Consider the following 57671-nt stretch of genomic DNA (forward strand, 5'->3'; position numbering starts at 1 on the left):
CCAGAAGGAATGGAAATGGTTATGCCTGGAGACCACATCGACATGGAAGTTGAATTAATCACAGAAATCGCTATGGACGAAGGATTAAGATTCGCTATCAGAGAAGGTGGAAGAACTGTAGGTTCAGGAGTTGTTACTTCAATAATCGAGTAATTTTAACTTTTTAAATAAATTTTTTATTAGTACCGATGAACAACGGGAATTTATGCTTAGTTAAAACTCACTTATATACTTAGCGCAAAAGTTTATAAGCTGAGGGTTAACTAAGAAAAGTTTCTAATATATAGACGTATATATTAGAAGACTCTTTAAAATCTAAAATTAACGCGCAATAGTTTTTAATTTAAAAGAGTGTTCATTAAATAGGCCTTTAATATAAAAGAGGGGATAGATTATCCTCTCTTTTATTTTTTTGTTGATTTTATAGAAAAAATAAATATAATATAATTTAGGAAAAATATTTTTGGTAAGAATAATAATATAAAATTTTTTTTAGGAATAAAATTCTTGTTGAAAAATTAAAAAAATAGTATATTATTAATATTAGTGCTTTATTTTTTTGAACGGTTTTGGGGTAAAGATAGTACATAAATGTATATGTTAAAACTTCTAAAAAAATACTTGAAAAAACATAATATACATAGTATAATGAAGAAGTTGTAAAGCGAACAGCGATGAATCAAGAGGTTGCCGGACTTCCGGGTAATTCTTGATGAGCATGTTAGGATCTAGAATCCGACGACAGGGGTTACGTGTGCATGTCTAAAGTGTGAAACACCAGGGACAGTTTACACAATGCTTACTGTTGTGCGTTAGAAGTAAAGCGTACATGAAAAGGAGGGAAACCAAATGTCAAAACAAAAAATAAGAATAAGATTAAAAGCATTTGATCATACAATATTAGATCAATCAGCTGAGAAAATTGTTGAAACTGCTAAGTCTACAGGAGCAAAGGTTGTTGGACCAGTTCCACTACCAACTGAAAAAGACGTTATAACAATCTTAAGAGCTGTACATAAGTACAAAGACTCAAGAGAGCAGTTCGAAGTAAGAACTCATAAGAGATTAATAGACATCGTTAATCCATCACCAAAAACTGTTGATGCATTAATGAGATTAAACTTACCAGCAGGTGTTGATATCGAAATAAAACTTTAATAGTTTATTTAGATTGAATTAAGAGATTGAACTGTTATGATTGCAGAGGCAATCCGCTAATATGTTTAGGAGGTGTAACCACATGAAAAAAGCTATAATAGGTAAAAAAGTTGGAATGACTCAAATATTCGATGAGAATGGTAGAGTAATCCCTGTAACTGTAGTTGAAGCTGGTCCATGTGTTGTAGTTCAAAAGAAAACAGTTGAAACTGATGGATATGACGCAATACAAGTTGGATTCGGTGAATTAAGAGAAAAATTAGTTAACAAACCAAGAAAAGGACATTTCGCTAAAGCAGGTGTTTCTTTAAGAAGAACTTTAAAAGAGTTCAGAATGGAAGACGTTGCTAATTACAATGTTGGAGACGAAATAAAGGTTGACACATTTGAAATTGGAGACAAAGTAGACGTATCAGGAGTTTCTAAAGGTAAGGGATTCCAAGGTACAATCAAAAGATGGAATGCTAGTAGAGGACCAATGTCTCACGGTTCTAAATTCCACAGAGCACCAGGTTCAATGGGAGCTGCTTCAGACCCATCAAGAACTTTCAAGAACAAAAGAATGCCTGGACATATGGGAGCTAAGAACACAACTGTTCTTAACTTAGAAGTTGTTAAGATAATGCCTGAAAAGAACATCATCTTAATTAAGGGTGGAATCCCAGGTCCAAATAAAGGCACAGTAGTTATAAGAAACAGCGTTAAGGCTTAATTTCTGTAGAAAGGAGGAAGCGTAATGCCTAAAGTAGGTTTATTTAATAAAGAAGGACAACAAGTTGGAGATATCCAATTAAATGAGCAAGTATTCGGAGTAGAAGTAAACAAATATGCTTTACACCAAGTAGTAGTAGCTCAATTAGCTAACAAGAGACAAGGTACTCAATCAGCTAAAACAAGATCTGAGGTAAGAGGAGGCGGAATCAAGCCTTGGAGACAAAAAGGAACAGGTAGAGCAAGACAAGGTTCTATCAGAGCGCCTCAATGGATCAAAGGTGGAGTTGTATTTGCACCAAAACCAAGAGATTACAGAATGTCAATACCAAAGAGCATGAGAAAAGTAGCTATGACTTCTGCTTTAACTAGCAAAGTTGCAGATATGGTTGTTTTAGAAGACTTAACTTTCGAAGCTCCAAAAACTAAGGAAGCAGTTAAAATGTTAAATGCTTTCGAAGCTAAGAAGACATTAATAATAACAGCTGAAGTTAATGAAAATGTATATAAATCAGCAAGAAACATAGAAGGTGTAACAGTTATGCCTGTTAACAACATCAATGTTTATGATTTATTAAACTGCAAAACATTAATGATAACTAAAGAAGCTGTAAACAAAATTGAGGAGGTGTACGCATAATGAAGTTAACAAGCCATGATATAATCAGAAAACCAGTTATAACTGAAAAGAGTATGGCAGCTATGGCTGAAAATAAATACACCTTCATAGTTCATATGGCAGCTAACAAAGTACAAATAAAGAGAGCTGTAGAAGAAGTTTTCAACGTAAAAGTTGCTGACGTTAAGACTATGAGATTCGAAGGAAAAACTAAGAGAGTTGGAGTTCACATCGGAAAAAGAGCTGACTTCAAAAAAGCTGTTATAACTTTAGCAGAAGGTAGCAGCATCGAATTCTTCGAAGGAATGCAATAATAAAAAGCAGGTATTGGTTGAAGGCCAGATAAGCTATAAGAAGGAGGGACAATAATGGCACTTAAAAAGTTTAATCCAACTACACCATCAAGAAGACAAATGACTATGCCAACATTTGAAGAAGTTACTACAAATGCACCAGAGAAGTCACTTCTTGTTTCTTTAAAGAAAACTGGTGGTAGAAACGCACAAGGTAAAATAACTGTTAGACACCATGGTGGTGGAGCTAAGAGAAAATATAGAATAATAGATTTCAAAAGAAATAAGGATGGAATCCCAGCAAAAGTTGCTACAGTAGAGTACGATCCAAACAGATCAGCTTACATAGCACTTGTTGTTTATGCTGATGGAGAGAAGAGATACATACTTGCTCCTGTAGGTTTAAAAGTAGGAGATACAGTAGTATCAGGACCAGAGGCTGATATCAAGCCAGGTAACGCTCTTCAATTAAAACACATGCCAGTAGGTACTTTTGTTCATAACATAGAGTTACAAGCTGGAAAAGGTGGCCAAATGGTAAGATCAGCAGGTACTTCAGCTCAGTTAATGGCTAAAGAAGGAAACTATGCTACATTAAGATTACCATCAGGTGAAATGAGATACGTAAGAATCGAATGTAAAGCTACTGTTGGAACAGTATCAAACACAACTCATGAGATCGTAAATATCGGTAAAGCTGGTAGAAAGAGACACATGGGATGGAGACCAACAGTTAGAGGTTCTGTAATGAACCCTTGCGATCACCCTCACGGTGGTGGAGAAGGTAGATCTCCTATCGGTAGACCAAGTCCAGTTACTCCATGGGGTAAACCAGCACTTGGATACAAAACTAGAAAGAACAAAAAATACTCAGATAGATTCATCATTAAGAGAAGAAACGCTAAATAGTTTGGAGAGAATTAAATATTCTCTTCACAGTTTGGCGGCATAATTAAGTTTATGAAGGGAGGAAATTCTAGTGAGTAGATCAATTAAGAAAGGACCTTTCGTGCATGCAGGTCTTTTAAAGAAAATAGAAGAAATGAACCAAAATGGAGATAAGAAAGTTATCAAAACTTGGTCAAGAAGCTCAACTATATTCCCACAAATGATAGGCCATACAATAGCTGTTCATGATGGAAGAAAACATATCCCAGTTTATGTTACAGAAGATATGGTTGGACATAAATTAGGAGAATTCGTTTTAACAAGAACTTTCAAAGGTCATATTAAAAACGAAAAAACATCAAAGAGAAAATAATAGTATCCGGGAAAGGAGGATCTTTAGATGGAAGCTAAAGCTATAGCTAAATATGTAAGAATGTCTCCAACTAAAGTAGGAGTTGTTCTTGATTTAATAAGAGGAAAGAACGTAAACGAAGCTTTCGCAATTTTAAAATATACTCCAAGAGATGCTGCTGAGGTTATAAGCAAAGTTTTAAAATCAGCGGTAGCTAATGCGGAGAACAATCACGAATTAGATGCTAACAGATTATTCGTTGCAGAAGCACATGTAGGTCACGGACCAACATTAAAAAGATTCAGACCAATGGATCATGGTAAAGCATTTAGAATAAACAAGAGAACAAGTAACATAACACTTGTTGTTAAAGAAAGAGCTTAATAAGGTAAGGAGGGAAAAGCATGGGACAAAAAGTACATCCTCACGGACTAAGAGTTGGTGTAATTAAAGATTGGGATGCAAAATGGTATGCTGATAAGAAAAATTTTGCTGATAACTTAATCGAAGACCAACAAATAAGAAAATTCATAAAGAAAGAACTTTTCTCAGCTGGAATCGCTAAGATTGAAATCGAAAGATCAGCTAAAAGAGTTAAGTTAAACATACACACAGCTAAGCCAGGTGTAATCATCGGAAAAGGTGGTTCAGGAATCGAAAGATTAAAAGCTAGCTTAAAAAATATAATAGCTGAGAAAAATGTTTTAATAAACATTGTTGAGGTTAAGAACGCTGAAACTAACGCTCAATTAATGGCTGAAAACATTGCTGCTCAATTAGAAAAGAGAATATCATTCAGAAGAGCTATGAAGCAAACTATCCAAAGAGCAATGAAAGCTGGCACATTAGGTGTTAAAACTGCTTGTTCAGGAAGATTAGGTGGAGCTGAAATAGCAAGAACTGAGCAATACAATGAAGGAACAATCCCACTACAAACAATAAGAGCTGACATCGACTATGGATTTGCTGAAGCTGATACAACTTACGGTAAAATCGGTGTTAAAGTGTGGGTTTACAATGGAGAAGTTCTTCCAACTAAAAAAGTTGAAAAAAAGGAAGAAGCTAACGCATAATAGGATGCACTAAGAAAGGAGGAATATAACATGTTAATGCCTAAAAGAGTTAAACATCGTAAGGTACAACGTGGTAGAATGAAAGGTAAGGCAACTAGAGGAAACTTTCTAGCTTACGGAGATTTCGGAATCCAAGCTACAACTTGTGGATGGATCACTAGTAACCAAATAGAAGCTGCGAGAATAGCTATCAATAGATATATAAGAAGAGGCGGAAAGCTTTGGATAAAAATATTCCCAGACAAACCTGTAACTGAGAAACCAGCTGAAACAAGAATGGGTTCAGGTAAAGGTTCAGTTGAATACTGGGTAGCAGTAGTTAAACCAGGTAGAGTTTTATTCGAGTTATCTGGAGTTGATGAAGAGAAAGCAAGAGAAGCTATGAGACTTGCTTCACACAAACTTCCTGTAAAGACTAAGTTCGTTACAAGAAGAGATTTTGAGGAAATGGGTGGTGAAGAATAATGAAAGCTAGAGAGTTAAAAGAACTAAGAACAAGCAATCCTCAAGATTTAATAAAGAAATTAGGAGACCTTAAAGCTGAGTTATTCAATTTAAGATTCCAATTAGCTACAGGTCAATTAGAAAACCCAATGAGAATCAGAGAAGTAAAAAAATCAATAGCTCAAATCAAAACAATCATAAGAGAAGAAGAGTTAAAGATTGAGCAGTAATCCTGAAAGGAGGTAACCGCTGTGGAAAGAAATTTAAGAAAAAAGAGATTAGGTAGAGTTGTTTCTGATAAAATGGATAAGACTATCGTTGTTGCGGTTGAAACAAAGGTTAGACATCCACTATACGGAAAAACTGTTAACAGAACAACTAAGTTCAAAGCTCATGATGAAAATAATGAGGCTAGATTCGGAGATAGAGTTCTTATAATGGAAACTAGACCATTATCAAAAGATAAGAGATGGAGACTTGTTGAGATAGTAGAGAAAGCAAAATAGTTTTCTAAAGTCTGAAAGGAGGTTAATTTCATGATACAACAACAAACCTTACTAAAGGTTGCTGATAACTCAGGTGCAAAAGAAATAATGTGCATAAGAGTTTTAGGCGGATCTAAAAGAAAATTCGGAAATATCGGAGATGTAATAGTTGCTAGCGTTAAAAGTGCAACACCAGGCGGAGTTGTTAAAAAAGGCGAAGTAGTTAAAGCAGTTATTGTAAGATCAGTAAGAGGACTAAGAAGAGCTGACGGTTCATACATCAAATTTGATGAAAATGCAGCTGTAATAATAAAAGATGATAAGCAACCAAGAGGAACTCGTATCTTTGGACCAGTTGCAAGAGAGCTAAGAGATAATGAGTTCAATAAAATCTTATCATTAGCACCAGAAGTTCTATAATAAACGATTAGGAGGTGGCTAAGATGAAGGTACATGTTAGAAAGAACGACACAGTAGTAGTTATATCAGGTAAAGATAAAGGAAAAACTGGTGAAGTTTTAAGAGTAATTCCTAAGACTGGTAAAGTAGTAGTTAAAGGAGTTAACTTAGTTAAAAAGCATCAAAAACCTAATAGACAAAACATGCAAGGTGGAATAATAGAAATGGAAGCTGCAATAAACAGCTCAAAAGTTATGTTATTCTGTGAAAAATGCAAAAAGGCTACAAGAATAAGCCATAAGTTATTAGAAGACGGTGCAAAAGTAAGAGTATGTAAGAAGTGTGGAGAAACATTCTAAAATTTGAAAGGAGGTACTTTACGTGAATAGACTTCAAGAAAGATATGAAAAAGAAGTAGTTCCAGCTATGATGGAAAAGTTCGGATACAAAAACATAATGCAAGTTCCTAAAATAGAAAAAGTTGTTATAAACATGGGAGTAGGAGAAGCTAAAGACAATCCTAAGGTTCTAGAATCAGCTGTTAGTGATTTACAAATAATCGCTGGACAAAAGCCTGTATTAACAAGAGCTAAAAAGTCAGTTGCTAACTTTAAAATAAGAGAGAACATGGCTTTAGGATGTAAAGTTACTTTAAGAAAGACTAATATGTACGAATTCGTAGATAAATTAGTTTCAATAGCTTTACCAAGAGTAAGAGACTTCAGAGGAGTTTCAGCTAAAGCATTTGATGGAAGAGGAAACTACTCATTAGGAATTAAGGAACAATTAATATTCCCAGAAATCGAGTATGATAAAGTAGATAAAGTAAGAGGAATGGATATAATCTTCGTTACTAGTGCTAACACAGACGAAGAAGCAAGAGAATTATTAAGATTCCTTGGAATGCCATTCGCTCAATAATAAGGAGGGGATACGCATGGCTCGTAAGGCAATGATCGAAAAATGGAAAAAAGAACCTAAATACAAAACTAGAGCGTATACTAGATGTAGATTATGTGGAAGACCACATTCTGTATTAAAGAAATTCGGAATTTGCCGTATCTGCTTCAGAGAATTAGCTTACAAAGGTGAAATTCCTGGATGTAGAAAGGCAAGCTGGTAATATAACTAGTAGAATGAAAGGAGGCACAATATAATGGTTATGACAGATCCTATCGCAGACTTACTAACTCGTGTGAGAAACGCGAACTCAGTAAGACACGAAGTTGTTGAAGTACCTTCTTCAAGTGTTAAGAAGGCTATCGTAAATATATTATTACAAGAAGGTTATCTTAAAGGAGTAGAGGAGTACAACGATGGTGTAGTTCCTATGATGAGATTAACTTTAAAGTACGGAGCAAACAATGAAAGAGTTATAACTGGTTTAAAGAGAATATCAAAACCAGGTTTAAGAGTTTACTGCAAGAAAGATGAAGTTCCTAGAGTATTAAACGGATTAGGTATCGCTTTAATATCAACTTCAAAAGGATTAGTAGTTGACAGAGAAGCTAGAAAATTAGGATTAGGCGGAGAAGTTATCTGCTACGTTTGGTAATTTTTTAGAGTGAGAAAATAACATAGATTTAAATAGATTGAAGCAAAGAGATGATTTAAAAAAATATAAGGACCAAATTCACAGGAGGTGCGCATTATGTCAAGAGTAGGTAAAATGCCTATAGCTATCCCTGCTGGAGTAACTGTTACTGTAACACCAGAGAACGTTGTTACAGTAAAAGGCCCTAAGGGTGAGTTAGTTAAAGCTATGCACAAAGACATTAATATAGCTGTAGAAGATGCTCAAGTAGTTGTTACTAGACCAAGTGACGTTAAAGAACACAGAGCACTTCACGGATTAACTAGAGCTTTACTTAACAACATGGTTGTTGGAGTAAGCCAAGGTTTTTCAAAAACTTTAGAGTTAAACGGAGTTGGATACAGAGCTCAATTACAAGGAAAGAAACTTGTTATGAACTTAGGATATTCACATCCAGTAGAAGTTGAAGCAGTTGATGGAGTAGACTTCAAATTAGACGGAACAACTAAAGTTATCGTTGAAGGTATCGATAAAGAAAAAGTTGGAGCAGTTGCTGCTAACATCAGATCATGGAGAAAACCTGAACCATACAAAGGTAAAGGAATCAAGTATTCTGATGAAGTTATAAGAAGAAAAGAAGGTAAAACTGGTAAATAATAAATACTAATATAGAAAGGAGTGAACCTTATGTTCAAAAAGGCAGACAGAAAAGAAGCAAGAGAAAGACGTCACCTAAGAGTTCGTAAGAAGGTATTCGGAACTCCAGAAAGACCAAGATTATCTGTATATAGAAGTGAAAAGAACATATATGCTCAAATAATAGACGACGTTAATGCTGTTACTTTAGTAGCTGCTTCAAGCTTAGATAAAGCTATCGAAGTTAAAGGAAGCAACAAAGAAGCTGCTAAATTAGTTGGAGAATTAGTTGCTAAAAGAGCTATAGAAAAAGGAATAAATGATGTAGTATTCGACAGAGGTGGATACGTATATCACGGAAGAGTTGAGGCTTTAGCTAGCGGAGCAAGAGAAGCCGGATTAAAATTCTAATCTACAAGGAGGGGAAATACATGAGAATCGATCCTAGCACACTAGACCTTAAAGAAAAGGTTGTTAGTATAAGCAGAGTTACTAAGGTTGTTAAGGGTGGTAGAAACTTCAGATTCAGTGCGTTAGTTGTTGTTGGAGACGAGAACGGACACGTTGGTGTTGGAACTGGTAAATCTATCGAAATCCCTGAAGCAATAAGAAAAGGAATAGAAGATGCTAAGAAAAACTTAGTAGAAGTTTCAATAGTTGGAACTACTGTTCCTCATGAAATACACGGAAAATTCGGTACAGGAGATGTACTTATAATGCCAGCTACTGAAGGTACAGGAGTTATAGCTGGAGGTCCTGCAAGATCAGTTCTTGAATTAGCAGGATTAAAGGATGTTAGAGCTAAATCATTAGGTTCAAACAACCCAAGAAACATGGTAAAAGCAACTATCAACGGATTAGCTAACTTAAGAACAGCTGAAGATATAGCTAAATTAAGAGGAAAATCTGTTGAAGAGATAATAGGTTAGGAGGGATAGCGATGCTAAAGGTAACATTAGTTAAAAGCTTAATTGGTAGAAAGAAAGACCATATCGCTACTGCACATGCCCTTGGACTTAGAAAAATAGGTAAAACAGTAGAGCATGAGGGAACTCCTCAAATAAAAGGTATGATAAACAAAATAAGTTATCTACTAAAAGTTGAAGAAGCATAATTAAATAGAGCGTTAGAGGAGGTGTAATAACATATGAAACTTCATGAATTAAGACCAGCAGCTGGTAGTAAATCAGCTCCAAAAAGAGTTGGTAGAGGTACTGGTTCAGGCTTAGGAAGAAATGCCGGAAAAGGTGAAAAAGGTCAAAATGCTAGATCAGGTGGTGGAGTTAGACCTGGATTCGAAGGTGGTCAAATGCCATTATACAGAAGACTTCCTAAAAGAGGATTCACTAACCCATTTACAAAACATTTTGTAACAATCAATGTTGATAGATTAAACATATTCGATAATGGAACAGAAGTTACTCCAGAATTACTATTAGAAAGAAGAGTAGTAAGTAAACTAATGGACGGAGTTAAGATCTTAGGAAATGGAAACATAGAAAAGAGCTTAACTATCGCAGGTTGCAAGTTATCAAAGCAAGCAGCTGAAAAAATAGTTGCAGCTGGAGGAAAAGTTGAGGTGAAATAATCGTGCTATCAACCCTACGTAATGCCTGGAAGGTTCAAGATTTAAGAAAAAAAATAATTTGGACTGTATTCTTAATAGCAATTTTCAGGATGGGAAGTTATATTCCTGTTCCTGGAATTGATACAGATAGTCTAAAAGCTTTAACACAATCAGGAAGCTTAGTAAGCTTCTATGATTTAATTTCTGGTGGTTCTTTTAGTAGATTTAGTATATTCGCTTTAGGTGTTGTACCATACATTAATGCTTCAATCATTATGCAACTTTTAACAGTTGCAATTCCTAAATTAGAACAATTGTCTAAAGAGGGAGATGACGGAAGAAAGAAAATCCAAAAGATAACTAGATATGCTTCAATTGTTATTGGAGCAATCACTGCTTATGGAAGTTATGTGATAATTCACAATGTTGGCGCACTTAAGAGCAATTCTCCAGTTAGTATGTTTTTAATATTACTAACATTAGTAGTTGGATCTACTTTCTTAATGTGGTTAGGAGATCAAATTACAGTTAAAGGAGTAGGAAATGGTACTTCTTTGATAATATTTGCAAATATATTATCAAGCTTACCAATGACTGGTTATCAAATATATAACTTAAGTAAGATAGGTAAAATAAATATTGTTGAAGTAGCATTATTTATTTTCTTTACATTAGCTTTATTAGCAGGTGTAATTTACTTATCACTAGCTGAAAGAAGGATTACTGTACAATATGCAGGTAAAGCCGTAGGTAATAAAATGATGAAGGGACAATCAACTCATATTCCATTAAGTATTATTGGAACAACTGTTATAGCAATAATCTTTGCTATGTCTGTTATGAGTTTCCCAACAACTATAGCTCAATTCTTCCCAGAAGCTGGATGGTCACAATGGATTACAGGATCTTCTTACAGTCCTTTCAATGCAAAGACTTGGATGTATCCAGTATTATATGCATTACTGACTATATTCTTTACTTGGTTCTATACTCAAATAACATTTAAGCCAGATGAAATGGCTGAGAATATGCATAAATCATCAGGTTTCATTCCTGGAATAAGACCTGGAAAACCAACAGAGATTTATTTAGAGAAAGTATTAAATAGAATTTCAATGTTTGGTGGATGTTTTGCTGCTATTATAGCAGTAGTTCCTATTTTAGTTGCAAATTATACTCCTTTCCAAGGAATACAGTTTGGAGGAACATCACTGTTAATTCTAGTTTCTGTTTCATTAGAAATAATGAGACAATTAGAATCTCAATTAACAATGAGACATTACCAAGGATTCTTAAAATAGAAATACAAGTTATGGAGATGATGCCCGTGAAGATAGTTTTATTAGGTCCTCCTGGAGCAGGAAAAGGAACACAGGCAAAATCAATTAGTAATAGATATTCAATTCCTCATATATCTACAGGAGATATCTTTAGAAAAAATATTTCAGAGAACACTCCTTTAGGTATTGAGGCTAAATCATACATGGATAATGGACAGTTAGTTCCAGATGAAGTAACTATCAACATGGTAAAAGATAGACTTCAACAAGATGATTGTAAGAATGGATATTTATTAGATGGTTTCCCAAGAACAGTTCATCAAGCAGAAGCTTTAGATAACTTCTTAACTGAAAGAGAAGAGTCAATAGACACAGCTCTTTTAATAGAAGTACCTAAAGAATTCATACTTGAAAGAATGACAGGAAGAAGAGTTTGTCCTTCATGTGGAGCAAGTTATCACATAAAGTTTAATCCACCAGCTAATGATGGAAAATGTGATCTTTGCGGATCAGATGTTATTCAAAGAAAAGATGACACTGAAGAAACAGTTAAGGAAAGACTTGATGTGTATGAAAATCAAACACAACCATTAATTGATTTTTATAAAAACAAAAAGCAACTTTCAGTAGTAGATGGAACACAAGCAATAAACGAGGTCTTTGAGAGTATCTGTAAAATATTAGGGAGCGACAAGTAATGATAATTCTTAAGAATGAGAATGAAATCGACCTAATGAGGAAAGCAGGAAAGATTCTTGGAGAAACACTTAACCTGCTTAAGGAGAAAGTAAGACCTGGTATTACTACTACGGAATTAGATAGAATAGCTGAAGAGTTTATAACTAAGCATGGAGCTACACCATCCTTCAAAGGATTGTATGGTTTCCCAGCTTCATTATGTATATCTGTTAATAATCAAGTAATTCATGGTTTCCCAGGAAGTTATGAATTAAAGGATGGAGACATTGTTTCTATTGATTGTGGAGTTTGTCTAAATGGATTTCACAGTGATGCTGCTAGAACTTTTGGTGTAGGCAATATATCAGAAGAGGCAGAAAAGCTTATTAGAATTACTGAAGAATCCTTTTTTAAAGGTATAGAGAAGGCATATGTAGACAATAGATTAACGGATATTTCTAATGAAATACAGCAATATGTTGAAGCCAATGGATTTTCTGTTGTTAGAGACTTTGTAGGACATGGAATTGGCCGAAAAGTCCATGAAGATCCTGAAGTTCCTAATTTCGGTAGACCAGGCAGAGGTCCAAAGTTAATGGCAGGAATGGTATTAGCTATTGAACCGATGGTAAACATGGGATCATATAGAGTCAAGACTTTAGATGATGGCTGGACAGTAGTAACAGCAGATGGGAAACTTTCTGCACACTATGAAAACACAGTTGCAATTTTACCTAATGGTCCTGAAATATTAACACTTATAAAATAGTTTTAATATATATTGCTTAGTTATAAATTAACATTTGCCTATAAGGAATTTGTAGTTTATGACTAAGGTAATCTTTGAGGTGGATAAGTTGCAAGAAACTGATTTAATCGGTAGATTAGTTACTTCAAATGCTGGAAGAGATACAGGAAAATCATATATTGTGATTGGATTGGTAGATGATGATCTACTAGTGGCAAATGGAGCAACTAAGACTATTGAAATGCCAAAAAAGAAAAAAATAAAACATGTAGTGCTTACTGAGATATTGGATGATGAGTTAAAATCATGTATAATATCAAAGGATAAGAATGCAAATCTTAAAATAAAAAGATTTTTAAAGCTTAGTAGCACTAACAAGGAGGTTTGATTACCTTATGTCAAAAAGTGATATAATTGAAATGCAAGGTACAGTTTTAGAAGCTTTACCAAATGCAATGTTTGAAGTTGAATTAGAGAGTGGGCATAAAATATTAGCTCATATCTCAGGAAAGTTAAGAATGAACTTCATAAGAATTTTACCAGGAGATAAGGTTACTGTGGAACTTTCACCATATGATCTTACAAGAGGTAGAATTACATGGAGAGCAAAATAAGGAGGGTTAGCGATGAAAGTAAGACCATCAGTTAAGCCTATTTGCGAAAAGTGCAAAGTTATAAAAAGAAAAGGAAGAGTAATGGTAATCTGTGAAAATCCTAAGCACAAACAAAAACAAGGCTAATAGGTAAATAAAACATAATAAAAAGGTCAATTGGGAGCGAATTCTTATTGACTTTTATTTAAAAGTAAAATATGATTATATAGGCATTTAAATAATAGCAAATAAATTTTAGGTGCGGCTGTGATGGGTAAAACCATCAACCTAAAATTTTAAATATAAATAAACAATAGAGCAATTGAGTTACTTATTTAATGTAAATCAATTTCGTATTTTAATTACCAGGAGGTGTAACATTAATGGCAAGAATAGCAGGTATCGACCTACCAAGAGAAAAAAGAGTTGAAATAGGTCTAACTTATATATATGGTATAGGATTACCTACATCACAAAAAATTCTTGAAGTAACTGGAGTTAATCCTGATACAAGAGTTAAGGATCTTACTGAGGAAGAAGTAAACTCAATAAGAAACTACATTAAAGATTTAACAGTTGAAGGTGACTTAAGAAGAGAAGTTGCTTTAAACATAAAGAGATTAGTTGAGATTGGTTCATATAGAGGAATCAGACATAGAAAAGGTCTTCCACTTAGAGGACAAAAAACTAAGACTAATGCTAGAACTAGAAAAGGTCCTAAGAAGACAATAGCTAATAAGAAGAAATAGTTAAGGAGGGAAGACAATGGCAGCTCAAAAAGTTAAAAAAACTAGAAGAAGAAAAGAAAGAAAAAATGTTGAGCATGGTGCAGCACACATCCAATCAACATTCAATAACTCAATAGTTACTTTAACTGATGCAAAAGGAAATGCATTAGCATGGGCAAGTGCTGGTGGCCTTGGATTCAAAGGTTCAAGAAAGAGCACACCATTTGCAGCTCAAATGGCAGCTGAAACAGCAGCTAAAGCAGCTATGGAACACGGATTAAAAAGCGTTGAGGTTTACGTAAAAGGACCAGGTGCTGGAAGAGAAGCAGCTATAAGAAGCTTACAAGCAGCTGGATTAGAAGTTACTTTAATAAAAGATGTAACTCCAATCCCACACAATGGATGTAGACCACCAAAAAGAAGAAGAGTTTAGTAACGTCACGGGAGGTGTAATGAATGGCAAGATATACTGGAGCTACATGTAAGTTATGTAGAAGAGAAGGTATGAAATTATTCCTAAAAGGGGATAGATGTTATACAGATAAATGTGCTTTCGTTAGAAGAAGTTATGCACCAGGACAACACGGAGCAAGCAGAAAGAAATTATCTAACTACGGAACACAATTAAGAGAGAAGCAAAAAGCTAAGAGAATATACGGAGTTCTTGAAGGTCAGTTCAGAAACACATATGAAAGAGCTGAAAAAATGAGAGGAATCGCCGGTGAAAACTTACTTAAATTATTAGAAATGAGATTAGATAACGTTGTTTACAGATTAGGATATGGTGCTTCAAGAACAGAAGCTAGACAATTAGTAAACCACGGTCATTTCTTAGTAAATGGTAAAAAAGTTGATATAGCATCATTCAAAGTATCAGTTAACGATGTTATAACAGTTTGTGAAAAGAGCAGAGGATCAGAAAGATTCAAAATGTTTGCTGAAAATCCAAAAGCTTTACCAAAATGGTTAGAAGCTAACGTTGAAAACTTCGAAGGTAAAGTTGTTGCTGAGCCTGCAAGAGAAGATATCGACGTACCAGTTAACGAGACTCTAATCGTCGAGTTATACAGCAAATAATAATTATTGATCTTAAGAGTACTTTTACAATTGGATCAGTTGCCCTCATAAGGTTGCCATTTTAATATTAAGGAGGGTTTTTAAATGTTAGAAATAGAAAAGCCAGTAATTCAATGTGTTGAATCAAACGATAACGGAACATATGGTAAGTTTGAGATAGAACCATTAGAAAGAGGTTATGGAATAACTCTTGGTAATGCATTAAGAAGAATATTACTTTCTTCTTTACCTGGAGTGGCTCCAACTTCAGTTAAAATAGATTCAGTTCTTCATGAGTTTTCAACAATAACAGGTGTTAAAGAAGATGTTACAGAGATAATCTTAAATCTTAAAATGTTAGCACTTACTATGGAAGGTGAAGGACCAAAAACTATTTATATTGATGCTCAAGGACCAGGTGTTGTTACTGGAGCAGATATAAAAACAGATGGTGATGTAGAAGTTGTAAACAAAGATCTACATATCGCTACATTAGACAACGATGGTAAGTTATATATGGAAATCGTAGTTAATAGAGGAAGAGGATATGTTACTCAAAACAAAAATAAAACAGAAGATCTTCCATTATCAGCTATTGCTATAGATTCTATATACACTCCTGTAAAGAGAGTTAATTTCTCTGTTCAAAATACAAGAGTTGGTCAAATTACTGACTATGATAAACTTACATTAGAAATTTGGACTAATGGAACTATAAGAATAGAAGAAGCGATTTCATTATCAGCTAAAATTCTTATAGAGCACTTCAAATTATTCATGACTTTAACTGACAACGCTAATGATGTTGAGATAATGATTGAAAAAGAAGAAGATAAAAAAGAAAAAGCTTTAGAGATGACTATAGAAGAGCTTGACTTATCAGTAAGATCATACAATTGCTTAAAGAGAGCAGGTATAAACACTGTTCAAGAGCTTGCGGGCAAGAGCATGGATGATATGATGAAAGTTAGAAACTTAGGTAAGAAATCTCTAGAAGAAGTAGAAAGAAAGTTAAACGAGTTAGGCTTAAATTTAAGACTAAATGACGAGTAGGTGAGGAGGTAAAGCCATGGCAGGATATCGTAAGTTAGGTCGTCCTACTGATCAAAGAAAAGCTATGCTTAGAAATCTTGTTACAAGCTTCTTAAAGCATGGTAAAATAGAAACTACTGAAACAAGAGCTAAGGAAACTAGAAGCCTTGCAGAAAAAATGATCACTCTTGCAAAAAGAGGAGATTTACACGCAAGAAGACAAGTGTTAGCATTTGTTACAGAAGAAGAAGTTGTTAAAAACTTATTTGACAACATAGCTCCAAAGTACGCTGAAAGAAACGGTGGATACACTAGAATGTACAAAGTTGGTCCTAGAAGAGGAGACGGAGCTGAAGTTGTTATACTTGAATTAGTATAATATATTTCTTTAGAGAGGATTAAGTTTTTACTTAATCCTCTTTTGTCATATAAAATATTTTATATTATTTTTATCATAAGCATTTTGAGAATGCATATAAGAAAGTAATATATAATAAAACAGAATATATTATTTTTACTACTAGTATAAAATTTTAGATTTAACCTATAATAGTTTTGAATCTAAAGGTATATTATGTGTTTAAAGAAATTTTTTAATAAACATATTTTAAGGAAGATAATTTTATATAAAAGGTTAAAATAAGGAAATATCTATTTACAAAATAAAATTATTAATAGTATTATTTTATAAGTAGGTATTTTTTTTATACATAAAAAAATTATTAAACTCAATACATATTGAGAAAAAGAGTTAAGTGTTTTAACTCTAAAGTAGTTAAAGGTAGCTTTATAGGAGGCTAGTATGGGAGAAAATATGATTAAAAGTGAAGACTTAGTTTTTAAATATGTCAATGCTGAAGAACAAACTGAAAAGGTTGCAATAAATCACGTTTCTATGGAAGTTAAAAAGGGAGAATTTTTAGTTATATTAGGACATAACGGTTCAGGAAAATCAACTATGGCAAAGCATATGAATGCTTTATTACTTCCTAGTGGTGGAAAGATGTATGTAGATGGGTTAGATACTTCTGATATAGAAAATCTTTGGGAAGTTAGAAGAAGAGCTGGGATGGTTTTTCAAAATCCAGATAATCAATTAGTAGCAACAATAGTCGAAGAAGATGTTGCTTTTGGACCAGAGAATTTAGGTGTTGATCCAAAGGAGATAAGAGAAAGAGTAGATGATTCATTAAAAGCAGTAGGTATGTATGAGTATAGAAAACATGCACCACATTTATTATCAGGAGGGCAAAAGCAGAGAATTGCTATCGCTGGTATATTAGCAATGAGACCTAAATGCATAGTCTTAGATGAACCTACAGCAATGCTAGATCCTTCAGGTAGAAATGAAGTAATGAAAACTATAAAGGAAGTAAACAAAAAGTTTGGAATTACTATAATACTTATAACTCACTATATGGATGAAGCCGCACAGGCTGATAGAATAATAGTTATGGATAAAGGTGAAAAGGTAATGGAAGGTGTTCCTAGAGAAATTTTTTCTCAAGTAGAAAAAATAAAGTTAATTGGATTAGATGTTCCTCAAGTTACTGAATTAGCTTATGAGCTTCAAAAAGAGGGAGTAGATATATCAACAGAAATATTAAATATAGATGAGATGGTGAATGCTTTATGTCAATTAAAATAGAAAATTTAAATCATATATATATGCCTAAAACACCTTTTGAAAAAATAGCATTAAATAATATAAACTGTGAAATAGAAGATGGAGAATTTATAGCACTAATTGGGCATACTGGCTCAGGAAAATCAACATTTATACAGCATTTAAATGGATTATTAAGTCCTACTAGTGGGAATATAATAGTTGATGGTGTTAATATAGCAGATAAAAAAGTTAAATTAAGCGATATTAGAAAAAAGGTTGGATTAGTATTTCAATATCCAGAGTATCAATTATTTGAAGAGACTATTGAAAAAGATATTGAGTATGGTCCAAGAAATTTAGGAATCAGTGAAGAAGAAATAAGCAAAAGAGTTAAAAAATCCATGGAGATGGTTGGGCTTGACTATGAAACATATAAAGATAAATCTCCTTTTGATCTAAGTGGAGGTCAAAAGAGAAGAGTTGCCATAGCTGGGGTTATAGCTATGGAGCCTAAGGTTCTTATATTAGATGAACCAACAGCTGGGTTAGACCCAAAGGGAAGAGAAGACATACTTGCTCAAATAAGACTTCTTCATAAAGAGTATGGAATGACTATAATAATGGTTAGTCATAGCATGGAAGACGTAGCTAAGATTGCTGATAGAGTAATTGTTATGAATAGTGGAGAAATAGTTTTAGATGGAAAGATTGCAGAGGTATTTAAAGAGGTTGAAACTTTAGAAAAAATAGGATTGGCCGTTCCTCAAGTAACTTATCTAATAAGAGAGTTAAGAAATAAGGGCTTTAATATATCAGAAGAGATATTTACAATTTCTCAAGCTAAGGAAGCTCTTTTAGAAATAATAAGGAATAATAATTAGGAAGGATAAGAAATTATGTTAAAGGACATTACTATAGGTCAATATATTCCTGGGGATTCTTTTGTACATAAATTAGATCCAAGGACTAAGATATTAATATCATTTATTTTTATTGCTTCATTATTTATAGTAGATAAGTTTTGGGGATATATATTTATAATTGCCTTTTTAGGTGCAACAGTATTAATATCTAAATTACAATTTAAATATTTATATAAAGGACTTAAACCTGTATTTTTATTAATAGCTATAACAGCAGCACTTAATATTTTTATGATAAAAGGTAGCGAAGATACTCTTATATGGCATTGGAAGTTTTTATATATTTATAAGGAAGGAATAAGAACAGCTATATTTATGGCATTAAGACTTATCTTGCTTATAATGGGAACTTCAGTATTAACACTTACAACATCACCAATAGAATTAACTGATGGTATTGAAAGTTTATTAAAACCATTTAAAAAGATAGGGGTTCCAGCTCATGAATTAGCAATGATGATGACAATTGCTTTAAGATTTATACCAACTTTAATTGATGAAACTGATAAAATAATGAAAGCACAAAAAGCTAGAGGTGCAGATTTTGAATCAGGAAACATAATACAAAAAGCTAAGAGTTTAATACCACTATTAATTCCTTTATTTATTAGTTCTTTTAGAAGAGCTGATGAGTTAGCTATGGCTATGGAAGCTAGATGCTATAGGGGTGGAGATGGAAGAACTAGAATGAAGGTATTAAAGTATTCTAAAAATGATTTTATTTCTTTTGGAATAGCTGGAGTACTTTTAGTTTTATCAATAGTAGTGAGAGTTTTCTAGTATAAATTAAATTTTGTTTTTACATTTAGACTTTTAATATAAAATAAATATTGATAATATAAAAGAAAGACTGCAAATTTGTAGTCTTTCTTTGTTTGAAGAATTAATTATTTATGATTTAAAATATTGTTTTATAAAAAAATAAAGGAATGATTATATGAGGAATATAAAATTAACTATAGAATATGATGGAACAGCTTATTTTGGGTGGCAAAAACAGCCTATAGGAAATACTATTCAGCAGAAGGTAGAAGAGGCTATAAAGAAGGTTACTAAAGAAGAGGTAGAAATACTAGGAAGTAGTAGAACAGATTCAGGAGTCCATGCTAAGGCTTATGTGGCTAATTTTAAAACTAATTCTAATATACCAGGAAAGAATTTTAAGGCTGCATTAAATTCAAAGTTACCAAAGGATATAGTAATAATGAATTCAGAAGAGGTAGCTGAGGATTTTCATGCTAGGTATATGACTACTGGTAAAACTTATTGTTACACAATACTAAATAGAGAAGAGCCACCAGCTTTAGAGAGAAATTATGTATATCATGTTAAAAAGCCTTTAGATGTTGAAGCTATGGAGGTAGCATGTAAATACTTTTTAGGAAAACATGACTTTAAGGCCTTTCAAAGACCCGGTGGGACAGTTAAGACTTCTGTAAGAACAATAACTGATATTCATATTGAAACAGAAGGGAATAAAATTAAAATATATGTGTCAGCAGATGGTTTTTTATATAATATGGTAAGATTAATTGTAGGAACATTGCTTAAAGTGGGAAGAGGAAAAGAGAAGCCAGAATATATAAAGGAAGTCATAGATTCTGGGGATAGAAAAAAAGCTGGAATTTGTGTTCCTCCAACAGGATTATGCTTAGAAAAAGTTTTTTACTAAAAGTAGATGAAATGTATTGACACGCCCGTAAGCGTGTATTATAATTGTATTTGTTTGTAAGAGAGATGTACGGGATTCAATATGAATCTTAACATAAAGTACGAGGACATATAAAACCTATTTTAAAATTCTAGGGAGGGAAAACGATGAAATCATACATTGCAAAAGCACAAGAAGTTGAAAGAAAATGGTATGTTGTTGACGCTGCTGGAAAGCCACTAGGAAGAGTTGCTAGCCAAGTTGCTTCAATATTAAGAGGAAAGAACAAGCCAACATTTACACCAAATGTTGACTGTGGAGATTTCGTTATCGTTATAAACGCTGAGAAAGTTGTTTTAACTGGTAAGAAATTAGACCAAAAAATGTTAAGAAAACACAGCTTATACGCTGGTGGATTAAAAGAAACTCCATACAGAGAAGTTTTAGAAAAGAAACCTGAATTTGCTTTCGAAGAAGCAGTTAGAAGAATGCTTCCAACAGGCGTTTTAGGAAGAAAAATGTTAAAGAAATTAAACGTGTACAGAGGAGCTGAGCACAACCACGCTGCTCAAAAACCAGAAGTACTTGAGTTAAGATACTAATTATAAGCTCGGGAGGAGGAGTTCAAATGGCAAAAGTTCAATACATGGGAACTGGAAGAAGAAAGAAATCAGTTGCAAGAGTAAGACTTGTACCAGGTGAAGGTAGAGTTATAGTAAATAATAGAGAAATCGAAACATATTTCGGATTAGAAACTTTAAGAGTTGTAGTTAACCAACCATTAGTTTTAACTGAAACTAAAGACAAATATGATGTTTTAGTTAACGTTCATGGTGGTGGATTATCAGGTCAAGCAGGAGCTATAAGACATGGTATATCAAGAGCTTTATTAAAAGCTGACGAAAACTTAAGACCAGAATTAAAGAAAGCTGGATTCTTAACTAGAGACCCAAGAATGGTTGAAAGAAAGAAATGCGGTTTAAAGAAAGCAAGAAGATCTCCACAATTCTCAAAGAGATAATATATTGCTTTTATGGAAAGAAGGAGGAATACCTCCTTCTTTTTTTATACATTTATATATTTTAAAGAAGTTATTTTTAGATTTAATTATTAACAAATTAGAAACAAACATAAGAAAATATATGCTTTGACAATAAATATTAAAAAGTTTTAGAAATGGCTATATAACTAAGTATTAAAGGGGTATTATTTTAGTTTGTTTTAATGATTTGGATATTATTTGTAGAAAATTTCAATTAATTGGATACTGTATTAAGTTTAGGTTAAAAAGAAGCTTTAAAACTTAACAAAGTAATTATTATATTGTAAAATGTTATAGGATTGATATTTTAAAATTAAAAATAAAATAAGTTTGTATTTTACAAATTAAGCAAAGTGGAGGAGAAGTATCTTGAAAGATGCAATTTTTACCTTAATGGAAGTTGCCGGCGGATTAGGTCTATTTCTTTTTGGAATGAAGTTAATGGGAGAAGGATTAGAAAATGCTGCAGGTGATAAATTAAAAAGTATATTAGAGAAAGTTACTAAAAATCCAATATCAGCAGTTTTAGTTGGTGCCTTTGTTACAATGGTAATACAAAGTTCAAGTGCTACTACAGTAATGGTAGTTGGATTTGTTAATGCCGGTCTTATGAACTTAGCACAAGCTGCTGGAGTAATCATGGGAGCAAATGTAGGTACAACTATTACGGCTCAACTTGTTGCCTTTAAATTAGATGAAATTGCACCATTGTTTGTTATAGTAGGTGTGGTTTTATTAATGTCAGCAAAACAAAAGAAGAGAAAGGATATTGCTGATATAATATTAGGTTTTGGTATCTTGTTTATGGGTATGGGAATAATGAGTTCAGCTTTAAAACCATTAGCTGAGTCACCAATGTTCTCACAACTTATAATGGCTATAGACGATAACTGGGTATTAGGAATATTCACAGGTTTAGTTCTTACAGCTATATTACAAAGTTCATCAGCTACTACAGGGATATTAATTGCCTTAGCATCAACTGGTTCTATAACTATAAATATAGTTCTGCCAATACTATTTGGATGTAATATAGGAACATGTGTAACTGCTTTAATTGCAAGTATTGGAGCAAATAAAACAGCACATAAGGCTGCTGCCATACATTTAATGTTTAATATATTAGGTACACTTATATTTATACCATTCTTAAAACCTTTGGCATATATTGTTCAAGATATGAGCCCTGGAGATGTTGAAAGACAAATAGCTAATGCTCATACAATATTCAATATAACTGCTACTATAATACTTGTACCATTAAGTAAGTACATGATTATGATAGTTAACAAATTAATAAAAGGTGAAGATGAAATTGAACTTTGTGGACCTAAGTATCTTGATGAAAGATTATTAGAAACACCAGTAATAGCTGCAGGTCAAGTTCAAAAAGAAACTTTAAGAATGGCTAATAAAGCTAAGGAAAACTTAGAGTTAAGTATGAAGGCTTTTAGGGAAAATAATGAAAGCTTAGTTAAAAAAGTATATGAAAATGAAAAACTTATAAATATTTTAGAAGAAGAAATAACTTCTTACCTAGTTAAATTATCTAAATGTGATTTATCTGCTAAAGAAAGTAATTTAGTAGCATCAACTTTCCATATTGTAACTGATATTGAGAGAATAGGTGATCATGTTGAGAATATAGCTGATTTAACTTTAGAAAAGGTAGGAAGAAAATTAAAATATAGTGAAGATGCTTTAAAGGAAATAGATTATATATATGATCAAACAATTAGAGCACTAGACATAACAATTGATTCTTATGCAAATGAAAATATAGAGGAAGCTGGAACTATCTATGAAATAGAAAGAAAAATAGATGCTTCTCAAAAAGAATTTAGAGAAAATCATATTAAGAGATTAAGCCAAGGTTCTTGCAATGCTTATGATGGTGCAATATTTATGGACTTATTAAGCAACTTTGAAAGAATTGGCGATCATGCTACTAACATAGCTGAAAGTGTTATGGAAGTGCATTAAAGATATTAGAGAATACCTAAAATTAGGTATTCTTTTTTATTTTCCTTAGAATATTTCTTTATATATAGGAAAAAATAAATTGGATTTCATAATTCTAAAATAGATAATATTTTGAAGTGTTTATTAGTAGTAAATATATTCTTTTTAGAATTTAGGATTATTATAATTTAGATTTAACTAGGAGGTATTCTTAATGAAGAAAATAATAAAAATAGTGTCAATTATTATACTCTCTTTTTTAGCATTAAATATTAGCTTCTTAAAGGTTAATGCAGAGGAGAATAATAAGATAATAGTTATTGACCCAGGACATGGAGGCATAGACGGGGGCGCAAAGAGCGAAGGTGGAGTAATTGAGAAGGACATAAATTTATCAATATCACTTAAAACAAAAGATGCTTTAGAGAGTAAAGGATATAAAGTAATAATGACTAGAAGTGAGGATGTAGGACTATATACTGAGGGTAAAAAGGTTAGAGAAAAGAAAATAGAAGACTTAGGAAATAGAGTGAAAATTAAAAAAGAAAATAAATGTGATGCTTTTATAAGCATACATCAAAATATGTTTCCTCAAAAGAATTGTAAAGGGGCACAGGTATGGAGTGCCAATAATGAACCAAGTCAAAAGCTAGGCAAAATAATACAACAAAAATTTAAGGAAGAAGTTGATCAAAATAATAAGAGGGAAGCAAAAGTTGCAAAAAAAGAATATAAGATTTTAAATGATGGGTATGAAGGAGCTTCTGTAATAGTTGAATGTGGTTTCTTATCTAATCCAGAAGAATGCGAACTATTAGGTAAAGAGGATTATCAAAATAAAATTGCCAATACCTTAGCAAATGCTATAGATGAATATTTTAAATAATATAATTCAAATAAAATTTAGTAATGGAAAACTAACTTCCATATCATTTGGGGTAATTGAGTAAAATTTATAAGATGAAAATATAAGGTTTATAATTAAGAAAAATAATATAATAAATAAAAAACATATTAAGAAATTCACCAAATTAAACTTATTCATAAAAGCTCCTAAAAATCATTCTACTATTATATATACTTTAGTAGATTAAGTTATTATGACATAAAAAAGCTATGCCTTATGAGCATAGCTTTATTTGCTTTTATATATTTTTAAAGCCCTTTCCTTTAACTTCTGAAACGTCCATTATAGTTATAAAGGCATTTGGATCTATATAATGTATTGTATTTTTTAATTCAATCATTTGTCTTGTAGTAACTAGACAGTAAAGCATTTTCTTTCTGTCATGAGTATATTCTCCTTCAGCTAAAAGAGAAGTTACTCCTCTATGAAGATCTTCTATTATATAATTTATAACTTGTTGTTCCTTATCTGTTATTATAAGCAATAATTGTTTTGAATGTATTCCTTTAATAACTTTATCAACTAAAACTGTTTGTACAAATATAGATATAAGAGTATAAAGTGCTGTTTCTAGTCCAAAGAAAATTGCTCCTACAGCAACGATACACATATTTAATACGAAGCTTAATGAACCTATATTAAAATTTGAATATTTTTTACGTATAATCATGGTAACTATATCTGTTCCACCAGTTGATCCACCTTTAGAAAATACTAAACCATAACCAAATCCACAGATAGCACCACCAAAAACACAGTATAGTAATTTATCATCTAAGGTAATAAGATGTGATACTGGTGCTGTTATCATTAATGAAAGTGATAAAGCTAGCATTCCTATAGCTGAGTTAAATGTAAACTGTTTTGATAGTTTAAAATAACTAAGTATAAATAATGGAATGTTTATAAGTAAAACAACAATACCTGAGTTAACTCCCATTAAGTATTGAAAGATAAGTGCAATACCTGTTGCTCCACCACTAAGAAGTTTTGCATTTGATAAAAATAGGTTTACTCCTAAAGATGCAATAAAGCAACCTATGAGAATAAATGCATTATCAATTAGTAATTCTTTTTTCTCTTTGATGTAATTCATTGGGATTCTCCTAAATTTACAATAAATAATTTCATAGGTAATTATAATGCTTTTTTTGGTAAAGTAAAGCCAATAAATACATTGAAAAAGCAACTAATGTGTTTTTATGGTAAAATACATTGTATATACTAAGAATTTCATTAAATTAATAGTAGAAGGTGTATCTTAAGAAAATCGTAATAAATAAATAGGTTAATTTTAATTTTCCTCCTTTAATATTTAGGGGAGGCATAAGTTTAAGGAGTGCTTTATTATGGAAAAAGAAAAGTTTAATGTTTTAGTTGTAGATGATGAAAAAGAAATAAGAGATGCAATAGATATATATTTAAGAGGAGAAGGAATAAATGTAATAAAGGCTGGAGATGGATTTGAGGCCTTAGAAATTTTAGATAAGGAAGACATACATCTTGTGGTTTTGGATATCATGATGCCTAAATTAGATGGAATGAGAACTTGTTTAAAAATAAGAGAAAGTAGAAATATACCAATAATATTACTATCAGCAAAATCAGAAGATAGTGATAAGATATTAGGTTTAAACATAGGGGCAGATGATTATGTTACAAAACCTTTTAATCATTTAGAGCTTGTTGCAAGGGTAAAATCACAATTAAGAAGATATGATTATCCATTAAATAGGGAGAATACTCAAGATTTAATAGTAATAAAAGATTTAACTATAGATACTGTAAATAAGCAGGTCTCTTTAAGAGGAGAAAATATAAAATTAACTGCAACAGAGTATAAAATATTAACACTTTTAGCATCACATCCAGGAAGAATATTTTCAATTAAAGAAATTTATGAAAGGGTTTGGGAAGAACCTTTTTATAAAAGTGAAAATACAGTAACAGTTCACATAAGAAGAATGAGAGAAAAAATAGAAATAAATTCGAAAGAACCTGAGTATATAAAGGTGGTGTGGGGACTTGGGTATAAAATTGACAAATAGTTTTTCAAGATGGTGGAAAAACTATAGCCTTTTAGTAAGAAGCATAGAAAATATGTTTATAATCATATTTGCTGTGTTTATACCTGTTTTATATATTATCTTATTTGGAGGATACTCCTTTGATAATATAGCAAAATTAAATTCTAAGGCAAATCCTGATATATGTAATAGAGTTATGTATAGAGATGCATTAATAAATCCACATAAGTATAAAGAGTGTAGGTTATTAGCTCAATCTGTAGATATATCAGATTTTCTTTATAATGAGACTAACTATTTAAGCAAATTAGATAGCTTAGAGACAAAGGAGCAAAAACAAGCATTTATTGCAAAGCTTCAAGAAAGGGCTACTAGTTATTCTGGTGTAGTTCTTATAAATAAGAAAACAGGAGAATATTACTCTAATAGAGTATGGTTTTATGAAAAACCTTATAATCTTTCAACGCCAAAAGAAGTTTTAGAAAGTTTATCTAAAAATGATAATGTAGTCTTTAAAGAAATAAATTCTTCAGATAATTATGAAGAAATATATTTCTCAAGAGGAGAACTTTATGACTCTGAAATAAATTCAATTAGAATTGCTTTTATAGCAACTATGACCACAACTCTTTTAATGTTACTTTTAACCATAAAAAAATTAGTTATGATTAAAAATATGGGAATAAGAGCTTATAAAGAAAGTTGGAAAAGAGGATACTTCTTTAGATTTTTAGATAGTTTAAATGTCTTAATAACAAAGAAGATGTTTATAGAAGAATTTTTAAAAGATAAGGTTGTTATGTTTGTCATTTCATTTACTATAATATATATTCTTATAAATGGATTTATGAGAAATATAGAATTTGTATGGAAGCAATATCACTATGTTTTAACAGACAATAGATACCTATGGATAATTCCAATTGTTTTAGTTATTCATTTTATAGTAAAGTTTATAAGAAAATATGATGGATTAGATACTGTAATAAAAGGAATAGAAAAAGTTAAAAAAGGTGATACAGATATAGAGATAAAAGATAATGACGATAGACAAATAAGGAAATTAGCAGATGATGTTAATGATTTAAGACTAGGCTATAAAGAACTTGTTGAAGAAGGCATAAAGAATGAGAAATTAAAGACAGAGCTTATCTCAAATGTTTCACATGATTTAAAAACTCCATTAACATCCATAATAAATTATGTAAATATACTTCAGTTAAATAATATAACAGAAGAGGAAAGAAAAGAATATATAGAAATATTAGATAAAAAATCTCAAACCTTAAAGAAACTTATAGATGATTTGTTTGAGGTTTCTAAGATGTCTTCAGGAAAGGTAGAATTATTTAAATATAATATAGATATAATTCAACTTGTATATCAATGTATAGCTGAGGTAGAAGATGTATATTCAGAAAAGGAAATTGAATTTAAAATAAATGGTCCAGAGGAATGTATGGTTAAGATAGATCCTCAAAGAATGTCTAGGGTATTTCAAAACCTAACTACTAATGCTTTAAAATATAGCTTAGAAAAAACTAGGGTTTATGTTGAAATAAAAGATTTAGAAAATTATGTGGAAATATCATTTAAAAATATTTCTTCCTATGCTTTAGATTTTGATGAGAAGGATATTTTAGAAAGATTTGCAAGAGGAGATGAATCAAGAAATTCAACCATAGAAGGATCTGGATTAGGCTTAGCAATAGCTAAAACTATTGTAGAACTTCATAACGGAAAGTTTAGAGTTGAATGTGAAGGTGATTTATTTAAAGCCTTTGTAATAATTCCTAAAAATAAAGATGATAATAATGAAGAATAATAAGATAAAAGTTGTTTAACTTAATTTCAATAAATTTTAGAAAAGCTATAACTATAAAAATTTATGAAGGTTTTTAATTAACATATTTAAAAATAAAGTTATAAAGAGTATAATTACTATATAATAATTTTTATTGTATAAATACAATGATTTTAAAGAAGGTGTAAAAAGATGAGTTGTTTATTTTTAGAATATCCTAAATGTAGTACTTGTAGAAAAGCTAAGAAATGGTTAGAAGAAAACAATATAGATTTTACAGATAGAATGATTGTTGAAGAAAATCCTACTAAAGAAGAATTAAAGGCTTGGTATGAGAAGAGCGGAGTTAAATTAAATAAGTTCTTTAACACTTCAGGTAAACTTTATAGAGAGATGAATCTTAAGGATAAAGTAAAAACAGCTAGTGAAGATGAACTTTTAGACATCTTATCAAGCAATGGTATGTTAGTAAAAAGACCTTTACTTATAAAAGATGATTTAGTTCTTATAGGATTTAAGGAAGAAGAATGGGCTGAAAATTTAAAATAATAAAAAGACTACAGAGTAATTATCTGTAGTCTTTTACTTTATACTTACTTAAAAGCTCTATTATTCTTATTGTAGAAGTAACTTTAAAATGTCAATAATAATTATTAGTCGAATAAGACTAAAAAAAGAAAATATGACTTATATAATAAGAGTTATTCATAGAATAAGCTAACTTTTTCAAGAAATCTGAGTTTTACAAAACAACTTTAAATTATTATAATAAATTGTCAAGATATTGTGCGAAATTTAAAAATAATTACTATATATTGTGGAGGGCTAGTTGATGACACTATTAGAGAGATATTGTGCATGGTCTATAGAAGAACTGAATGATGAAACAGGATTATATACTGAAGAAAAGTTAATGGTTGCTTTAGATAATATAGTTACATCAAAAATGGGAGAAAAAGAGATAATAAAATCTTTCATACAAGTTTCGTTAGAGTTAACTTCTCAAGTAGAACCAAGATGGCAGGAAATTGCGGCGAAGTTATATGTTAAAAATTTATATGAAGAAGTAAGAGTAAATAGAGGACTAGAAGAAGGGGCAAATCCATATGATAATTTCTATGGTTTTATAAAGGAACTTACTGATAAAGGATTATACGGAAAATATATTTTAGATAATTACTCTAAGGAAGATATAGAAGAATTAGAAAAGGAAATAAAAAGAGAGAGAGACTTTTTATTTACATACAGTGGAATAAATTTATTAGCAAAAAGATATTTAGTTCAAGATTTTAATAGATTACCATTAGAACTTCCTCAACAAATGTTTATGGGAATTGCTATGCACCTTGCTATCCCTGAGAAGAAGGAAAAAAGACTTTATTGGGCAAAAAGATTTTATGATGTTTTAAGTTCTATAAAGGCTACAATGGCTACTCCAACTATGTCTAATGCCAGAAAGCCATTTTACCAATTAAGTTCATGTTTTATAGATACTGTAGATGATAGTTTAGCTGGTATATATAAATCATTAGATAATTTCTCTAAGGTTTCTAAGTTTGGTGGCGGAATGGGAATCTATATGGGTAAGGTAAGAGCCCTAGGCTCAGCCATAAGAGGTTTTAAAGGTGCATCAGGTGGAATTATACCTTGGATAAAATTATTCAATGATACAGCCATAGCTGTTGACCAATTAGGAGTTAGAAACGGATCAGTTGCTATTTGGTTAGATGCATGGCATAAAGATTTACCAGAGTTTCTTCAAATAAGAACAAACAACGGAGACGATAGAAAGAAAGCTCATGATATATTCCCAGGCCTTTGTTATCCAGATTTATTCTGGAAGTTAGCAGAAAATGATATAGATGCTAATTGGTATATGATGTGTCCTCATGAAATAAAGACTGTTAAAGGATATTCTTTAGAAGATTTCTATGGGGAAGAATGGGAAAAGAAATATTATGAGTGTGTAGAAGATGATAGAATAGAAAAGAGAGTTATGAGTGTTAAGGATATTGTAAGACTTATTATAAAAAGTGCTGCAGAAACAGGAACACCATTTGCTTTCTATAGAGATACAGTAAATAAATTTAATCCTAATAAACACAAAGGAATGATATATTCATCAAATCTTTGTACTGAAATAATGCAAAACATGAGTGCTATGGAGATAGAACAAACAGAAATTAAGGATGAAAATGGCGATGTAGTAGTTATTGAAAAAACTAAGCCTGGAGACTTTGTTGTATGTAACCTTTCTTCAGTGGTATTAGGAAATGTAGATGTTACATCAGATGAAGAAGTGGAATACGTTGTTGAAACTCAAATAAGAGCTATGGACAATGTAATAGACTTAAATTATTATTCAGTTCCATTTGCTGAAATAACAAATAAGAAATATAGAGCTGTTGGATTAGGGACATCAGGATACCATCATATGCTTGTAAATAATAAGATTGTATGGGATTCAGAGGAACACTTAAACTTTGTAGATAAAGTTTATGAGAGAATAAACTTCTATGCTATAAAAGCTAGTTTAAACATAGCAAAGGAAAAGGGAAGCTATCCATTATTTGAAGGATCAGACTGGAGTAATGGTGATTATTTTGAACTAAGAGAATATAATTCACCACAGTGGAAAGAACTAAAAGAAGAGATTGCTAAGTATGGTATGAGAAATGGATACCTATTTGCAGTGGCTCCAAATGGTTCAACTGCCACTTTAGCTGGAACATCAGAGGGAGTAGATCCTGTTATGAATAGATTCTGGTTAGAAGAGAAAAAAGGAAGTATAACTCCAAAGGTAGCACCTGGATTATGTCAAGAAAATTTCTGGTACTATGTTTCAGCTTACAATGTAAATCAAGAGTTTACAGTTAGAGCAAACGGAGTAAGACAAAGACATATAGATCAAGGACAATCATTTAACCTTTATATAACTACAGATTATACTATGAGACAAATAATGAATCTTTATATTTCAGCTTGTAAAAATGGAGTTAAAAGTATTTATTATGTAAGAAGTAAATCTCTAAGTGTTGACGAATGTGAGAGCTGCTCAGCTTAGAATATAAATTAAGAATTTTAAAGATACTCATCTAGGCTTAGGTGAGTATCTATTAATTATAGATAGAGAAATAAAGAGATGAAAGGTGACGTAAAATGGAAATAAATAAAAGACCGCTTTTTAATGAGTTTGGAGATATTGAAACTAATAAAAAGAAAATGATAAACGGTAATACAACTAATTTAAATGACTTTAATAATATGAAATATACTTGGGTTTCAGAATGGTACAGACAAGCAATGAATAATTTCTGGATACCAGAGGAAATAAACTTAGCTCAAGACTTAAAAGATTATAAAAAGTTAACTAAGGAAGAAAAAACAGCATATGATAAAATCTTATCTTTCTTAATATTTTTAGATTCAATACAAACAGCTAACTTAGGAAATATAAATAGTTATATTACTGCTTCAGAAGTTAACTTATGTTTAACTATACAAGCTTTCCAAGAAGCGGTTCACTCACAAAGCTATAGTTATATGCTAGATAGTATTTGTTCACCAGAGGAGAGAAACGAAATATTATTCCAATGGAAGGATGATGCTATATTACTTCAAAGAAATAAGTTTATAGGAGAACTATATAATAACTTCTTAGAAGATTCAAACATGGAAAACTTTATAAAATCAGTAATGGCTAACTATATTTTAGAGGGTGTTTATTTCTATTCAGGATTTATGTTTTTCTATAATTTAGAGAGAAATGGAAAAATGCCTGGTTCAGCCCAAGAGATTAGATATATAAACAGAGATGAAAATACTCATTTATGGTTATTTAGAAGTATAATTAAAGAATTAAAAGAAGAAATACCAGAAGTATTCACTAAAGAGTTAAAAGAAGAATTAAGAGAAATGGTTAGAACTGGTGTTGAACATGAAATCGCATGGGGTCACTATGTTATAGGTGATAATGTAACTGGAATAAATAAAAACCTTATAGAAAGATATATAAAATACATAGGAAACTTAAGAGTTAAAGCTATAGGTTTAGAGCCTTTATTTGAAGGATATAATGAGAATCCAGCACCATGGGTAGATTATTATGCTGATGCAAACCAAGTAAAAACAGACTTCTTTGAGGCAAAATCAACAGCATATGCTAAAGCAGGAGCCTTAATAGACGATCTATAAAAATAGAATTTAATATTTAACTGCATAAATTATAAAAGAGAGCTATATCAATACTATTTATGAGAGAATTTATAAATATAAAATTTATGAATTCTTATAAGTTAAGAGTTTGATATAGCTTTTTTATGCCTATACTAAAATTCATATATAAATAAGAGTGATTTAAGTGGAATAGATTGATAGCTAATTGAACCTAGTTATTAAAATTAGAGTTTATTATAAATTAATTTATTTTATAGAATAAATAAGTTTAAATTTATAAGCATAAGTTAGTATTTTAAAGATTTAATAAGATAATTTTAATTAAATGAGTTATACAATAATGATAATCATTTTCAATAAGTGAGATTTTATGTTAATATAGCATCATAGAAAACAAAAAAACATTTGGAGGTTAAGTATGGCTAAGATGATGGGACCTCGTTTCAAAATGTGCAGAAGACTTGGATTAAATGTAGTTGGACATCCAAAGGCAATGAAACGAGCTGATAGAGGAACAAGCAGAGCAGATAAGAAATTATCTGATTACGGTATTCAATTATTAGAAAAGCAAAGATTAAGAGCTTACTACGGTGTTATGGAAAGACAATTTACTAGATACGTAGATCAAGCTTTCAATAGTAAAGAACAACCTGGTGAGGCTTTACTTATGATTTTAGAATCAAGACTTGATAATATGGTATATAGAATGGGTTTTGCTAGCTCAATAAGACAGGCAAGACAAATGGTTAACCATGGACATTTCTTAGTAAATGGAAAGAAAGTTAATATACCATCTTTCAGATTAAATATAGGTGATGAAGTTGTTTTAAGAGAAAAATCAAGAAAAACAGAAATGTTTGTAAACAACTTTAAAGATAGCATAGGAAGTGAAGTTCCTTACGTAAGTAAAGAAGAAGATAACTTTAAAGGAATTTTCACTAGAAAGCCTAAGAGAGAAGAAATTCCAATAACAATACAAGAGCAATTAATAGTTGAATTCTATTCTAAATAATAGAAGTACTGTATAACTTGTTTAATATTAAATTTAGTTTTAATTATTAGCTGTTCCCGTAGTTAAAACTAAAAAAAAGTCTTGTCATAATTATACTTCAGAATGTTACTAAACTCTTACTAATAAAAAAACACTTGGAGATGTGCTGGTCTCCAAGTGCTTTTTTCTTTTATTATTTTTTTACATCTATATTATACTTTTTACATTTCAAAGAAATTGTTCTATGAGTTAATCCTAAAGCTTTTCCTGCCTTATTAAAGGATTTGTACTTTTTCATAGCTGCTTCTATTATTTGTTTTTCATATTCTTCAAAGGGAAGTATATGATCAATATCAATATTTAAATTAAAAGACTTTGATTCAACTGGCTTTAAATATGAAGGTAGATAAGAACTATCTATATAATCTCCATCACAAAGATTTATAGCTCTTTCCATTATATTCTCAAGCTCACGTATATTTCCAGGCCAAGAATACTCAATTAGTAGATTAAGGGCATCTTGTTTTATTCCTAATATAGTTTTATGTAACTTTTTATTTAGCTTAGTTATAAAATGTTCGGCTAGTTCAGGAATATCTTCTTTACGTTCTCTAAGAGGAGGAAGATTAATACCTAAGACATTAAGTCTGTAATAAAGATCCTCTCTAAAGGAACCTTCTTCAATCATTTCTTCTAAATTTCTATTAGTTGCAGCAATAACTCTTACATCAATGTTTTTAGGAGTTATTCCTCCTACGCTTTCAATCTCTCTTTCTTGTAAAACTCTAAGGAGTTTAACTTGCATTGATAAGGGCATATCACCTATTTCATCTAAGAATATAGTACCTGTATCAGCAATAGCAAATTTACCAGGTTTGCTTTGAACTGCCCCAGTAAAAGCTCCCTTTTCATATCCGAATAATTCACTTTCTAAGAGATTTTCAGGAATTGAAGCACAGTTAACCCTTACAAAAGGCTTATTTTTTCTATTACTATTATTATGTATAGCCTTTGCAATAAGTTCCTTACCTGTACCACTTTCACCACGAATAAGAACAGTTGATGTAGTTTCTGAAGCTTTTTGACACATGTACATTATATCCTTTAGAGTTCTAGTTGAACCTATAATATTATTAAAAGAAGAATTTTTAGATAACTGTCTTAAAAACTCATTTTTATAATAATCTAATTCTTGTTCAGATTTATTTAGTTTTGACATAAGTTCTTTAATTAAACTAACTGGTCTAGAAGTAGAAATAACTCCTTTAAACTGTCCATCAATAAATAAAGGATCAATAGTACTTATAACATTTATACCATTTTTCTTATGAATTACATCTTTTAATAAAGTTTTTTCTTTAAATACTTTAGCTCTAAGTCCATTAGGAGCAATATCAAAAATACTTTTTCCTATAACATCAGAACTAACTTTAGAAAAGTTTTTAATATATGCAGGATTTAAATAATTTATTATACCATTTTCATCTACAAAGCAAATCATATCCTGTGAGTTTTCAAGTATCTTAGTAAATTTCTCATTTATTTCTTTCATACCTATAATATCAGATACATCTTGAATAACACTTACAGCCCCTATAATCTTATCGTTTATGAAAAGAGGAGAGCTATTTACTAAGCCAACTCTGTTATTTATATGAAGAGTTGAGCCATACTTTTTTAAATTACTAAGCATAACATGAGGAAGCTGAGATGATGGAATAACTTCATTAATCTTTTTTCCTTTAACATCTTTTTTATTGCATCCAATAAATCTTAAAGCATATTGATTCATTGTTATTATATTTTGGTCTATATCTATAACAACAATACCTATTGGTAAACTTTCAAGAACCTGTTCATTAGCTACTATGCTAGCATCTATTATTTCGTCTATTTCACTATCTTCAGATTCAATGGGATTATTTATGTTTTTATCAATAAACTCAAGAAGAGATTGAACAGCTAACTTTTCAATCATTCCTTCATTTTTAGATCCAATTAATATACTTTCATTAGGCAACACCTTAAGAGAAAGTATTGCAAGCATACTTATTCCAAGCCAATCTGTATAAGATTCTTTTTTTATATATAGTTTAACTTTATACTTAGACTCTATTTCAGAAGCTTTATTAACAATCATAGCAGAGTATCTAGTATGTAATCCTAAGGGCGTCTTTATAATCAATTCTCTTGAATACATGGAGTAAATCACCGTCCAAAGTTTTATTTTTTATGAATTTATATAAAAAGTGAATAAGGTTGATATTTTTTATCAAGTATTAATAATATATTATCAGAAAAAAGTACTATTTTAAAGGCTTTATGTATATATATCTTAATAAAAAGATTGTTTTTAAAAGAAATATTGATAAAAAATATCAATGGAAAAATTAGTTTGATATTTTTTATCATATTTAGTATAATAAAAACAACTAATATGACTGATTATTTTAACGTAAGTTTTTAATAAATAAAATATTTTTATAAGATTTATAGGCATTTTTACTAGGGTTTATGAGTATAATATATTTTGAAAAATATTAATAATTAAAAACTTGGCACGCAAATTGCTGTTATATATAAGCAGTGAATTTGAAAAGTGAATTTAGTTGAATTGTGATTGATATTTAATGTTGTATTTAGTTGAGTACGAACTTAAAGGAGGACTACATAATGAAAAAAGGTATTGCTGCTTCAAAAGGATATGCAATAGGAACTGTATTTATACAAGAACATGAGGAAATAATAATATCTGATGCGAAGGTTTCAGATATAGCAGCTGAAAAAGAAAAATTATCTAAAGCTTTAGCTCAATCAAAAGAGCAATTAGAAGCAATAAAAGAAAAAACAGCTAATGAAATTGGAGAACATGAAGCTCAAGTTTTTGAAGCTCATTTAATGTTATTAGATGATGTAGAGTTTACTGGTCAAATGGAAATGACTATAGAAAATGACCAATTAAACGCTATGAAAGCTGTTCAAAATGTTACAGATACTTTCGTTATGATATTTGATTCTATGGATGACCCTTACATGAGAGAAAGGGCAGCAGATATAAAAGACGTTTCTAAGAGAATAATAGCTAACCTAGCTGGCAAGGGTGGAAACGGAATGGAAAATGTAGGAGCTAACACTGTTGTTGTAGCTCATGACTTAACACCTTCAGATACTGCTCAATTAGATAGAAGTAAAGTTATTGGTTTCTTAACTAATATCGGGGGAAGAACTTCTCACTCAGCTATAATGGCTAGAACTTTAGAAATACCAGCTGTTGTTGGATTAGGTGATATAACAACTTCAGTTAAAAATGGGGACACTGTAATAGTTGATGGTATTGAGGGTGTAGCTATAATCAACCCAGATGAAGCTACTATAAATGAATATAAAGCTAGATTAGAGAAATTTAAAGCAGAACAAGAAGAATTAAAGAAATTAATAGATGTTAAAACAACTACTAAATCAGGTAGAAGAATAGAGGTTTGCGGAAACATAGGTAAACCAGAAGATATAGATCAAGTTTTAGCAAATGGTGGAGACGGAGTTGGACTATTTAGAACTGAGTTCTTATACATGGATAGAGATGAAGCTCCAACTGAAGATGAACAATTTGAATCATACAAATATGTTTTAGAAAAAGCAGATGGTAAGCAAGTTGTTATCAGAACATTAGATATCGGTGGAGATAAAACTCTTCCATACTTACCATTACCAGAAGAGATGAATCCATTCTTAGGATACAGAGCTATAAGATTATGCTTAGACAGAAAAGATATCTTTAGAGTTCAAATAAGAGCTTTATTAAGAGCTTCTGTTTATGGAAATCTTGCAGTAATGTTCCCAATGATTTCAGGATTAGAAGAATTCCAACAAGCTAAAGCATTTGTTGAAGAATGCAAAGCTGAGTTAAAAGCAGAAGGTATAGCATACTCAGATTCAATTCAATGGGGTATCATGGTTGAAATCCCAGCTGCAGCAGTTTATGCTGATGAATTAGCTAAGCATGTTGATTTCTTCTCAATAGGAACTAACGATTTAATCCAATATACATTAGCTGCTGACAGAATGAGTGAAAAGGTATCATACCTTTACAATCCAATGCATCCAGCTGTATTAAGATTAATCAAAATGACAATAGATGGAGCTCACAAACATGGTAAGTGGGTAGGAATGTGTGGAGAGATGGCAGGAGATGAAAGAGCTATACCAACATTAGTTGAATATGGTTTAGATGAATTCTCAATGAGTGCTACATCAATCCTGACTGCTAAGAAAATAATAATGGAACAAGAATAGTCAATAATATTAAAAATTAATATAGAACACTCAAAACCCTAAGTTTTGGCACGAATTAATTCGTGCCTTTTTTTTATAAAAAAATAAGTTTTTATAAAATTAAATTATTTATTATTGAGTTTTAGGTAAAAATAATAATAATTTAAATAAAGGAGGTGTATTTTTTGTTAAAAGTAATAAAAAATATTGAGGTTTATGACCCAGAGTATTTAGGGAAAAAGGATATTGTTATATTAAGTGATAAGATTGAAGGATTATATGATTCTGTGAATATTCCTAAAGATTTTATAAACATACAAGTAATTGATGGAGAAGGGATGATAGCTGTACCAGGCTTTATAGATTGTCATGTCCATATAATTGGTGGAGGTGGTGAAGGTGGTTTTAGAACCAGAACTCCAGAATTACAATTAAGTAGTATAATAAAAGGTGGAATAACTACCCTAGTAGGGTGTATAGGAACTGATGGTGTTTGTAGAGATATGAAAGGACTAGTTGCAAAAGCTCATGCTCTTTGTGAAGAGGGAGTAACTTGTTACTGTTATACTGGATCTTATGATGTACCTGTAAATACCATAACTAAGACTATAAAAAGTGATTTATTATTAATAGATAAAGTTATAGGTGTAGGGGAAATAGCACTATCAGACCATAGAAGTTCTCAACCAACATACGAGCAATTCGTTAATATAGTAGCTCAAGCAAGAGTTGGAGGACTTTTATCAGGAAAGGCTGGAATAGTAAATGTTCATTTAGGTAATGGGAAAAGAATGATTGAATATATAACTAGACTTATAAATGAAACAGAGATTCCAGCAAATCAAATAATTCCTACTCATATGGGAAGAAGTAGAGAGCTTTTTGAAGCAGGAATAAATTATGCAAAGGCTGGAGGCCAAATTGATTTAACCACATCTTCAGATCCTCAACATTTAGAAGAAGGAGAAGTAAGAGCTGGCGAAGGGCTTAAAAAGCTTTTAGATGCTGGAGTAGATATAGAAAAAATAACTTTTTCTTCAGATGGTAATGGAAGTATGCCATTATTTGATGAAAATGGAGAGCTTAAAGGTTTAGGAATCTGTTCTGTTGAAAGTCTTTTTAATGAAGTAAAAGAAGCTATAAAGCTTGGAGTACCTTTAGAGAAAGCAATAAGAGTTATAACTAGTAATGTTGCCAATGTTTTAAAACTATCTCATAAAGGATTTATATCAACAGGAAAAGATGCAGATATAATTTTATTAGATAAGAAAAATTTAGACATAAATTCTGTTATATCTAGAGGTAATATTTTAATGGATAATAAAAAATTATTAGTAAAAGGCACCTTTGAATAACAAAATTATAAAAATTAGATAATAATTATTATTTGTAACATTGACTTAATTTTTTAAATATAATATAATTGTAAATAATAAAGTACCCCTTAGGGGTATATCGGGAGGCGTATATAATGGTAAAACATATAAATGATCAAGATTTTAATACAGAAGTAATAGAAGCAAGTGAAGTAGTAGTTGTTGATTTCTGGGCAACTTGGTGTGGACCTTGTAAAATGATAGCACCAGTTATAGAAGAATTAGCAAATGAAATGGAAAATGTTAAGTTTGTAAAAGTTGATGTTGATAAAAACCCAGGTTCAGCTGGAAAATATCAAATACAAAGCATACCAACTTTATTAATATTTAAAGATGGAAAAGTTGTTGATACTTTAGTTGGCTTTAGACCAAAAGCTGCATTAGTTGAAGCTATCAAAAAATACGTTTAATAAGCTTCTTAAGGAGATGAATAATTTTGAGCGAAAGATATGATATAGCTATAATAGGAAGCGGACCAGCTGGACTTTCAGCTGCATTAAATGCAAAAATTAGAAACAAAAAATTTATTCTTTTTGGTAATAATGATTTAAGTACAAAGCTTGTTAAAGCTCCAAAGGTAAATAACTATCTTGGATTCGTTGGAAAAGATGGTATGGATCTTAAGAATCAGTTTATGGGTCATCTAAAAGAGATGGATATAGAAATAACAGAGGAAAGAATAAATAGTATTTATGCTATGGGAGAATATTTCGCTCTTATGGTAAATGAAAAGATGTATGAAGCCACTTCAATAATCATAGCAACAGGTATTGAGTACACAAAACCTATGAAGGGTGAAGAAGAATTCTTAGGTAAAGGTGTAGGATACTGTGCTACTTGTGATGCCCCTTTATATAAAGAAAAAACTGTAACTATAATTGGCTATAATAAAGAAGCTGAAGAGGAAGCTAATTTTGTAAGTGAATTAGCAGCTAAGGTTTACTATATTCCTAGATATAAGGGAGAATTTGATTTAAATTCAGAAATTGAAGTTATTAATGATATTCCTGTAGAAATACAAGGGGATAGTAAGGTTACTAAATTAGTAACTAAAAATGGTGAAATAGAGACTGATGGTATATTTGTATTAAGAGATAGTATATCACCAGGACAATTAGTGCCAGGATTAAAAATAACTGATGATCACATAGAAGTTGATAGATTAATGAAGACTAATATAGAAGGCTGTTTTGCTGCGGGAGATTGTACTGGTAGACCATACCAATATATGAAGGCAGCAGGTGAAGGAAATGTGGCTGCTTTAAGTGCAGTAGCATACTTAGACAGTAAGAAATAAAAAAAGCTAACACATTGTGTTAGCTTTTTCTTTAGGTAACATTAAAAAATACATGTTGACCTATACTTTTTTCTCCTGTCTTTTCGACGCCTTTCATCCACGAGCATGTAGCGATTTTAGGGTTATAAAAATATAATGCCTCATCTGTTGGGTCATATCCTTCTATGGCTTTTAGAACGGCATTATAGCTATCACCATCAGGTACTACGTCAATTTTGCCATTTCTAACACAAGAAAAGGCATTTTTCTGTGTTATTACTCCATGAATTGTATCTGGAAATTGAGAATCCGTTGTTCTATTAAGTATTACTGATGCAACGGCTATTTTTCCATCAAAAGGTTCACCTTTACTTTCAGCATAAACTACTTGAGACATTAAATATATGTCATCTTTAGTAAGTGAAATTGTAGAGTTTGAACTTTGGAATACAGCAACAACTTCATTGTTTGCATTACTACTTTGTTCTGCTTCAGGATTTGGCGAATTAGAAGCTATTTCTGTTAATTCTATATAATTATTTTTGGTTACATGCTCATTTGATAGAGAAAGCCCTAAAACTTCTTTCCCATTAAGTGTAGTGATAATTAATAAGGCGAAGGTGAAGATAAAGTAATTATAAATACTTTTTTTCATAAGAACCTCCTTTTAGGTAATTATTTTACTTTGTATATTGTAACCAAAAAAATAGAATTAATACCATGCTTTAATTTTTATTGTAGTTATCTAAAGACTTTTCAGCAGCTTCTAAGGAATAAGTAAACTCATCAAATAAAGTTGAAGATTTATCATAATAATCTTCTGGTGTCTTTTTATTTTCAATTTCATCTAAAAGGCCTTTATAGAAATAATTAATATACTTATCATAGGATTTTAGTGCTTTTTCAAGAGCTAAGAAAGAATCATTAGCTTGTTCAGGAATAGGTAAGGAATATAAGTCATTTTTTAACTCCTGAAGAGAAGAAAGTTTATTTTCTATATCTGTAGCTAAAACCTTTAAATCTCTATTTGATTCTTTAATTAAGTTAGCTGTTTCAAAAAGTTTTTCATCCATTGAAGAAAGTTTAAGAAGTAATGATTTCATAGAAACAACAAAATCATTCTTTTGGCTTTGAACAAAGCCCTTATCTCTGTTAGTTTTTATTAGTTCATTTATATAATAAAAAATATCTTGGAGATAATTATTACCTTCTTTATACAGGTATACAGGAATTAAGTTAGACCTACATATAGAATAGTAATTTTCACATTCTTTCTTTAGCTTTGAAGCAATAGCATATTCATCAGCTACATTTAAAGCATCTGGAGTTTTTAAAATAGAAAGTAATTTGTTAAATAGTTCAATATTTTTATCTAATCCATCCTTGAGCGGAGAGGATAAGTTTCTATGCTTTTGAGAAACTTTTAAAGAGTTTAAAGCAGAATTTGTTTCTTGAAGTTCCTCTAATTTCTTTTCTATGGAGCTAACATAATCTTCAGATGTTATCCTATCCTCAGAAAAATCATAAGTAAGATTAATTTCAGAAATAGTTCTTCCTAGGTCTTCAAGTTTAGATTTTTCATTATGTGATCTGAAAAATAAAAAACCTATTATAAATATTAATATCAGAACTGCAAATATTATATATATTAAGGAATTATCAATATATTTTTTATATTTAAAGTCCATAGCAAGTACCCCCTTATATAATTTTCTATTAAAATATATGAGAGAATATATAATAACATTACTTAGAATATGTAAAACTGAAAAGAAATCATTTAAAATGTATCTTATAATTAGATTTTTATTGTATAATTTAATTGTTACGGTAATGGAGGTGAATTTTGTGCAAGAATTAATAATGATATTTACAAATAGTTTAAAGGATATATCTATTTGGTCCATCATAGATATATTAATTGTAGCTTTTATATTTTATAGAGGCTATGTATTAATAAAGGAAACAAGGGCAGAGCAATTATTAAAGGGAGTAATATTATTATTGATTTTAATTCCTATAAGTTATGCTTTAAGACTTCAAATGTTAAATTTTATATTAACAAAAACATTGACAATAGGTGTTTTATCAATAATTATTATTTTCCAACCAGAAATAAGAAGAGCACTAGAACATATAGGAAGTACTGCCTTTGATGATTTTCATGTTATTCAAGATGATCAAAAATTAGAGGAAGTTATTGATCAACTTATAGTAGCAGTAGAGGATATGGCTGAAACTAAAACTGGTGCCTTAATAGCTATAGAACAAGGGACAGGATTAGCAGAAATAATTTCTACAGGAACTCAGTTAGATGCAGTAATAACTTCTGCGTTAATAGAGAATATATTCTTTAAGAACACTCCATTACATGATGGGGCAACTATAATTAGAAATGATAGAATCGTTTCAGCAGGGTGTGTCTTACCATTAACAAATAATAATACTATAAACAAAAAACTTGGTACTAGACATAGAGCTGCTATAGGATTATCTGAAATATCAGATGCTTTAGTTATTGTTGTTTCAGAAGAAACAGGAGCTATATCTTTAGCTGTAAAAGGTAGATTAACAAGAAATTATGATGGTAAAAAATTAAAAAATATATTATTAAAAGTTATGAGAAATAGACGTGATAAGAGAGGGAAAACTTATGGAGAGAAGGTGAAAATATGCTTAAAAAAATTGAAGGAAAAAATTTCTTAGTAAAATTTATATGCTTATTATTATCCTTTTCTCTTTGGCTATATATAATAAATGTAGAAAATCCAGTGAGAGAACTTAAATTAAATAATGTACCAGTTCAGGTTGTTAATAATGATGTACTTAAGGATTATGACTTAGTAATGGTTCCTAATCAAAATCTAACTGTGGATTTAGACTTAGAGGGGCCATCTACTGAAATATATAAGGTTAAAAAAGAACAATTTAAGGTAGTAGTTAATTTAAGTGAGTATGTTTTAAAAGAGGGAGATAACAATATACCAGTACAAATAGAAAGTTATCCTAATAATATAAACATAAAAAACAATGGATTTCTAAGGGTGAATGTTGTTCTTGATAAATACCAAGAAAAAAGTTTGCCTATTGTTAGCAAAATAAAGGTAAATACAGAGCATGGTACTTATGCAGATAAAATAAATATAAACCCACAAAATGCTACTGTATCTGGGGCTCAATCCTTAGTAAATAAAGTTAAGACTTTAGAAGTAAAAGGTGAGATAAATGATGTTAGCAAGGCTGTTAATATGAATTTACCCGTTGTGGCAGTAGACGAAGAAGGCAATGAAATCAAGGATGTTAATATAAGTCCTAATAAAGTAGATGTATCCTTTGGAGTTAAGAAATCTAAGGAAGTACCAGTTAGTGTTATTACAACTGGCACTCCTAAGGAAGGGCTAGCACTAAAATCAATAACACCAAGTATTGCAAAGGTGAGTTTAATTGGATCAGAGGATGCTTTAAGCAAGATTAACTCTATTGAGACATCACCAATAGATGTTTCACAGTATGGAGATGATTCAGAGGTATCAACAGTACTAAAAATTCCGGATGGAGTAAGTTTAGCCTCTAATGATCAAGCTCAAATTAAAGTTAAATTAGATTTTAGTAAAGATGCTCAAAAGGAAATAGAAGTACCAGTAACTACAGAGGATACTTTAGATGGATATACTCCAGAATTAGATACTAAAACTATAAAAGTAACAATTAATGGTCCTGAAGATTCAGTAAATAGTATTGATTTAAGTAAATTTAAATGTACTATAGATATATCAAAGCTTACAGCTGATGGAGGAAGTGTAAAGCCTAATATATCAAACTCTTATGATAATATAAAGGTTATTAGTACAAATCCTACAGAGGTTAAGGTAACTTTTAAAAAGAATACTGATTCAACAGAAAGTACAGAGAATAATTCTACAAAACCAAGTGATAATTCAAATAATAATACTTCAAATGGAAGTAATAATGAAAATTCAAATAATAAACAATAAATATTTACCACAGATTACTTTAAGCGTATTCTGTGGTAAAATAATTTACTAAAGAAAATAAAATGGAGGCAGTTTTATGACTATTAGAATAAATAATATTAGTTTAGATATAAATGAAGACTTAAGTCTTTTAAAAAATAAAGTAGCTAAAAAATTAAAGATGTCTAAGGATGAAATTGGAGATATAAAAATAATAAAAGAATCTTTAGATGCAAGAAAAAAGAATCTTATAAAGTTTAATTACTGTATAAATATAGAGCATGAGGATGAAGAAAAAATAGTAGCTAGACTTAATGATAAGGATGTAAAGATAGATAAGATCAATTATGACTTTGATTTTAACTTTGGAGAGAAAAAACTTGAGCATAGACCAGTAGTTATAGGATTAGGGCCAGCGGGGCTTTTTGCAGCTCTTTTATTAGCTAAGAAGGGATTTAACCCAATCGTTTTTGAAAGAGGAGAAGATGTAGATTCAAGAACTAAAACTGTAGAGGAATTTTGGAAAACTGGAGAATTAAATCCAGAGTCAAATGTACAGTTTGGTGAAGGAGGAGCAGGAGCTTTTTCAGATGGAAAACTTACAACTAGAATAAAAGACACAAGATGTGATTATGTTCTTGATGCTCTTGTGAGAAATGGGGCACCAGAAGAAATAATATATAAAGGAAAACCACATGTAGGAACTGATATATTAAAGAATGTAGTTAAGAATATCAGAGAAGAAATAAAAAGACATGGTGGAGAAGTTCATTTCAGTTCAAGATTTGAAGGAATAATAAAAAAAGATAACAAACTAAAAGGGATAAAAGTTAATGGGGAAGAAGTACCTTGTGAAGTAGCAATTTTAGCTTTAGGACATAGTTCTAGGGACACCTATGAAATGTTATTTAATGAAGGTGTATTTATGAAACAAAAACCCTTTGCTATAGGGGTTAGAATAGAGCATCCACAAGAAATTATAAATTTAAGTCAGTATGGAGAAAAATATGCTAATCATCCAAGATTAAAGGCAGCTGAATATAGATTAGCATATCAAAGTAAAACTCTAGATAGGGCAGTATATTCATTCTGTATGTGTCCAGGGGGAGTAGTTGTAAATGCTTCTTCAGAGGAAAAAAGATTATGTGTAAATGGAATGAGTTATCATGCTAGAGATAAAGAAAATGCTAACTCTGCTTTAGTTGTAACTGTAGGGCCAAATGACTTTGGAGGAGATCATCCCTTAGAGGGAATGAAGTTCCAAAGACACTATGAAGAACTTGCCTTTAAACTAGGTGGAGGAAATTATAACACTCCAGTTCAATTAGTTGGAGATTTTATGAAGGATAGAGTTACAACTAAGTTAGGAAAGGTTAATCCAAGTGTATTAAGTAATGGATATAGATTTGAAGATTTAAGAAAGTGTTTACCTTCTTACGTAATAGATGGCTTAAAAGAGGGAATAACTGACTTTGATAGAAAAATAAAAGGTTTTGGACATAGTGATAGTGTATTAACTGGTATAGAAACAAGAACATCAGCTCCAGTTAGAATTGAAAGAAATGAAAAGTTACAAAGTATATCTTTAGAGGGCTTATATCCAGCAGGAGAGGGTGCTGGCTTTGCAGGAGGCATTGTTTCAGCTGCTGTAGATGGGTTAAAAGTAGCTGAAAATATAATGAAAGAATATCGTGTTTAAAATTTAACAATTTAATAAAAAATAATAAATTGAATATTCTGAAAACTAATGTTTTCAGAATATTTTTTGGTAGAATATAGTTATGGAGAATTAATTTTGAATTGATAAATTTATATAGTCAGTTTTTTTTTGTTTACAATTGTTATAAATTTAACAAAATTCAAGGAAGAGGGTTGAGTATTATGGCTAAAAATTTTAATGAATTGTTTTCAAAACTAAGAGAGAATGGTATGAAGAAAGTTTCAGTTGCAGTTGCTCAAGATGAACCAGTTTTAGAAGCTGTAAGAGAAGCAAAAAAATTAGGAATAGCTGATGCTGTTTTAGTTGGGAATGAAGAAAAAATAAAAGAAATAGCTAATAAAATAGATATGAATTTAGCTGACTTTGAAATTATAAATGAACCTAACGATAAAAAAGCAGCATTATTAGCAGTAGAACTAGCATCAACAGGAAAAACTGATATGGTAATGAAAGGTCTAGTTGATACTGCTACTTTTTTAAGAAGTGTATTAAATAAAGAAGTTGGGTTAAGAACAGGTCAATTAATGTCACATGTATCTGTATTTGAAATACCAGGAATGGATAGATTACTTTTCTTAACAGATGCAGCTTTTAATACTTATCCAGAGTTAAAAGATAAGGCATCAATGATAAATAACTCAGTTAAGGTTGCACATGCTTGTGGAGTTCAAGTTCCTAAGGTAGCTGTTATAGGTGCAGTAGAGGTTGTAAATCCTAATATGCCAGCAACAATAGATGCAGCATTATTAGCTAAGATGAATGATAGAGGACAAATAAAGGGATGTATAGTTGACGGACCATTTGCCTTAGATAATGCTATATCAGAAGAAGCAGCAGAGCATAAAGGGGTAAAAGGAGAAGTTGCAGGAAAAGCAGATATATTATTATTACCAAATATAGATGTTGCAAATGTAATGTACAAGACTTTAACTTACATGTCAGAGTGTAAGAATGGTGGGTTATTAGTTGGTACATCAGCTCCAGTTATATTAACTTCTAGAGCAGATAGTTTTGAAACAAAAGTTAAATCAATAGCTATAGCAGCAGTAGTTGCTCATGATTTAAAGTAGAGAATTTTGGGGGAGGAAAGTTATATGGCATATAAATTATTAATAATAAATCCAGGATCTACATCAACTAAAATTGGTGTTTATGAAGGTGAAAAAGAAGTCTTAGAAGAAACTTTAAGACACTCATCAGAAGAAATATTAAAATATGATACAATATTTGATCAACTTGATTTTAGAAAAGAAGTTATTTTAAATGTATTAAAAGAAAAAGGAATTGACATAAATGAGTTAGATGCTGTTGTTGGAAGAGGTGGAATGCTTAAACCAATAGAAGGTGGAACTTACGAAGTCAATGATGCTATGGTTGAGGACTTAAAAATTGGGGTTCAAGGACCACATGCTTCAAACTTAGGTGGAATATTATCTAATGAAATAGCAAAAGAAATTGGTAAGAGAGCATTTATAGTAGATCCAGTTGTTGTTGATGAAATGGAAGAGGTAGCAAGATTATCAGGAGTTCCAGAATTACCTAGAAAAAGTAAATTCCATGCATTAAATCAAAAGGCTGTTGCTAAGAGATATGCAAAAGAACATAATACTTCATATGAAGATGTTAATTTAATAGTTGTTCATATGGGGGGCGGAGTTTCAGTAGGAGCACATAGAAAAGGTAGAGTTATAGATGTAAATAATGCATTAGATGGTGATGGCCCATTTTCACCAGAAAGAGCAGGTGGAGTTCCTTCAGGTGAATTATTAGAAATGTGTTTCTCAGGAAAGTATAGCAAAGAAGAAGTTTATAAAAAGTTAGTTGGAAAAGGCGGATTTGTTGCTTATGCTAACACAAATGACGCAAGAGATTTAATAAAGCTATCACAAGAGGGTGATGAAAAAGGTTCATTAATCTTTGATGCCTTCATATATCAAATAGCAAAAGAAATAGGATCAATGGCTGTAGTTTTAGATGGAGAAGTTGATGCTATAGTATTAACTGGTGGAATTGCATATAGTGATTATGTAACTAATGCTATAAATAAAAAAGTAAAATGGATTGCACCTATGGTTGTATATGGTGGAGAAGATGAACTTTTAGCTTTAGCACAAGGAGCTATAAGAGTTTTAGATGGTGTTGAAGAAGCAAAGATATATAAATAGATTAAATTAATATATATAAATTTTAATAGTTTAGATTGATTAAGGGAAGAATTTTGTAATTCTCCCTTAAATTTTGTCTTAAAAAAGTGTTCATAAAAGTCTGAAATATTTATATTTCACAAATATTATGTTAGAATAATAACGACGATTTTTAAATTAACTGATTTTTACAATATATGAGTTGAGGTTTAGTATTAATTAAAAAACCAAAAATTGGAGGAACAGCATGAATAAAATAATAATCAATGATAAGACTATCGAATTTGATGGTGATAAGACGATACTTGACTTAGCAAGAGAGAATGGATTCGACATTCCTGTGCTTTGTGAGTTAAAAAATTGCGGAAACAAAGGACAATGTGGAGTTTGTCTTGTTGAGCAAGAAGGAAATGATAGACTATTAAGATCTTGTGCAATAAAAGCTAAAGATGGAATGGTTATTAAAACTGATAGTGAAAAAGTTATAGAAGCTAGAAAAGAAAGAGTTGCAGAACTTTTAGATGAGCATGAGTTTAAATGTGGACCATGTAAAAGAAGAGAGAATTGTGAATTCTTAAAACTTGTAATTAAAACAAAGGCAAGAGCTCACAAACCATTTGTAGTTGCAGATAAATCAGAATATGTAGATGACAGAAGTAAATCAATAGTTTTAGATAGAAGTAAATGTGTTAAATGTGGTAGATGTGTTGCAGCATGTAGAACAAGAACTGCTACTAACTCAATAAAATTCCACAGAATTGATGGAGTAAGATTAGTAGGACCAGAAGAATTAAAATGTTTCGACGATACAAATTGTTTATTATGTGGACAATGTATAGCTGCTTGTCCAGTTGATGCATTATCAGAAAAATCACATATTGAAAGAGTTCAAGACGCATTAAATGATCCAGAAAAGCATGTAATAGTTGCTATGGCACCAGCTGTAAGAACATCAATGGGTGAATTATTCAAGATGGGTTATGGACAAGATGTTACTGGAAAATTATATACTGCTTTAAGAGAATTAGGTTTTGATAAAGTATTTGATATAAACTTCGGTGCTGATATGACAATAATGGAAGAAGCTACTGAGCTTATAGAAAGAATAAAAAATAACGGACCTTTCCCAATGTTAACTTCATGTTGTCCATCATGGGTTAGAGAAGTTGAAAACTACTTCCCAGAATTAGTAGAAAATCTTTCAACAGCTAAATCACCACAACAAATATTTGGTGCAGCATCAAAAACTTATTATCCACAAGTTGCTGATATAGATCCTAAAAAAGTATTTACAGTAACTGTAATGCCTTGTACTTCTAAAAAATTCGAGGCTGATAGACCTGAAATGGAAAACGAAGGAATAAGAAACATAGATGCAGTTATAACAACTAGAGAGTTAGCTAGAATGATAAAAGCTGCTAAAATAGATTTTGCTAAATTAGAAGACAGTGAAGTAGATCCAGCTATGGGTGAGTACACTGGAGCAGGTGTTATATTTGGAGCTACTGGTGGAGTTATGGAAGCTGCTTTAAGAACAGCTAAAGATTTCATGGAAAATGATAACTTAGATAATGTAGATTATGAAGCTGTTAGAGGATTAGCTGGAATAAAAGAAGCTGAAGTAGAAATAGCAGGAAATGAATATAAATTAGCTGTTGTAAGTGGAGCTGCTAATGTATTTGAATTAGTTAAGTCTGGTAAAATAAATGACTACCACTTCATAGAAGTAATGGCATGTCCAGGTGGATGTGTTAACGGTGGAGGACAACCACATATCTCAGCTGAAGATAGTGATAAAATGGATATTAGAGAAGTAAGAGCTTCTGTTCTTTACAATCAAGATAAGAATTTAGAGAAGAGAAAATCACATCAAAACTCAGCTTTATTAAAAATGTATGAAAACTACATGGGTAAACCAGGTCATGGAAGAGCTCATGAGTTATTACACATGAAATATAAAAAATAATATTTAAATCATAGACAGGATGTTTAATGCATCCTGTTTTTTTATATTTAAAAATATCACAATAAAAATAAAATTTGTACACTCTATTTAGATTATCATACAAAAAATAATGAATTCTTTTGTAAATAATGCTCATGGATGAAAACGGTTAATTGGTATAAAATAAAATCATAAAAGAAATTCGAGAAAATAATTGAAATTTATGGGGGATTATTAATATGGCAAATTTATCACTTAAACATATTTATAAAGTTTATCCAGGAGATGTTACAGCAGTTAAAGACTTTAACTTAGAAATTGCTGATAAAGAGTTCATCGTATTCGTTGGACCATCAGGTTGTGGTAAATCTACTACTTTAAGAATGATTGCTGGATTAGAAGAAATATCAAAAGGTGAATTATTTATTGGAGATAGATTAGTTAACGAAGTTGAACCAAAGGAAAGAGATATAGCGATGGTTTTCCAAAGTTACGCACTATATCCACATATGACTGTATATGATAACATGGCATTTGGACTTAAGTTAAGAAAAGTTCCAAAGGATGAAATAGATAAAAAGGTTAAAGATGCTGCTAAAATACTTGATATAGAGCATTTATTAGATAGAAAACCAAAGGCTTTATCAGGAGGTCAAAGACAAAGGGTTGCCTTAGGAAGAGCTATAGTAAGAGAACCTAAAGTATTCTTAATGGACGAGCCTTTATCAAACTTAGATGCTAAATTAAGAGTTCAAATGAGAACTGAGATCTCTAAATTACATCAAAGATTACAAACAACATTCATATATGTTACACATGACCAAGTTGAAGCTATGACAATGGGTACAAGAATAGTTGTTATGAAAGATGGTATAGTTCAACAAGTTGACTCACCACAAGAAATATACAATAACCCAGCTAATATATTCGTTGCAGGATTCATAGGAAGTCCACAAATGAACTTTATAGATGGTACTATAAAAGAAGAAGGCGGAAAATATTTTGCTTGCTTCCAAAGCGAAAAAATTGAAATGCCAATGGATAAAGCTAGATTATTAAAAGAAAAAGGATATATAGGAAAAAATGTTATAATAGGTGTAAGACCTGAACATTTAGATGATGACCAAGAATTAGTTGCAGCAAATCCAACAACAGTAATAAAATCAAAAGTTGAAGTTACAGAGTTAATGGGAGCAGAAAGTTATATCTATACTAAACTTGGAGATCAAAACATAACAGTTAGAGTAAATGGAAGCACTAAGTTACAAAATGGTCAAGAAGCTAAGTTCTACGTTGATGCTAATAAGATTCATATATTCGATAAAGAAACTGAATTAAAATTAGTTTAATCAGCAATAGCTTTAATATAGAGGGGTAATTAATATGTACAGTTTTCATAAGTTCTTAGAAGAGTTATATTTAAATACTAAAATACCTTTTATAGTTGTTTTGGATGACAAGAAATTTGCACTATCAGATTTTGATAATTGTGATAAGGTTTCTTTAGAATTCGAGGTTAATGGTAAAAAGGGAAAAATAATAACTCAAAAGGAATATGAAAGCTGTACTTCTTTATTAAGATATTTAATTGAAAATAAGATTAAAGAAGTTTCAAATAACAAGGAAAAACTTATTAGGAAGGCTTTAAATGGAGTTACTATAGACAAAAATATTATTCATAAGGAATTGGGATTTTTAAAAGGTGATTTCTACATAATTAATGTTTATTTAGCTTCAAAACTTCAAGAAGGTTTAGAACTTGTTAATGAATGCTATGGTAATAAAAATATAGTTAGCATTTTAAAAGAGGATAACATAGTAATTATTGGTGCTTTAGAAGATGTTGATGATCACGTTAATAGTATAAAGGATTCTATTGATTCAAACCTTTATGTAAAATGTTATATAAGCTATATGAAATTAAATAATATAAATGAAATAAAAGAGGCTTATGAGATAAATATGTCTAAGATAAATCTTGCAATAAAATATGATTTGGATGAAGTCATTTATGGAGAAAGAGATTTACTTTTTGAAACTTTAGTTGATTCCATAGATGAGGACTTAAAGATGAAGATGTATGAAGATTTTGGGTTAGGATTTTCTAAGTTAGATAGAGAGATGATAAAGACTATAGAAACATTTTTTAAGTGTGGACTTAATATAAGTGATGCATCTAAGGAATTATATGTACATAGAAATACTCTCATCTACAGATTAGATAAAATTCAGAAGTTTACATCTTATGATATAAGGAATTTTAATGAAGCTGTAATATTTAAAATAGCTTTTTTAATATGGCGTGGTAAAGAAATAAATAAGTAATAAAATTAAAATTATATTTATGGTAGTAGGAAACCATATCAAAGGAAATGATTAAATTAACTTTGATATGGTTTTTGTTTTATGGTTAATTTATATTATATATTTAGTTTTAATTAAAATTAAATTGTTTAATTAGAGATTTTAATATATTAAATAGAATTTTTACTAAAATATATTTTTATTTAAGATGGTTTGTAAATTATATAACAAAAATGGTAAAAAAATTAATAGATAAATTTTATACAAAATAATAATAAATTATAAAAAAACTATTGAAAATGTTTTCTTATTAGTATATAATAAGGTTGGAAACGATACCGAAATGCTTTCAAAAAGATTATTAATAATTAGTTATTATGAAATATTTTTTTAGAATGTTTTGGTATCGTTTCCGAAAATGAGAATGTAAATTTATAGCTTTTTAGCTAATTAAAAGTTATGAGGGGGATTTTATAATGGGAAAACGTACAAAAATTCTAGCAACTGTAATGGCTGCAACAATGTTATTTGCAGGATCATTAGTAGGATGTGGAGGAAAATCTGATTCAGGTAGTGCTGGTGGTTCAGGAAAAGAACTTACAGTATGGTCACACTTAACGACTCCGGAAGTAGAGGAATTAAATAAAATAGCTTCAAAATGGGGAGAAGAAAATGGAGTTAAAGTTAAGGTTGTAGAAGATAAATCAGAAATGCAAGCTTATATACAAGCTGCAAATAGTTCAAAGGGACCAGATATAATGTTTGGACTAGCTCACGATAACTTAGGAACATTCCAAAAGGCAGGACTTTTAGCAGAGGTTCCTGAAGGAATTATAAATGATTCTGATTATGCATCACATCAAGTTTTAGATGCTGTAACAATAGGTGGAAAAAGATATGCAGTTCCAATAGCACAAGAAACTTCAGCTCTTTTCTATAACAAAGATAAAGTTAAAGAAGTTCCAAAAACTATGGAAGATGTAGTTAAGGTTGCAGAAGAAGGAGCAGGATTTAAATATGATATAAATAACTTCTATGCTACTTATGGATTTATAGCAGCAGATGGAGGATATGTTTATAAAGATAATAATGGAACACTTGATCCAACTGATATTGGATTAGGTACACCAGGAGCTATAAAAGGATATCAATTCGTTCAAGATTTAGTTCAAAAAGATAAATTAATGCCAGCTGATATAACTGGAGATATAGCAAAAGGAGATTTCTTATCTAAGAATACTGGATTCTATATCTCAGGACCTTGGGATGTATCAGCATTTAAAGATGGAGGCGTAAACTTTGGAGTAGCTCCAATGCCAACATTATTTGGAAAACAAGTACCAACTTTCTTAGGTGTTCAAACTGCTTTCGTAAGTGAAAAATCTCAAAATAAAGATTTAGCATGGAAATTAGTTAAATACTTATCAGAAAATTCAGGTGATGTATTATTAAATAAAGGTAACAGAATCCCAGTATTAAATAAATACTTAGATAGTGCAGACTTTAAGAATAACGAGTATATGAGTGCCTTTGCAGAACAAGCTAAATTCGCTACACCAATGCCTAATATACCAGAAATTCAAGCTATGTGGGGACCTGCTGGAGCTAACTTACAATTATTAACTTCAGGACAAGTTACACCAGAAAAATGTGCTGAAATGACAGTAGAACAAATTAAACAAGGTATAGCTCAACAAAAATAATTAAGAAGTTTTAATAGGGGGATGTAAATTCCCCCTTATTTATAAGAATTTATGTTAAAAGAGGTATTTGAGGAGGCGAGATATAATGCAAGTTGCGAATGATAGAAAGGCAGATAATAGACAGAAAAAATTAAAAGATACAATAAAAGCTATGCCATATTTATTACCAGCAGTAATATCAATACTTATATTTACTATTTTTCCTATAATATATACTGTAGTCATAGCATTTACTGATTACACAATGTATTCACAAGGAAATATTAAGTTTGTAGCATTTGCAAATTTTATAGAAGTTTTGACAGGTCCATTTAAAGAAGTATTCTTACCTGTTTTTGGATGGAATATAATCTTTGCAGTAGTATCTACAGCAGGTACATTTTTCTTAGGATTAATAGTTGCAATGGCAGTAAATAACCCTAATATAAAAGAAAAAGCAGTTTATAGAGCAATACTTATAATTCCATGGGCTTTACCAGCTACAGTAGCAATACTTTCATGGCAAGGTCTTTTAAATGGAAGTTATGGAGCAATAAACAACTTACTATTAAATTTACATTTAATATCAGATCCAATCCCATGGTTAACAGATCCAACTTGGGCAAGGGTAGCACTTATAATAGTTAATATATGGTTAGGATTCCCATACATGATGAATGTTTGTTTAGGGGCTTTAGGAGCAATTCCTGATAGTTATTATGAAGCAGCAGATGTTGATGGTGCTAGTAAATGGCTTCAATTTAGAAAAATAACATTACCATCATTAACACAAATATCTTATCCGTTATTAATTTCATCATTTGCATTTAACTTTAATAACTTTGGATCAGCATTCTTAATCACTAAAGGTAACCCACCAAGAATGGCTACTCAATTTGCTGGTTATACAGATATTCTTGCATCTGTAAACTATAAATTATCAACACAGTTTGGTAGATTTGAAATAGCATCTGCAATTAGTATAATAATATTCTTAATTTTAGGAACTATATCTTACTATCAAATGAAATTAAGTGGACAATTCGAGGAGGTAGAATAGAATGCAAAGTAAAGTACAAAAAAAGAGCGGAATAGTAACTACCTCAGAACTTAAATATGAAAGAAAATTAAGACCTGCTGAAAAAAGAATGGCGTGGATATCAAGAATATTTATATGGTTCATGTTACTTGTAGTATTATTCCCTGTATTTGCAGTAGTTTCAGCATCTATGGCTAAAGGAGAAGTTTTTACTCAAACATCTTTAATTCCATCAGCATGGACATTAGAAAATTACGCAAAAGTTTTAACAGAAACAAATTTCTTAATATGGGTTAAAAACTCATTAATAATATGCGTAGTTGTATCAGTAATACAACTTTTATTAACAGTACCTATGGCTTTTGCTTTCTCAAGATTAAAATTCTGGGGAAGAAAAAAGGGATTAATGATGTTATTATTACTTCAAATGTTCCCAACAACCATGTCATTACCAGCAATATTAGCTCTTGCTTATAGATTAGATGGTATGGATCATATAATTACATTGATAATAATATCAGCTGGTGCTAGTGCATTTAATATTTGGTTACTTAAAGGAGCTATAGACGGTATTCCAAAAGAGCTTACAGAAGCAGCTTATGTTGATGGTGCATCAACTTTCCAAACTTTTACAATGATAATATTACCTTTATTAAGAAATATGCTTTTAGTAATATTCTTATTTACATTCATAGGAGCATACAGTGAATTTATTTTTGCATCTGCCTTATTAAAGAGCCCAGAAAGTTTAACACTTGCTGTAGGTATGCAACAATTTATTACAAATAACTTCTCAGCTAACTGGACTCAATATTCAGCAGCTGCAATAATGGCTTCAATTCCAATAGTTGCATTTGCTACTATTGCACAAAAATATATGGCTAAAGGATTAACTGCTGGATCAGTTAAGGGCTAAGATAGTATAAATTTTATGTTGGATAAAGCTTAAATACCTTAAATTTAATAAATACTTCTTATAAGATAAAATATATTTATGGATTTTGTGGAAGGAAAAGTACCTTCCACAATCCATCAAAATATAAAGATGGTTAAGATTATTAAATTAAAAATATAAAAAATTAGTATGTTTATACAAACTCTTGTAAGTATTATTGCTAATGTTTTCTATGAGGTTTATAATTGAATTGGTATCGTTACCGAAACAATTTCCAATTTTATTAAAGATTATAGAAAATCAGGAGGGGCTATATGAACATAAGAGACATAGCAAGACTTGCTGGCGTTGGTGTTAGTACAGTATCAAGAGTTATAAATGATCATCCAGATGTAAAGGATGAAACAAGAGAAAAAATTTTAAAGATAATAAAAGAAAGTAATTACATACCTAACAATAGTGCTAGGATTCTTAAGAAAAATAATACAAATAACATAGGAGTTTTAGTAAAGGGGGTATTCAACCCATTCTTTGCTGAAATGATAAACATTATAGGTAATAGAATAAATGAAGCTGGCTACACAATGATATTACAGCAAAATGACTATGCCACAGAAGATGATGTAGATAATTTAATAGCTTTTGTTAAAGAGAAAAGACTTCAAGGTATTATCTGCTTAGGAGGAAACTTTTTAAATATAAATGATGAAAGTTTTCAGTTTTTAGATATTCCAGTAGTTTTAACCTCTGTTAATACACTTTCTAAAGAAAGTAAAAGTAAGTTTTCATCAATAGGAATAGATAATGTATTAGCAGCTAAGGCTTCAATTCAATATCTTATAGATAAAGGGCATAGAAACATAGGAATTTTATTAGGAGAAAAAAATGATGTTGGAATAAGTGGATTAAGACTTGAAGGTTATAGAAAAGCTTTAGAGGAAAATAATATACCTTATTCAGAAGAAAATGTATTTATAGGTGATTATGATTATAGTGGAGCTTATAGAGTTACAAAAGAAATTATTAATAATAGAAAAGATATAACAGCTATATTTTCAATATCAGATATTATGGCAGTAGGTGCAGCAAAGTCAGTTATAGATCAAGGATTGCAGGTTGGAGAAGATATTTCTATTATGGGATTTGATGGAATGGATATAAGTAAATATTATAATCCAGGAATTACAACTGTAAAGCAGCCTAAGAAAAATATGGCTAATAATAGCATAGATTTACTATTAGCTCTTTTAGCTAAAAAAGAAGATCATAAGCATATAATTTTTGAAACAAAGATAATAGAAAGAGAGTCATGTAAGGAAGTAATATAGTAATTATAATTGGGGGAGATATTATGAGAATTAATTGTATTAATAATCACATAACTAAATATACTTTTGGAACTCCTTTTAATACTGAGTCAGTTGTTTTAAAAGAAGGTTCAGAAATAGAGAACCAAGGATTAAAGTATTTAAATTTTGAGAATAACACTTTTACATTAAAACTTAAAGAGGAAGATATAGTTTATGGACTAGGTGAAAATGTAAGAGGATTAAATAAAAGAGGATGGAGATATGAAAGTTTTTGTACAGATGATTTTTCACATACTCCAGAGAAAAAAAGCCTTTATGGAGCTCATAACTTCTTAATGATATATGGAGAAAAAACTTTTGGGATATTT

General features: G+C 30.6%; 67 protein-coding genes and 1 pseudogene (1 of these 68 running past the window's edge). 64 read left to right on the forward strand and 4 right to left on the reverse strand.

Going from position 1 to position 57671, the window contains the following annotated elements:
- The 41 genes and pseudogenes from QP548_RS12795 to cwlD form a co-directional block, all read left to right on the forward strand.
- Positions 1–153, forward strand: a pseudogene (locus tag QP548_RS12795) (elongation factor Tu); the annotation flags it as partial.
- Between the two features lie 696 nt (positions 154–849).
- Positions 850–1158: a 30S ribosomal protein S10 gene (gene rpsJ / locus QP548_RS12800; protein WP_003479233.1), complete on the forward strand. Its 309-nt coding sequence runs from the start codon at positions 850–852 to the stop codon at positions 1156–1158.
- Between the two features lie 82 nt (positions 1159–1240).
- Positions 1241–1870, forward strand: coding sequence for a 50S ribosomal protein L3 (gene rplC / locus QP548_RS12805; RefSeq protein WP_003476250.1), 630 nt, complete (start codon positions 1241–1243; stop codon positions 1868–1870).
- Positions 1871–1894: 24 nt separating this feature from the next.
- Entirely contained in the window at positions 1895–2509 is a 615-nt protein-coding gene (gene rplD / locus QP548_RS12810; protein WP_003454270.1) for a 50S ribosomal protein L4, read from the forward strand.
- Positions 2509–2802: a 50S ribosomal protein L23 gene (gene rplW / locus QP548_RS12815; RefSeq protein ID WP_003454311.1), complete on the forward strand. Its 294-nt coding sequence runs from the start codon at positions 2509–2511 to the stop codon at positions 2800–2802. The genes rplD and rplW overlap by 1 nt, the downstream gene beginning before the upstream one ends.
- A 54-nt stretch (positions 2803–2856) precedes the next feature.
- Complete coding sequence (gene rplB / locus QP548_RS12820; protein ID WP_003460473.1) at positions 2857–3690, forward strand: 50S ribosomal protein L2; 834 nt, start codon at positions 2857–2859, stop codon at positions 3688–3690.
- A 70-nt stretch (positions 3691–3760) separates the two neighbouring features.
- Positions 3761–4042: a 30S ribosomal protein S19 gene (gene rpsS, locus QP548_RS12825; RefSeq protein ID WP_003454422.1), complete on the forward strand. Its 282-nt coding sequence runs from the start codon at positions 3761–3763 to the stop codon at positions 4040–4042.
- A gap of 27 nt (positions 4043–4069) precedes the next feature.
- A complete protein-coding gene (gene rplV, locus QP548_RS12830) occupies positions 4070–4405 on the forward strand; it encodes a 50S ribosomal protein L22 (protein WP_003454177.1) in 336 nt (111 codons plus the stop codon).
- Between the two features lie 20 nt (positions 4406–4425).
- Complete coding sequence (rpsC, locus tag QP548_RS12835) at positions 4426–5094, forward strand: 30S ribosomal protein S3 (RefSeq protein WP_003454406.1); 669 nt, start codon at positions 4426–4428, stop codon at positions 5092–5094.
- Positions 5095–5124: 30 nt separating this feature from the next.
- Positions 5125–5559: a 50S ribosomal protein L16 gene (gene rplP / locus QP548_RS12840; protein ID WP_003454381.1), complete on the forward strand. Its 435-nt coding sequence runs from the start codon at positions 5125–5127 to the stop codon at positions 5557–5559.
- Positions 5559–5768 (forward strand): 50S ribosomal protein L29, encoded by a 210-nt coding sequence (gene rpmC, locus QP548_RS12845; RefSeq protein ID WP_003454396.1) that lies wholly within the window; start codon positions 5559–5561, stop codon positions 5766–5768. Before rplP ends, rpmC begins: the two co-directional genes overlap by 1 nt.
- Before the next feature lie 21 nt (positions 5769–5789).
- Positions 5790–6044 (forward strand): 30S ribosomal protein S17, encoded by a 255-nt coding sequence (gene rpsQ / locus QP548_RS12850; RefSeq protein ID WP_003454312.1) that lies wholly within the window; start codon positions 5790–5792, stop codon positions 6042–6044.
- Positions 6045–6074: 30 nt separating this feature from the next.
- The gene (gene rplN, locus QP548_RS12855) at positions 6075–6443 is read left to right on the forward strand and encodes a 50S ribosomal protein L14 (RefSeq protein WP_003454425.1); all 369 of its coding nucleotides are present in this window, start codon (positions 6075–6077) and stop codon (positions 6441–6443) included.
- Positions 6444–6466: 23 nt separating this feature from the next.
- The gene (rplX, locus tag QP548_RS12860) at positions 6467–6781 is read left to right on the forward strand and encodes a 50S ribosomal protein L24 (protein WP_003454257.1); all 315 of its coding nucleotides are present in this window, start codon (positions 6467–6469) and stop codon (positions 6779–6781) included.
- Positions 6782–6803: 22 nt separating this feature from the next.
- Positions 6804–7343 (forward strand): 50S ribosomal protein L5, encoded by a 540-nt coding sequence (rplE, locus tag QP548_RS12865; protein WP_003454431.1) that lies wholly within the window; start codon positions 6804–6806, stop codon positions 7341–7343.
- Between the two features lie 16 nt (positions 7344–7359).
- A complete protein-coding gene (locus tag QP548_RS12870) occupies positions 7360–7545 on the forward strand; it encodes a type Z 30S ribosomal protein S14 (protein ID WP_003470274.1) in 186 nt (61 codons plus the stop codon).
- 33 nt (positions 7546–7578) lie between these two features.
- The gene (rpsH, locus tag QP548_RS12875) at positions 7579–7977 is read left to right on the forward strand and encodes a 30S ribosomal protein S8 (protein ID WP_003454446.1); all 399 of its coding nucleotides are present in this window, start codon (positions 7579–7581) and stop codon (positions 7975–7977) included.
- Between the two features lie 96 nt (positions 7978–8073).
- Positions 8074–8613: a 50S ribosomal protein L6 gene (gene rplF / locus QP548_RS12880; RefSeq protein WP_003454268.1), complete on the forward strand. Its 540-nt coding sequence runs from the start codon at positions 8074–8076 to the stop codon at positions 8611–8613.
- Between the two features lie 30 nt (positions 8614–8643).
- Complete coding sequence (gene rplR / locus QP548_RS12885) at positions 8644–9003, forward strand: 50S ribosomal protein L18 (RefSeq protein ID WP_003454424.1); 360 nt, start codon at positions 8644–8646, stop codon at positions 9001–9003.
- A gap of 20 nt (positions 9004–9023) precedes the next feature.
- Positions 9024–9521 (forward strand): 30S ribosomal protein S5, encoded by a 498-nt coding sequence (gene rpsE, locus QP548_RS12890; RefSeq protein WP_003454272.1) that lies wholly within the window; start codon positions 9024–9026, stop codon positions 9519–9521.
- 5 nt (positions 9522–9526) lie between these two features.
- On the forward strand, positions 9527–9706 hold the full coding sequence (gene rpmD, locus QP548_RS12895; RefSeq protein ID WP_034824315.1) for a 50S ribosomal protein L30: 180 nt from the start codon (positions 9527–9529) through the stop codon (positions 9704–9706).
- 33 nt (positions 9707–9739) lie between these two features.
- Positions 9740–10180: a 50S ribosomal protein L15 gene (gene rplO / locus QP548_RS12900; protein WP_003454379.1), complete on the forward strand. Its 441-nt coding sequence runs from the start codon at positions 9740–9742 to the stop codon at positions 10178–10180.
- Positions 10181–10182: 2 nt separating this feature from the next.
- Positions 10183–11460 carry a preprotein translocase subunit SecY gene (gene secY / locus QP548_RS12905; protein ID WP_061429239.1) on the forward strand — a complete coding sequence of 426 codons (1278 nt, stop codon included), beginning with the start codon at positions 10183–10185 and terminating at the stop codon, positions 11458–11460.
- Between the two features lie 26 nt (positions 11461–11486).
- The gene (locus QP548_RS12910; RefSeq protein ID WP_060795073.1) at positions 11487–12137 is read left to right on the forward strand and encodes an adenylate kinase; all 651 of its coding nucleotides are present in this window, start codon (positions 11487–11489) and stop codon (positions 12135–12137) included.
- Complete coding sequence (gene map, locus QP548_RS12915) at positions 12137–12886, forward strand: type I methionyl aminopeptidase (protein WP_003454388.1); 750 nt, start codon at positions 12137–12139, stop codon at positions 12884–12886. The genes QP548_RS12910 and map overlap by 1 nt, the downstream gene beginning before the upstream one ends.
- Positions 12887–12974: 88 nt before the next feature.
- Entirely contained in the window at positions 12975–13253 is a 279-nt protein-coding gene (locus tag QP548_RS12920) for a KOW domain-containing RNA-binding protein (protein ID WP_003460478.1), read from the forward strand.
- Between the two features lie 7 nt (positions 13254–13260).
- Positions 13261–13479, forward strand: coding sequence for a translation initiation factor IF-1 (gene infA / locus QP548_RS12925; protein WP_003454491.1), 219 nt, complete (start codon positions 13261–13263; stop codon positions 13477–13479).
- A 12-nt stretch (positions 13480–13491) separates the two neighbouring features.
- Positions 13492–13605, forward strand: a complete 114-nt coding sequence (rpmJ, locus tag QP548_RS12930; RefSeq protein ID WP_003373491.1) for a 50S ribosomal protein L36 — start codon at positions 13492–13494, stop codon at positions 13603–13605.
- Positions 13606–13841: 236 nt separating this feature from the next.
- Entirely contained in the window at positions 13842–14207 is a 366-nt protein-coding gene (rpsM, locus tag QP548_RS12935; RefSeq protein WP_003454489.1) for a 30S ribosomal protein S13, read from the forward strand.
- A 16-nt stretch (positions 14208–14223) separates the two neighbouring features.
- Positions 14224–14619, forward strand: coding sequence for a 30S ribosomal protein S11 (gene rpsK / locus QP548_RS12940; protein ID WP_003454436.1), 396 nt, complete (start codon positions 14224–14226; stop codon positions 14617–14619).
- Positions 14620–14642: 23 nt separating this feature from the next.
- The gene (gene rpsD / locus QP548_RS12945) at positions 14643–15263 is read left to right on the forward strand and encodes a 30S ribosomal protein S4 (RefSeq protein WP_003470276.1); all 621 of its coding nucleotides are present in this window, start codon (positions 14643–14645) and stop codon (positions 15261–15263) included.
- Between the two features lie 84 nt (positions 15264–15347).
- Entirely contained in the window at positions 15348–16295 is a 948-nt protein-coding gene (locus tag QP548_RS12950; RefSeq protein WP_003454404.1) for a DNA-directed RNA polymerase subunit alpha, read from the forward strand.
- A gap of 16 nt (positions 16296–16311) precedes the next feature.
- Positions 16312–16653, forward strand: a complete 342-nt coding sequence (gene rplQ / locus QP548_RS12955; RefSeq protein WP_003454231.1) for a 50S ribosomal protein L17 — start codon at positions 16312–16314, stop codon at positions 16651–16653.
- A 423-nt stretch (positions 16654–17076) separates the two neighbouring features.
- Complete coding sequence (locus QP548_RS12960; protein ID WP_061429238.1) at positions 17077–17922, forward strand: energy-coupling factor transporter ATPase; 846 nt, start codon at positions 17077–17079, stop codon at positions 17920–17922.
- Positions 17907–18764, forward strand: coding sequence for an energy-coupling factor transporter ATPase (locus QP548_RS12965; RefSeq protein ID WP_061429237.1), 858 nt, complete (start codon positions 17907–17909; stop codon positions 18762–18764). Before QP548_RS12960 ends, QP548_RS12965 begins: the two co-directional genes overlap by 16 nt.
- 15 nt (positions 18765–18779) lie before the next feature.
- On the forward strand, positions 18780–19586 hold the full coding sequence (locus QP548_RS12970) for an energy-coupling factor transporter transmembrane component T family protein (protein WP_061429236.1): 807 nt from the start codon (positions 18780–18782) through the stop codon (positions 19584–19586).
- A 157-nt stretch (positions 19587–19743) separates the two neighbouring features.
- Entirely contained in the window at positions 19744–20478 is a 735-nt protein-coding gene (truA, locus tag QP548_RS12975) for a tRNA pseudouridine(38-40) synthase TruA (protein WP_061429235.1), read from the forward strand.
- Between the two features lie 146 nt (positions 20479–20624).
- Positions 20625–21059, forward strand: a complete 435-nt coding sequence (gene rplM, locus QP548_RS12980) for a 50S ribosomal protein L13 (protein WP_011010899.1) — start codon at positions 20625–20627, stop codon at positions 21057–21059.
- 26 nt (positions 21060–21085) lie between these two features.
- Positions 21086–21478, forward strand: coding sequence for a 30S ribosomal protein S9 (gene rpsI, locus QP548_RS12985; RefSeq protein ID WP_003454434.1), 393 nt, complete (start codon positions 21086–21088; stop codon positions 21476–21478).
- A 390-nt stretch (positions 21479–21868) separates the two neighbouring features.
- Complete coding sequence (locus tag QP548_RS12990; protein WP_081109967.1) at positions 21869–23482, forward strand: Na/Pi cotransporter family protein; 1614 nt, start codon at positions 21869–21871, stop codon at positions 23480–23482.
- Between the two features lie 193 nt (positions 23483–23675).
- A complete protein-coding gene (gene cwlD, locus QP548_RS12995) occupies positions 23676–24347 on the forward strand; it encodes an N-acetylmuramoyl-L-alanine amidase CwlD (protein ID WP_061429234.1) in 672 nt (223 codons plus the stop codon).
- 259 nt (positions 24348–24606) lie between these two features.
- Here the strand turns inward: cwlD and QP548_RS13000 are convergent, their stop codons facing one another.
- Complete coding sequence (locus tag QP548_RS13000; RefSeq protein WP_060671131.1) at positions 24607–25464, reverse strand: YitT family protein; 858 nt, start codon at positions 25462–25464, stop codon at positions 24607–24609.
- Between the two features lie 253 nt (positions 25465–25717).
- Here QP548_RS13000 and QP548_RS13005 point away from each other — a divergent pair, with 253 nt between their 5' ends.
- The 6 genes from QP548_RS13005 (at position 25718) to rpsD (QP548_RS13030) (ending at position 33387) form a co-directional block, all read left to right on the forward strand.
- Positions 25718–26416, forward strand: coding sequence for a response regulator transcription factor (locus QP548_RS13005; protein WP_003454428.1), 699 nt, complete (start codon positions 25718–25720; stop codon positions 26414–26416).
- A complete protein-coding gene (locus QP548_RS13010) occupies positions 26394–28220 on the forward strand; it encodes a sensor histidine kinase (RefSeq protein WP_061429233.1) in 1827 nt (608 codons plus the stop codon). The genes QP548_RS13005 and QP548_RS13010 overlap by 23 nt, the downstream gene beginning before the upstream one ends.
- A gap of 171 nt (positions 28221–28391) precedes the next feature.
- Positions 28392–28748, forward strand: coding sequence for an arsenate reductase family protein (locus QP548_RS13015; protein WP_061429232.1), 357 nt, complete (start codon positions 28392–28394; stop codon positions 28746–28748).
- A 283-nt stretch (positions 28749–29031) separates the two neighbouring features.
- The gene (locus tag QP548_RS13020; RefSeq protein ID WP_003482361.1) at positions 29032–31263 is read left to right on the forward strand and encodes a ribonucleoside-diphosphate reductase subunit alpha; all 2232 of its coding nucleotides are present in this window, start codon (positions 29032–29034) and stop codon (positions 31261–31263) included.
- A 95-nt stretch (positions 31264–31358) separates the two neighbouring features.
- Positions 31359–32393 carry a ribonucleotide-diphosphate reductase subunit beta gene (locus tag QP548_RS13025; RefSeq protein WP_061429231.1) on the forward strand — a complete coding sequence of 345 codons (1035 nt, stop codon included), beginning with the start codon at positions 31359–31361 and terminating at the stop codon, positions 32391–32393.
- Positions 32394–32793: 400 nt separating this feature from the next.
- Complete coding sequence (gene rpsD, locus QP548_RS13030) at positions 32794–33387, forward strand: 30S ribosomal protein S4 (RefSeq protein WP_003457936.1); 594 nt, start codon at positions 32794–32796, stop codon at positions 33385–33387.
- 172 nt (positions 33388–33559) lie between these two features.
- Here rpsD (QP548_RS13030) and QP548_RS13035 read toward each other — a convergent pair whose 3' ends face one another.
- Complete coding sequence (locus QP548_RS13035) at positions 33560–35566, reverse strand: sigma 54-interacting transcriptional regulator (protein ID WP_061429230.1); 2007 nt, start codon at positions 35564–35566, stop codon at positions 33560–33562.
- Positions 35567–36039: 473 nt separating this feature from the next.
- Here QP548_RS13035 and ptsP point away from each other — a divergent pair, with 473 nt between their 5' ends.
- The 4 genes from ptsP to QP548_RS13055 all read left to right on the forward strand — a co-directional run bounded on the left by ptsP (position 36040) and on the right by QP548_RS13055 (position 40311).
- Positions 36040–37659, forward strand: a complete 1620-nt coding sequence (gene ptsP / locus QP548_RS13040) for a phosphoenolpyruvate--protein phosphotransferase (protein ID WP_061429229.1) — start codon at positions 36040–36042, stop codon at positions 37657–37659.
- Positions 37660–37823: 164 nt separating this feature from the next.
- A complete protein-coding gene (gene iadA, locus QP548_RS13045; RefSeq protein ID WP_003462339.1) occupies positions 37824–38993 on the forward strand; it encodes a beta-aspartyl-peptidase in 1170 nt (389 codons plus the stop codon).
- Positions 38994–39109: 116 nt separating this feature from the next.
- Positions 39110–39424 (forward strand): thioredoxin, encoded by a 315-nt coding sequence (gene trxA / locus QP548_RS13050; RefSeq protein WP_003457895.1) that lies wholly within the window; start codon positions 39110–39112, stop codon positions 39422–39424.
- Between the two features lie 26 nt (positions 39425–39450).
- Positions 39451–40311, forward strand: coding sequence for an NAD(P)/FAD-dependent oxidoreductase (locus tag QP548_RS13055; protein ID WP_003457940.1), 861 nt, complete (start codon positions 39451–39453; stop codon positions 40309–40311).
- 31 nt (positions 40312–40342) lie between these two features.
- Here QP548_RS13055 and QP548_RS13060 read toward each other — a convergent pair whose 3' ends face one another.
- Together QP548_RS13060 and QP548_RS13065 are read right to left on the reverse strand one after the other, a co-directional pair.
- Positions 40343–40945, reverse strand: a complete 603-nt coding sequence (locus QP548_RS13060) for a cell wall hydrolase (protein WP_061429228.1) — start codon at positions 40943–40945, stop codon at positions 40343–40345.
- Positions 40946–41015: 70 nt separating this feature from the next.
- On the reverse strand, positions 41016–41978 hold the full coding sequence (locus QP548_RS13065; protein WP_061429227.1) for a hypothetical protein: 963 nt from the start codon (positions 41976–41978) through the stop codon (positions 41016–41018).
- 160 nt (positions 41979–42138) lie between these two features.
- Here QP548_RS13065 and cdaA point away from each other — a divergent pair, with 160 nt between their 5' ends.
- The 13 genes from cdaA to QP548_RS13130 form a co-directional block, all read left to right on the forward strand.
- A complete protein-coding gene (gene cdaA / locus QP548_RS13070) occupies positions 42139–42996 on the forward strand; it encodes a diadenylate cyclase CdaA (RefSeq protein WP_061429226.1) in 858 nt (285 codons plus the stop codon).
- Positions 42963–44285, forward strand: a complete 1323-nt coding sequence (locus QP548_RS13075; RefSeq protein WP_061429225.1) for a YbbR-like domain-containing protein — start codon at positions 42963–42965, stop codon at positions 44283–44285. The genes cdaA and QP548_RS13075 overlap by 34 nt, the downstream gene beginning before the upstream one ends.
- Before the next feature lie 76 nt (positions 44286–44361).
- Positions 44362–45963, forward strand: a complete 1602-nt coding sequence (locus tag QP548_RS13080) for an NAD(P)/FAD-dependent oxidoreductase (protein WP_061429224.1) — start codon at positions 44362–44364, stop codon at positions 45961–45963.
- Positions 45964–46145: 182 nt separating this feature from the next.
- Complete coding sequence (ptb, locus tag QP548_RS13085) at positions 46146–47054, forward strand: phosphate butyryltransferase (protein WP_061429223.1); 909 nt, start codon at positions 46146–46148, stop codon at positions 47052–47054.
- Positions 47055–47078: 24 nt separating this feature from the next.
- Positions 47079–48149, forward strand: coding sequence for a butyrate kinase (gene buk / locus QP548_RS13090; RefSeq protein WP_061429222.1), 1071 nt, complete (start codon positions 47079–47081; stop codon positions 48147–48149).
- A gap of 226 nt (positions 48150–48375) precedes the next feature.
- Positions 48376–50094 carry a ferredoxin hydrogenase gene (locus QP548_RS13095; protein ID WP_060796793.1) on the forward strand — a complete coding sequence of 573 codons (1719 nt, stop codon included), beginning with the start codon at positions 48376–48378 and terminating at the stop codon, positions 50092–50094.
- 218 nt (positions 50095–50312) lie between these two features.
- Complete coding sequence (locus QP548_RS13100; RefSeq protein ID WP_061429221.1) at positions 50313–51422, forward strand: ABC transporter ATP-binding protein; 1110 nt, start codon at positions 50313–50315, stop codon at positions 51420–51422.
- A 34-nt stretch (positions 51423–51456) separates the two neighbouring features.
- Positions 51457–52398: a PucR family transcriptional regulator gene (locus QP548_RS13105; RefSeq protein ID WP_061429220.1), complete on the forward strand. Its 942-nt coding sequence runs from the start codon at positions 51457–51459 to the stop codon at positions 52396–52398.
- Positions 52399–52853: 455 nt separating this feature from the next.
- A complete protein-coding gene (locus QP548_RS13110; protein ID WP_061429219.1) occupies positions 52854–54080 on the forward strand; it encodes a maltose ABC transporter substrate-binding protein in 1227 nt (408 codons plus the stop codon).
- A gap of 85 nt (positions 54081–54165) precedes the next feature.
- Positions 54166–55119 carry a carbohydrate ABC transporter permease gene (locus tag QP548_RS13115; RefSeq protein ID WP_061429218.1) on the forward strand — a complete coding sequence of 318 codons (954 nt, stop codon included), beginning with the start codon at positions 54166–54168 and terminating at the stop codon, positions 55117–55119.
- A 1-nt stretch (position 55120) separates the two neighbouring features.
- Positions 55121–56014: a sugar ABC transporter permease gene (locus QP548_RS13120; RefSeq protein ID WP_061429217.1), complete on the forward strand. Its 894-nt coding sequence runs from the start codon at positions 55121–55123 to the stop codon at positions 56012–56014.
- Between the two features lie 293 nt (positions 56015–56307).
- Entirely contained in the window at positions 56308–57321 is a 1014-nt protein-coding gene (locus QP548_RS13125) for a LacI family DNA-binding transcriptional regulator (RefSeq protein WP_061429216.1), read from the forward strand.
- A gap of 23 nt (positions 57322–57344) precedes the next feature.
- Positions 57345–57671, forward strand: the 5' end (the start) of a protein-coding gene (locus QP548_RS13130) for a TIM-barrel domain-containing protein (RefSeq protein ID WP_061429215.1). The gene runs 1821 nt beyond the window's last position; 327 of the gene's 2148 nt are visible here — the first part of the coding sequence; its start codon is at positions 57345–57347; its stop codon lies off the right edge, out of view.

Source organism: Clostridium sp. UMB9555A (assembly GCF_030222355.1).
Lineage (GTDB): Bacteria > Bacillota > Clostridia > Clostridiales > Clostridiaceae > Sarcina > Sarcina perfringens.

What these genes read in the sequence shown, in the direction of transcription:
- rpsD (WP_003457936.1), top strand. Translation starts at nt 32,794, where the DNA reads ATGGCTAAGATGATGGGACCTCGTTTCAAAATGTGCAGAAGACTTGGA.
- QP548_RS12870 (WP_003470274.1), top strand. Translation starts at nt 7,360, where the DNA reads ATGGCTCGTAAGGCAATGATCGAAAAATGGAAAAAAGAACCTAAATAC.
- rplB (WP_003460473.1), top strand. Translation starts at nt 2,857, where the DNA reads ATGGCACTTAAAAAGTTTAATCCAACTACACCATCAAGAAGACAAATG.
- QP548_RS13060 (WP_061429228.1), bottom strand. Translation starts at nt 40,945, where the DNA reads ATGAAAAAAAGTATTTATAATTACTTTATCTTCACCTTCGCCTTATTA.
- QP548_RS13000 (WP_060671131.1), bottom strand. Translation starts at nt 25,464, where the DNA reads ATGAATTACATCAAAGAGAAAAAAGAATTACTAATTGATAATGCATTT.
- rplV (WP_003454177.1), top strand. Translation starts at nt 4,070, where the DNA reads ATGGAAGCTAAAGCTATAGCTAAATATGTAAGAATGTCTCCAACTAAA.
- QP548_RS12970 (WP_061429236.1), top strand. Translation starts at nt 18,780, where the DNA reads ATGTTAAAGGACATTACTATAGGTCAATATATTCCTGGGGATTCTTTT.
- QP548_RS13080 (WP_061429224.1), top strand. Translation starts at nt 44,362, where the DNA reads ATGACTATTAGAATAAATAATATTAGTTTAGATATAAATGAAGACTTA.
- rplW (WP_003454311.1), top strand. Translation starts at nt 2,509, where the DNA reads ATGAAGTTAACAAGCCATGATATAATCAGAAAACCAGTTATAACTGAA.
- map (WP_003454388.1), top strand. Translation starts at nt 12,137, where the DNA reads ATGATAATTCTTAAGAATGAGAATGAAATCGACCTAATGAGGAAAGCA.
- rpsM (WP_003454489.1), top strand. Translation starts at nt 13,842, where the DNA reads ATGGCAAGAATAGCAGGTATCGACCTACCAAGAGAAAAAAGAGTTGAA.
- trxA (WP_003457895.1), top strand. Translation starts at nt 39,110, where the DNA reads ATGGTAAAACATATAAATGATCAAGATTTTAATACAGAAGTAATAGAA.
- QP548_RS13095 (WP_060796793.1), top strand. Translation starts at nt 48,376, where the DNA reads ATGAATAAAATAATAATCAATGATAAGACTATCGAATTTGATGGTGAT.
- QP548_RS13105 (WP_061429220.1), top strand. Translation starts at nt 51,457, where the DNA reads ATGTACAGTTTTCATAAGTTCTTAGAAGAGTTATATTTAAATACTAAA.
- truA (WP_061429235.1), top strand. Translation starts at nt 19,744, where the DNA reads ATGAGGAATATAAAATTAACTATAGAATATGATGGAACAGCTTATTTT.
- rplX (WP_003454257.1), top strand. Translation starts at nt 6,467, where the DNA reads ATGAAGGTACATGTTAGAAAGAACGACACAGTAGTAGTTATATCAGGT.
- QP548_RS12965 (WP_061429237.1), top strand. Translation starts at nt 17,907, where the DNA reads ATGTCAATTAAAATAGAAAATTTAAATCATATATATATGCCTAAAACA.
- QP548_RS13110 (WP_061429219.1), top strand. Translation starts at nt 52,854, where the DNA reads ATGGGAAAACGTACAAAAATTCTAGCAACTGTAATGGCTGCAACAATG.
- QP548_RS13065 (WP_061429227.1), bottom strand. Translation starts at nt 41,978, where the DNA reads ATGGACTTTAAATATAAAAAATATATTGATAATTCCTTAATATATATA.
- infA (WP_003454491.1), top strand. Translation starts at nt 13,261, where the DNA reads ATGTCAAAAAGTGATATAATTGAAATGCAAGGTACAGTTTTAGAAGCT.
- rpsJ (WP_003479233.1), top strand. Translation starts at nt 850, where the DNA reads ATGTCAAAACAAAAAATAAGAATAAGATTAAAAGCATTTGATCATACA.
- rpmC (WP_003454396.1), top strand. Translation starts at nt 5,559, where the DNA reads ATGAAAGCTAGAGAGTTAAAAGAACTAAGAACAAGCAATCCTCAAGAT.
- QP548_RS13025 (WP_061429231.1), top strand. Translation starts at nt 31,359, where the DNA reads ATGGAAATAAATAAAAGACCGCTTTTTAATGAGTTTGGAGATATTGAA.
- rplN (WP_003454425.1), top strand. Translation starts at nt 6,075, where the DNA reads ATGATACAACAACAAACCTTACTAAAGGTTGCTGATAACTCAGGTGCA.
- QP548_RS13115 (WP_061429218.1), top strand. Translation starts at nt 54,166, where the DNA reads ATGCAAGTTGCGAATGATAGAAAGGCAGATAATAGACAGAAAAAATTA.
- cwlD (WP_061429234.1), top strand. Translation starts at nt 23,676, where the DNA reads ATGAAGAAAATAATAAAAATAGTGTCAATTATTATACTCTCTTTTTTA.
- rpsC (WP_003454406.1), top strand. Translation starts at nt 4,426, where the DNA reads ATGGGACAAAAAGTACATCCTCACGGACTAAGAGTTGGTGTAATTAAA.
- QP548_RS13015 (WP_061429232.1), top strand. Translation starts at nt 28,392, where the DNA reads ATGAGTTGTTTATTTTTAGAATATCCTAAATGTAGTACTTGTAGAAAA.
- rplD (WP_003454270.1), top strand. Translation starts at nt 1,895, where the DNA reads ATGCCTAAAGTAGGTTTATTTAATAAAGAAGGACAACAAGTTGGAGAT.
- QP548_RS13005 (WP_003454428.1), top strand. Translation starts at nt 25,718, where the DNA reads ATGGAAAAAGAAAAGTTTAATGTTTTAGTTGTAGATGATGAAAAAGAA.
- rpsI (WP_003454434.1), top strand. Translation starts at nt 21,086, where the DNA reads ATGGCAAAAGTTCAATACATGGGAACTGGAAGAAGAAAGAAATCAGTT.
- QP548_RS13125 (WP_061429216.1), top strand. Translation starts at nt 56,308, where the DNA reads ATGAACATAAGAGACATAGCAAGACTTGCTGGCGTTGGTGTTAGTACA.
- buk (WP_061429222.1), top strand. Translation starts at nt 47,079, where the DNA reads ATGGCATATAAATTATTAATAATAAATCCAGGATCTACATCAACTAAA.
- QP548_RS13075 (WP_061429225.1), top strand. Translation starts at nt 42,963, where the DNA reads ATGCTTAAAAAAATTGAAGGAAAAAATTTCTTAGTAAAATTTATATGC.
- rplR (WP_003454424.1), top strand. Translation starts at nt 8,644, where the DNA reads ATGTTCAAAAAGGCAGACAGAAAAGAAGCAAGAGAAAGACGTCACCTA.
- ptsP (WP_061429229.1), top strand. Translation starts at nt 36,040, where the DNA reads ATGAAAAAAGGTATTGCTGCTTCAAAAGGATATGCAATAGGAACTGTA.
- rplM (WP_011010899.1), top strand. Translation starts at nt 20,625, where the DNA reads ATGAAATCATACATTGCAAAAGCACAAGAAGTTGAAAGAAAATGGTAT.
- rplC (WP_003476250.1), top strand. Translation starts at nt 1,241, where the DNA reads ATGAAAAAAGCTATAATAGGTAAAAAAGTTGGAATGACTCAAATATTC.
- rpsK (WP_003454436.1), top strand. Translation starts at nt 14,224, where the DNA reads ATGGCAGCTCAAAAAGTTAAAAAAACTAGAAGAAGAAAAGAAAGAAAA.
- rpsE (WP_003454272.1), top strand. Translation starts at nt 9,024, where the DNA reads ATGAGAATCGATCCTAGCACACTAGACCTTAAAGAAAAGGTTGTTAGT.
- rplO (WP_003454379.1), top strand. Translation starts at nt 9,740, where the DNA reads ATGAAACTTCATGAATTAAGACCAGCAGCTGGTAGTAAATCAGCTCCA.
- QP548_RS12960 (WP_061429238.1), top strand. Translation starts at nt 17,077, where the DNA reads ATGGGAGAAAATATGATTAAAAGTGAAGACTTAGTTTTTAAATATGTC.
- QP548_RS13020 (WP_003482361.1), top strand. Translation starts at nt 29,032, where the DNA reads ATGACACTATTAGAGAGATATTGTGCATGGTCTATAGAAGAACTGAAT.
- rpsH (WP_003454446.1), top strand. Translation starts at nt 7,579, where the DNA reads ATGGTTATGACAGATCCTATCGCAGACTTACTAACTCGTGTGAGAAAC.
- QP548_RS13035 (WP_061429230.1), bottom strand. Translation starts at nt 35,566, where the DNA reads ATGTATTCAAGAGAATTGATTATAAAGACGCCCTTAGGATTACATACT.
- QP548_RS13120 (WP_061429217.1), top strand. Translation starts at nt 55,121, where the DNA reads ATGCAAAGTAAAGTACAAAAAAAGAGCGGAATAGTAACTACCTCAGAA.
- QP548_RS13100 (WP_061429221.1), top strand. Translation starts at nt 50,313, where the DNA reads ATGGCAAATTTATCACTTAAACATATTTATAAAGTTTATCCAGGAGAT.
- ptb (WP_061429223.1), top strand. Translation starts at nt 46,146, where the DNA reads ATGGCTAAAAATTTTAATGAATTGTTTTCAAAACTAAGAGAGAATGGT.
- rplF (WP_003454268.1), top strand. Translation starts at nt 8,074, where the DNA reads ATGTCAAGAGTAGGTAAAATGCCTATAGCTATCCCTGCTGGAGTAACT.
- rplQ (WP_003454231.1), top strand. Translation starts at nt 16,312, where the DNA reads ATGGCAGGATATCGTAAGTTAGGTCGTCCTACTGATCAAAGAAAAGCT.
- rpsD (WP_003470276.1), top strand. Translation starts at nt 14,643, where the DNA reads ATGGCAAGATATACTGGAGCTACATGTAAGTTATGTAGAAGAGAAGGT.
- rplP (WP_003454381.1), top strand. Translation starts at nt 5,125, where the DNA reads ATGTTAATGCCTAAAAGAGTTAAACATCGTAAGGTACAACGTGGTAGA.
- QP548_RS12950 (WP_003454404.1), top strand. Translation starts at nt 15,348, where the DNA reads ATGTTAGAAATAGAAAAGCCAGTAATTCAATGTGTTGAATCAAACGAT.
- rpmJ (WP_003373491.1), top strand. Translation starts at nt 13,492, where the DNA reads ATGAAAGTAAGACCATCAGTTAAGCCTATTTGCGAAAAGTGCAAAGTT.